At 68.4% G+C, this 56690-nt stretch carries 52 protein-coding genes and 1 tRNA gene (1 of these 53 running past the window's edge); 18 read left to right on the top strand and 35 right to left on the bottom strand.

Annotated features, from left to right (window positions below; genetic code table 11):
- Positions 1-845: the 3' portion of a PEP/pyruvate-binding domain-containing protein gene (locus tag ACFYTQ_RS36225; protein WP_387370695.1), read on the top strand. It extends 565 nt beyond the left edge of the window; 845 of the gene's 1410 nt are visible here — the last part of the coding sequence; the start codon falls outside the window, past its left edge; its stop codon occupies positions 843-845.
- On the top strand, positions 842-1417 hold the full coding sequence (locus ACFYTQ_RS36220) for a hypothetical protein (protein WP_387370693.1): 576 nt from the start codon (positions 842-844) through the stop codon (positions 1415-1417). The genes ACFYTQ_RS36225 and ACFYTQ_RS36220 overlap by 4 nt, the downstream gene beginning before the upstream one ends.
- Before the next feature lie 24 nt (positions 1418-1441).
- Here the strand turns inward: ACFYTQ_RS36220 and ACFYTQ_RS36215 are convergent, their stop codons facing one another.
- The 6 genes from ACFYTQ_RS36215 to ACFYTQ_RS36190 form a co-directional block, all read right to left on the bottom strand.
- Entirely contained in the window at positions 1442-1855 is a 414-nt protein-coding gene (locus tag ACFYTQ_RS36215; protein ID WP_387370691.1) for a DUF6917 domain-containing protein, read from the bottom strand.
- Positions 1856-1867: 12 nt separating this feature from the next.
- Positions 1868-2773 (bottom strand): Gfo/Idh/MocA family protein, encoded by a 906-nt coding sequence (locus ACFYTQ_RS36210; RefSeq protein ID WP_387370689.1) that lies wholly within the window; start codon positions 2771-2773, stop codon positions 1868-1870.
- On the bottom strand, positions 2770-3891 hold the full coding sequence (locus ACFYTQ_RS36205) for an Ldh family oxidoreductase (protein ID WP_387370687.1): 1122 nt from the start codon (positions 3889-3891) through the stop codon (positions 2770-2772). The genes ACFYTQ_RS36210 and ACFYTQ_RS36205 overlap by 4 nt, the downstream gene beginning before the upstream one ends.
- Complete coding sequence (locus tag ACFYTQ_RS36200; protein ID WP_387370685.1) at positions 3888-5207, bottom strand: M20/M25/M40 family metallo-hydrolase; 1320 nt, start codon at positions 5205-5207, stop codon at positions 3888-3890. Before ACFYTQ_RS36200 ends, ACFYTQ_RS36205 begins: the two co-directional genes overlap by 4 nt.
- The gene (locus ACFYTQ_RS36195) at positions 5204-6073 is read right to left on the bottom strand and encodes a sugar phosphate isomerase/epimerase family protein (protein WP_387370683.1); all 870 of its coding nucleotides are present in this window, start codon (positions 6071-6073) and stop codon (positions 5204-5206) included. The genes ACFYTQ_RS36200 and ACFYTQ_RS36195 overlap by 4 nt, the downstream gene beginning before the upstream one ends.
- Before the next feature lie 70 nt (positions 6074-6143).
- Entirely contained in the window at positions 6144-7118 is a 975-nt protein-coding gene (locus ACFYTQ_RS36190) for a Gfo/Idh/MocA family protein (protein ID WP_387370681.1), read from the bottom strand.
- 139 nt (positions 7119-7257) lie between these two features.
- Here ACFYTQ_RS36190 and ACFYTQ_RS36185 point away from each other — a divergent pair, with 139 nt between their 5' ends.
- The 4 genes from ACFYTQ_RS36185 (at position 7258) to ACFYTQ_RS36170 (ending at position 11587) form a co-directional block, all read left to right on the top strand.
- A complete protein-coding gene (locus ACFYTQ_RS36185) occupies positions 7258-8892 on the top strand; it encodes an acyl-CoA synthetase (protein ID WP_387370679.1) in 1635 nt (544 codons plus the stop codon).
- Positions 8893-8955: 63 nt separating this feature from the next.
- The gene (locus ACFYTQ_RS36180; protein ID WP_387370677.1) at positions 8956-9402 is read left to right on the top strand and encodes a MarR family transcriptional regulator; all 447 of its coding nucleotides are present in this window, start codon (positions 8956-8958) and stop codon (positions 9400-9402) included.
- Positions 9403-9598: 196 nt separating this feature from the next.
- Complete coding sequence (locus ACFYTQ_RS36175; protein ID WP_387370675.1) at positions 9599-10975, top strand: MFS transporter; 1377 nt, start codon at positions 9599-9601, stop codon at positions 10973-10975.
- A gap of 27 nt (positions 10976-11002) precedes the next feature.
- A complete protein-coding gene (locus tag ACFYTQ_RS36170; protein ID WP_387370673.1) occupies positions 11003-11587 on the top strand; it encodes a cysteine hydrolase family protein in 585 nt (194 codons plus the stop codon).
- Here the strand turns inward: ACFYTQ_RS36170 and ACFYTQ_RS36165 are convergent.
- The 8 genes from ACFYTQ_RS36165 to ACFYTQ_RS36130 all read right to left on the bottom strand — a co-directional run bounded on the left by ACFYTQ_RS36165 (position 11584) and on the right by ACFYTQ_RS36130 (position 20143).
- Positions 11584-11940 carry a hypothetical protein gene (locus ACFYTQ_RS36165; RefSeq protein WP_387370671.1) on the bottom strand — a complete coding sequence of 119 codons (357 nt, stop codon included), beginning with the start codon at positions 11938-11940 and terminating at the stop codon, positions 11584-11586. The two genes, ACFYTQ_RS36170 and ACFYTQ_RS36165, sit on opposite strands and share 4 nt — an antisense overlap.
- A gap of 66 nt (positions 11941-12006) precedes the next feature.
- Entirely contained in the window at positions 12007-12264 is a 258-nt protein-coding gene (locus ACFYTQ_RS36160) for a hypothetical protein (RefSeq protein ID WP_387370669.1), read from the bottom strand.
- Between the two features lie 156 nt (positions 12265-12420).
- Positions 12421-12861: a DUF421 domain-containing protein gene (locus tag ACFYTQ_RS36155; protein ID WP_387370667.1), complete on the bottom strand. Its 441-nt coding sequence runs from the start codon at positions 12859-12861 to the stop codon at positions 12421-12423.
- 9 nt (positions 12862-12870) lie between these two features.
- The gene (locus ACFYTQ_RS36150; protein WP_387370665.1) at positions 12871-13671 is read right to left on the bottom strand and encodes an SDR family NAD(P)-dependent oxidoreductase; all 801 of its coding nucleotides are present in this window, start codon (positions 13669-13671) and stop codon (positions 12871-12873) included.
- A gap of 45 nt (positions 13672-13716) precedes the next feature.
- Positions 13717-14628 carry a manganese catalase family protein gene (locus ACFYTQ_RS36145; RefSeq protein ID WP_387370663.1) on the bottom strand — a complete coding sequence of 304 codons (912 nt, stop codon included), beginning with the start codon at positions 14626-14628 and terminating at the stop codon, positions 13717-13719.
- Positions 14629-14720: 92 nt separating this feature from the next.
- Positions 14721-15845, bottom strand: a complete 1125-nt coding sequence (locus tag ACFYTQ_RS36140; protein WP_387370736.1) for an NERD domain-containing protein — start codon at positions 15843-15845, stop codon at positions 14721-14723.
- 216 nt (positions 15846-16061) lie between these two features.
- Positions 16062-18419, bottom strand: a complete 2358-nt coding sequence (locus tag ACFYTQ_RS36135; RefSeq protein WP_387370661.1) for an acetyl-CoA acetyltransferase — start codon at positions 18417-18419, stop codon at positions 16062-16064.
- Positions 18416-20143, bottom strand: coding sequence for a DUF3556 domain-containing protein (locus ACFYTQ_RS36130; RefSeq protein ID WP_387370659.1), 1728 nt, complete (start codon positions 20141-20143; stop codon positions 18416-18418). Before ACFYTQ_RS36130 ends, ACFYTQ_RS36135 begins: the two co-directional genes overlap by 4 nt.
- A gap of 146 nt (positions 20144-20289) precedes the next feature.
- On the opposite strand from ACFYTQ_RS36130, the gene ACFYTQ_RS36125 reads away from it, so the two are divergent.
- A complete protein-coding gene (locus ACFYTQ_RS36125) occupies positions 20290-20709 on the top strand; it encodes a hypothetical protein (RefSeq protein ID WP_387370657.1) in 420 nt (139 codons plus the stop codon).
- A gap of 80 nt (positions 20710-20789) precedes the next feature.
- Here ACFYTQ_RS36125 and ACFYTQ_RS36120 read toward each other — a convergent pair whose 3' ends face one another.
- The 3 genes from ACFYTQ_RS36120 to ACFYTQ_RS36110 all read right to left on the bottom strand — a co-directional run bounded on the left by ACFYTQ_RS36120 (position 20790) and on the right by ACFYTQ_RS36110 (position 22762).
- On the bottom strand, positions 20790-21485 hold the full coding sequence (locus ACFYTQ_RS36120; protein WP_387370655.1) for an HAD family hydrolase: 696 nt from the start codon (positions 21483-21485) through the stop codon (positions 20790-20792).
- 201 nt (positions 21486-21686) lie between these two features.
- Positions 21687-21878: a DUF397 domain-containing protein gene (locus ACFYTQ_RS36115; RefSeq protein ID WP_387370734.1), complete on the bottom strand. Its 192-nt coding sequence runs from the start codon at positions 21876-21878 to the stop codon at positions 21687-21689.
- A gap of 5 nt (positions 21879-21883) precedes the next feature.
- Complete coding sequence (locus ACFYTQ_RS36110; protein WP_387370653.1) at positions 21884-22762, bottom strand: helix-turn-helix domain-containing protein; 879 nt, start codon at positions 22760-22762, stop codon at positions 21884-21886.
- 818 nt (positions 22763-23580) lie between these two features.
- On the opposite strand from ACFYTQ_RS36110, the gene ACFYTQ_RS36105 reads away from it, so the two are divergent.
- Positions 23581-24486, top strand: a complete 906-nt coding sequence (locus tag ACFYTQ_RS36105) for a helix-turn-helix domain-containing protein (protein ID WP_387370651.1) — start codon at positions 23581-23583, stop codon at positions 24484-24486.
- A 29-nt stretch (positions 24487-24515) separates the two neighbouring features.
- Here ACFYTQ_RS36105 and ACFYTQ_RS36100 read toward each other — a convergent pair whose 3' ends face one another.
- Positions 24516-24731, bottom strand: a complete 216-nt coding sequence (locus ACFYTQ_RS36100; protein ID WP_387370649.1) for a hypothetical protein — start codon at positions 24729-24731, stop codon at positions 24516-24518.
- A gap of 148 nt (positions 24732-24879) precedes the next feature.
- Between ACFYTQ_RS36100 and ACFYTQ_RS36095 the strand changes: the two genes are divergently transcribed.
- The 3 genes from ACFYTQ_RS36095 (at position 24880) to ACFYTQ_RS36085 (ending at position 26601) form a co-directional block, all read left to right on the top strand.
- Complete coding sequence (locus tag ACFYTQ_RS36095) at positions 24880-25284, top strand: hypothetical protein (protein WP_387370647.1); 405 nt, start codon at positions 24880-24882, stop codon at positions 25282-25284.
- A gap of 132 nt (positions 25285-25416) precedes the next feature.
- Entirely contained in the window at positions 25417-25764 is a 348-nt protein-coding gene (locus ACFYTQ_RS36090; RefSeq protein WP_387370645.1) for a hypothetical protein, read from the top strand.
- Between the two features lie 42 nt (positions 25765-25806).
- Entirely contained in the window at positions 25807-26601 is a 795-nt protein-coding gene (locus tag ACFYTQ_RS36085) for an ArsR/SmtB family transcription factor (RefSeq protein ID WP_387370643.1), read from the top strand.
- Positions 26602-26605: 4 nt separating this feature from the next.
- Here ACFYTQ_RS36085 and ACFYTQ_RS36080 read toward each other — a convergent pair whose 3' ends face one another.
- Entirely contained in the window at positions 26606-27280 is a 675-nt protein-coding gene (locus tag ACFYTQ_RS36080) for a hemerythrin domain-containing protein (RefSeq protein WP_387370641.1), read from the bottom strand.
- 78 nt (positions 27281-27358) lie between these two features.
- Between ACFYTQ_RS36080 and ACFYTQ_RS36075 the strand changes: the two genes are divergently transcribed.
- Together ACFYTQ_RS36075 and ACFYTQ_RS36070 are read left to right on the top strand one after the other, a co-directional pair.
- The gene (locus ACFYTQ_RS36075) at positions 27359-30784 is read left to right on the top strand and encodes a BTAD domain-containing putative transcriptional regulator (protein ID WP_387370639.1); all 3426 of its coding nucleotides are present in this window, start codon (positions 27359-27361) and stop codon (positions 30782-30784) included.
- 44 nt (positions 30785-30828) lie between these two features.
- Complete coding sequence (locus tag ACFYTQ_RS36070; RefSeq protein WP_387370637.1) at positions 30829-31287, top strand: nitroreductase family deazaflavin-dependent oxidoreductase; 459 nt, start codon at positions 30829-30831, stop codon at positions 31285-31287.
- A 240-nt stretch (positions 31288-31527) separates the two neighbouring features.
- On the opposite strand, the gene ACFYTQ_RS36065 is transcribed toward ACFYTQ_RS36070, so the two are convergent.
- Genes ACFYTQ_RS36065 through ACFYTQ_RS36045 form a run of 5 tightly spaced genes read right to left on the bottom strand, consistent with a single transcriptional unit; the run spans position 31528 to position 35298 of the window.
- Complete coding sequence (locus ACFYTQ_RS36065) at positions 31528-32532, bottom strand: HEAT repeat domain-containing protein (RefSeq protein ID WP_387370635.1); 1005 nt, start codon at positions 32530-32532, stop codon at positions 31528-31530.
- Complete coding sequence (locus ACFYTQ_RS36060) at positions 32519-33175, bottom strand: HEAT repeat domain-containing protein (protein WP_387370633.1); 657 nt, start codon at positions 33173-33175, stop codon at positions 32519-32521. The genes ACFYTQ_RS36065 and ACFYTQ_RS36060 overlap by 14 nt, the downstream gene beginning before the upstream one ends.
- Positions 33176-33222: 47 nt before the next feature.
- Positions 33223-34440, bottom strand: coding sequence for a cytochrome P450 (locus ACFYTQ_RS36055; protein WP_387370631.1), 1218 nt, complete (start codon positions 34438-34440; stop codon positions 33223-33225).
- 17 nt (positions 34441-34457) lie between these two features.
- On the bottom strand, positions 34458-34652 hold the full coding sequence (locus ACFYTQ_RS36050; protein ID WP_387370629.1) for a ferredoxin: 195 nt from the start codon (positions 34650-34652) through the stop codon (positions 34458-34460).
- Positions 34653-34662: 10 nt separating this feature from the next.
- Entirely contained in the window at positions 34663-35298 is a 636-nt protein-coding gene (locus ACFYTQ_RS36045) for a DUF4097 family beta strand repeat-containing protein (RefSeq protein ID WP_387370627.1), read from the bottom strand.
- Between the two features lie 257 nt (positions 35299-35555).
- On the opposite strand from ACFYTQ_RS36045, the gene ACFYTQ_RS36040 reads away from it, so the two are divergent.
- Entirely contained in the window at positions 35556-38690 is a 3135-nt protein-coding gene (locus ACFYTQ_RS36040) for a BTAD domain-containing putative transcriptional regulator (protein WP_387370625.1), read from the top strand.
- Here the strand turns inward: ACFYTQ_RS36040 and ACFYTQ_RS36035 are convergent.
- From ACFYTQ_RS36035 to ACFYTQ_RS36015, 5 genes are all read right to left on the bottom strand, one after another.
- Positions 38674-39435 (bottom strand): ABC transporter permease, encoded by a 762-nt coding sequence (locus ACFYTQ_RS36035; RefSeq protein WP_387370623.1) that lies wholly within the window; start codon positions 39433-39435, stop codon positions 38674-38676. The two genes, ACFYTQ_RS36040 and ACFYTQ_RS36035, sit on opposite strands and share 17 nt — an antisense overlap.
- Positions 39432-40376, bottom strand: coding sequence for an ATP-binding cassette domain-containing protein (locus tag ACFYTQ_RS36030; RefSeq protein ID WP_387370621.1), 945 nt, complete (start codon positions 40374-40376; stop codon positions 39432-39434). Before ACFYTQ_RS36030 ends, ACFYTQ_RS36035 begins: the two co-directional genes overlap by 4 nt.
- A gap of 55 nt (positions 40377-40431) precedes the next feature.
- Positions 40432-41013 carry a vancomycin high temperature exclusion protein gene (locus tag ACFYTQ_RS36025; RefSeq protein WP_387370619.1) on the bottom strand — a complete coding sequence of 194 codons (582 nt, stop codon included), beginning with the start codon at positions 41011-41013 and terminating at the stop codon, positions 40432-40434.
- Between the two features lie 66 nt (positions 41014-41079).
- Positions 41080-41436 (bottom strand): hypothetical protein, encoded by a 357-nt coding sequence (locus ACFYTQ_RS36020; protein ID WP_387370617.1) that lies wholly within the window; start codon positions 41434-41436, stop codon positions 41080-41082.
- A gap of 2 nt (positions 41437-41438) precedes the next feature.
- Positions 41439-42095: a hypothetical protein gene (locus ACFYTQ_RS36015; protein ID WP_387370615.1), complete on the bottom strand. Its 657-nt coding sequence runs from the start codon at positions 42093-42095 to the stop codon at positions 41439-41441.
- 298 nt (positions 42096-42393) lie between these two features.
- Here ACFYTQ_RS36015 and ACFYTQ_RS36010 point away from each other — a divergent pair, with 298 nt between their 5' ends.
- Positions 42394-44061 carry a cutinase family protein gene (locus ACFYTQ_RS36010; protein ID WP_387370613.1) on the top strand — a complete coding sequence of 556 codons (1668 nt, stop codon included), beginning with the start codon at positions 42394-42396 and terminating at the stop codon, positions 44059-44061.
- Positions 44062-44118: 57 nt separating this feature from the next.
- On the opposite strand, the gene ACFYTQ_RS36005 is transcribed toward ACFYTQ_RS36010, so the two are convergent.
- The 3 genes from ACFYTQ_RS36005 to ACFYTQ_RS35995 all read right to left on the bottom strand — a co-directional run bounded on the left by ACFYTQ_RS36005 (position 44119) and on the right by ACFYTQ_RS35995 (position 46655).
- The gene (locus ACFYTQ_RS36005; RefSeq protein WP_387370611.1) at positions 44119-45768 is read right to left on the bottom strand and encodes a glycosyltransferase; all 1650 of its coding nucleotides are present in this window, start codon (positions 45766-45768) and stop codon (positions 44119-44121) included.
- 142 nt (positions 45769-45910) lie between these two features.
- A complete protein-coding gene (locus ACFYTQ_RS36000) occupies positions 45911-46105 on the bottom strand; it encodes a hypothetical protein (RefSeq protein ID WP_387370609.1) in 195 nt (64 codons plus the stop codon).
- Positions 46106-46121: 16 nt separating this feature from the next.
- Positions 46122-46655: a MauE/DoxX family redox-associated membrane protein gene (locus tag ACFYTQ_RS35995; RefSeq protein WP_387370607.1), complete on the bottom strand. Its 534-nt coding sequence runs from the start codon at positions 46653-46655 to the stop codon at positions 46122-46124.
- Between the two features lie 1571 nt (positions 46656-48226).
- On the opposite strand from ACFYTQ_RS35995, the gene ACFYTQ_RS35990 reads away from it, so the two are divergent.
- A complete protein-coding gene (locus ACFYTQ_RS35990; protein WP_387370605.1) occupies positions 48227-49924 on the top strand; it encodes a zinc ribbon domain-containing protein in 1698 nt (565 codons plus the stop codon).
- 167 nt (positions 49925-50091) lie between these two features.
- Positions 50092-50808, top strand: coding sequence for a hypothetical protein (locus ACFYTQ_RS35985; RefSeq protein WP_387370603.1), 717 nt, complete (start codon positions 50092-50094; stop codon positions 50806-50808).
- 978 nt (positions 50809-51786) lie between these two features.
- On the opposite strand, the gene ACFYTQ_RS35980 is transcribed toward ACFYTQ_RS35985, so the two are convergent.
- The 3 genes from ACFYTQ_RS35980 to ACFYTQ_RS35970 all read right to left on the bottom strand — a co-directional run bounded on the left by ACFYTQ_RS35980 (position 51787) and on the right by ACFYTQ_RS35970 (position 54608).
- Positions 51787-51859, bottom strand: a tRNA-Arg gene (locus ACFYTQ_RS35980).
- Between the two features lie 67 nt (positions 51860-51926).
- Positions 51927-53393 (bottom strand): flavin-containing monooxygenase, encoded by a 1467-nt coding sequence (locus tag ACFYTQ_RS35975; protein ID WP_387370601.1) that lies wholly within the window; start codon positions 53391-53393, stop codon positions 51927-51929.
- A 75-nt stretch (positions 53394-53468) separates the two neighbouring features.
- On the bottom strand, positions 53469-54608 hold the full coding sequence (locus tag ACFYTQ_RS35970) for an acyl-CoA dehydrogenase family protein (protein WP_387370599.1): 1140 nt from the start codon (positions 54606-54608) through the stop codon (positions 53469-53471).
- Positions 54609-54961: 353 nt separating this feature from the next.
- Here ACFYTQ_RS35970 and ACFYTQ_RS35965 point away from each other — a divergent pair, with 353 nt between their 5' ends.
- Positions 54962-56599, top strand: coding sequence for a long-chain fatty acid--CoA ligase (locus ACFYTQ_RS35965; RefSeq protein WP_387370597.1), 1638 nt, complete (start codon positions 54962-54964; stop codon positions 56597-56599).
- Positions 56600-56690 lie beyond the last annotated feature (91 nt).

The following is a 56690-nucleotide window of genomic DNA, read 5'->3' as shown; positions in this document are numbered from 1 at the left end:
TGGTGTTCAGCCACGACCCGCTCACCGGCGAACGCGGCCTGCACGGTGAGTATCTGGCCGCCAGCACCGGCGCGGCGCTGGTCGGCGGGCAGGCCACACCCGACGGTCTGGCGGGGCTGGCCCGCGAATGTCCGGACGCCTACGCCGAATTGGCGCGCGTGGTCGATGAGCTGTTCGCCTGGCAGCGGGTGTTGATCGAGGTGGAGTTCGTCGTCGAGCGGGGGCGGTTGTGGCTGGTGCAACTGCGCGCGGCCACCGCCTCGGCCGCGGTGCACACCACCATCACGATCGAGGCGTGGCGGGCCGGGCTGCTCGATCGCGCGACGGCGCTGGCGCGGCTCTCACCCGAGGCGCTGGGCACGCAGACCCGTCGCGAGGCCGCGCCCGGCCACGGGACGTTGCTGGCCACCGGCATCGGGGCCGCGAGCGGTGTGGCGACGGGAACGGTCGTGCGGACCGTGGCCGAGGTGCTCGACCGGATCGGTGAGCCGACGGTGCTGCTGCGGCCGACCACCGAACCGGAGGACTTCCTCGGCATGGCGCAATCGGCCGGGATCATCACTCTCGAGGGCGGTTTCGGCTCGCACGCCGCCGTGGTCGCCCGCGAACTCGGCCGCCCCGCGGTCGTCGGCGCGCGCTTCGCCGACCCGGACTGGCAGAGCGAATCGGCGACGGTGACGGTGTGCGGCACCACCGGAAAGGTCTGGGCGGGAACGGTTCCCGCCGTCTCCCGTCCGGCCGTGGACTGGCCGGAGGATCTGCTCGGCCCCGCCCCGGCCGACGGCGACCGGTTGACGCGGCTGCGGGCGGTGCTCGCCGCGGCGGGTATCGAGGAGGAACGATGACGACGGAGATCGAGATCGCCGCGCTGGATGTGCGGGTGCTGCACGCGGTTCGGGTCGGCGGCTGGTTGAGCGCCGAGCGGATCGCGGCGTGGGTGCCGGAGGCGGCGGGCGCGATCGAGGAACTCGTGGACCGGGGACTGCTCAAGGCGGTAGATACGCCGCAGGGGCGATTGTTCGGGCTCGCGGAAGGTGTTGTGCTCCAAGTTGATTCAGCGCTCACGGCGGGCGCGGTGGATGTGCCCGCCGCGTCGGTCGTCGCCGACCTGCTCGCCGACTTCGAACGCTCCGATCCGGTGCTGAAGGAGCGGGTCACCGCCTTCCAGCGCACCCGTGACGCGGCGGGCGCGGCGGCGATCGTCGAATTCCACCGTGCCAGAACCGATCTCATCGATCGGATCGGCGCGGCCAGCGTGCTGTGGTCCGGATATCCGGAGCGTTTCCGGAGGGCGGTGGCGGCCGTCGAGGCGGGGGACCTCGATCACGTGGCCTCCCCGCTGCTCGACAGCTACCACACCGTCTGGCATCTGCTGCACCGCGACCTGCGGGCGATCAAGGCGCTTCCCGTCGGGTGAAGGTGATCGACGAACCCGGCGCGATCAGGGCGCTTCCGGCTGGGTGAAGGTGACCGACGAACCCGGCGCGAGGCCCAGGCCCACGCCGGTCAGCGGCTGGTCGGTGTGGATGAGTACGTTGTAGTGGTTGGGGTAGTGGCAGCAGTCGAATCCGAGCACCGAGCCGATCACGATGCCGTCCACCCGCACCTCGTCGCCGCGATCGATCACCCCCGCCGAGGTGATCTCCGCGAAACCGAGGAAACCGACCCGATCCACCCGCGCGCCCGTGCTCGCGTCGCTGTGGTCGGTGGTGACCAGTTCGTGCACCTCGCCGCGGGTGACGCAGCGGCTGGCCCACTCCGACACCGACATGCCCCGATCGTCGCGGCGGTGCCGCAACACCTTCACCAGCGCGCCGGACACCGCGTATTTGGCGCCGTCTTCGAATACGTTCATCGTGTCATTCCTTCATCGGGCGCGGGTATAACTGTCGGTCACCAATTCGAGGGCGATCAGGCCGTCGTCGCCGTATTCGCCGCCCGCGCCGATCGCGCGCGTGAAATCGGTGAGAATGCCGACGTATTCGTGCCACAGCGAACTCTTGAATCCCGTGAATCCGGCCAACATATCCGCGGACAGCATTGTGCCGTCGGCGTATTCGACGTCCACCGTCTTGCGTTCGCCGTGGGGATAGGACCAATCCAGCAGCAACCGCGCGGTGGCGCCGTCGTTGCCCGCGAGGGTGATGTCGGCGGTGCGGTCCACCCCCGCCGCGTCGCGCTCGATCCGCGCGTCCTTCACCGCGAGGTCGGGCAGGAACATGCGGACGACGTCGAGCGCGTTGGGCCCGTTGTCGGCGACGCAGCCGCCGCCGCAGCGTTCCATGTCCAGATACCAGCGGTCGTCGCCGACGTGGTCCTCGATGAGCTCGTCGTAGTGCACGCGCACCGCGCGCACCGGACCGTGCGCGCGGCCCGTCCGGCGCAGGGCCAGCACATTGTCGTTGTAGCGGCGATGGAAGGCGGTGAACAGCGTGGTGTCGGCGGCGCGGGCCGCCGCGCACAGCTCGCGGGCGGCCGCGACCTCGGTGGCGAGGGGCTTCTCCACGCACACCGCCACCCGCGCCGCGAGGGCGTCCGCGCAGATCGTCGCGTGAACGTCGTTGGGCACGTTGACGATCAGCGCGTCCAGCCTGGCCTCGGCCAGCAGGGTCCGATGATCGGTGTAGCGGTCGGCCCGGACGCCGTCGAGGCGATCGGGTCGCAGATCGCACACCGCGACCAGGTCGGCGGCGGGGACATGATCGAAGGCGGCTATGTAGTACGGGGCGATCACGCCCAGACCCACCAGGCCGACGCGCAGCGGGCCGCTCATCGCAGCGTCCCGGCGGGTGCGTCCACGCCCTCGGCGCGGGCGACGTCCATGATCTCGGTCCACAGCGCGGCGTCGAGGACGATCCCGTCGCGCTCGGCCGCCCGCACCCGCTCGCCCTCCCGCGTCCCCGGATAGCCGACGGGGTGAGCCGGATCGATCGGGGCGCAGTCGCGCAGTGCCGCGAACATGGCGCCCGCGGCGGGGGCCATGGACGAATTCCCGTGCAGCGCACGTGGATCGATGACCATGGCGAAATAGCCGATATCGTCGTCGCGGCCGGTGGGTCCGCCGGAGCCGGTGAACGCGGCCGCGTCGGGGCCCAGCGCCGCCCCGGACACCAGCGCCGACAGCACCTCGACCAGCAGGGCGAGCCCGTAACCCTTGTACGCGCCCGTCTCCGGCCGCCCGCCCAGCCAGGTAGGGAATCCGTCGCCGCGATCCAGCGCCGCCGGATCGGTGGTCGGCTCGCCCGCCGCGTCGACCAGCCAGCCCTCCGGAATCGGCTCGCCGCGCCGGGCGGCGGCCCGGATCTTGCCGGTCGGCACCGCGGTCGTGCTCATATCCAGGACGAACGGGTCGGCGCCGCCCGCAGGTGCGGCGATGCTGAGCGGATTGGTGCCCAGCATGGCGTACCGGCCCCCCGGCGGCCGGGCGATGCGCTGCGCCCCGCAATTCGACGACAGCAGCGCCACGCGGCCGCGCAAAGCCTGTGCGCGCGTGTGGAATCCGGCGCAGCCGAAGTGGGTGGCGTTGCGCACGAAGCACACTCCCACCCCGTGCCGCGCCGCCCGTTCGGCCGCGTCGTCCAGCATCGCCGACGCCGTCCAGAGTCCCAGTGTGCGTTGGGCGTCCACCACCGCGGCCGCGCCCCGATCGGCCACCACCGTCGGATCGGCGGCGGGCGCGACCCGCCGATCGTCGAACAACGGCAGATACAGCCGGGTCAGATTCGCCAGCCCGTGCGAGCCGAGCCCGGCGGCGTCGCCGTAGACCAGGGCGCGCGCGGCGAGCGCGGCCCGATCCGCGGGCACCCCGCGTCCGGCGAAGATCTTCGCCACGAAGCCGACCAACTCGTCGTGGTCGACCGACAGCCGGTCGGCGGTCTCGACTTCGATCATCGGTTCCCATCCATTCGTTCGGCAGCGGGTACAGGGTGTGGCGCGTGGGCCTCGACGAAACGGCCCACCAGCGCGGCGATTTCGGCCGAATAGGCCGCGAGGTCGGTGAGGTCGGCGAATTCACCGTCGGCGTGGGCGCGGTTGCGGTCGAGGTCGCCGGGGCCGAACACCACGGTGTACGTGCCGGGGACCTCGCCCAGCCAGATGGCGTCGCAGGTGAAGGGGTCCGCGTCGGGCGGCCACCACGGGAGGTCCGATCCGGCGACCAGTTCGGCGGCCCACGGATCGGCCGAATCCAGCGTCGGCAGACCGCTTTTGAGCCAGTCGACGCCGACCAGCTCGGCGGCGTCGGCGGCGGTGCGGGCCAGGGCGGGACGGGAGGCGTGCAGGGCGGTGAACTCGGAAACCGCCGCGGCGCACTGGTTTTCGAGACCCGAGCGGGCGCGCCGCGCGGTGTCCTGGTCGCGGTAGGCGATATTGAGCAGCAGATCGCCGCGCCCGTAGACGCGATTGTGCAGGTGCCCGGTGTGCAACCCCGCGACGCACACCCGCGCCCCGGCCGCCCAGTCGGGCTCGGTGAGGGCGAGGCGGTGGGCCAGGTAGCCGAGCAGGACCGTCGCATTGTGCCCGGCCTCGGGATGATCGTCGATGGCGTCCTCGCCGCGGACCCGGATGCGCGCGGTCATGGCGGCGGTGCTGCGCGGCAGCAGCCGACCGCCCGTCGGCTCGCAGAACACATTGATCCGGCCCACGTAACCATCCGCGACCAGCGGGCGGGTGCCGAAAACGCCCATCGCCCCGCCCTCCTCGCCGGCCACCAGTTGCACCAGCACGCGGATACCGGTTCGTTCGGGATCCAGATCGGCGAGCGCGGCCCGCAGTCCGGCCAGCAGGGCGACGGCCGGGCCCTTGGCGTCGATCGCGCCGCGTCCGTGCACGCGCGTGCCCTCCACGCGCGGGACGGGCACATCGGCGACGGTGTCCAGGTGCACGTTGAACATGAGCGTGCGGTCGAGTGGGGCGTCGATTCCCCAGCGCAGCACCAGATTCGGCTGGCAGGCGAGGAAATCGGGGCGTTCGGCGGCGGCCCGGCGCACGATCTCGGGGACTTCCGGCCGTCGCAGCCAGGCCGGGTCGGCGGGGGCGTGCCGTTCGACGTGGAAGCCGAAACCCGCTGCGTGCGTGGCGATCCGCTGCCCCGCCTCCCACAGGCGCGGCGGGGGGCCGTCGGGATGTTCGAGCGGTCCGGCGGTCGGCAGGGCCAGCAGATCCAGCAGCAGATCCCGATCCGCGGGGCCGAAGGCAGGGGTGTTCACGACGGTCTCCCGGCCACGACGGCTGCGAGCAGTTCCTCGAAACACGTTCCGTAGTCGACGAATTCGGTGATGTCGGTCAGCTCGGTCATGGTCTCGTGCGGGCGCAGGGTCAGATGCGGTTCGATCGAGAACACCCCGCGATAGCCGTGGTCGAGCAGCATGCGCACGCTGTCGGCGACCCGGCAGCGGCCGTGGCCGGGCAGGACGTACCGCACCCCCTCGTCGGTCTCGATCGCGTCCTTGACGTGCACGTGCTCGACGCGATCGACCACGGGCGCGAGATAGTCGACGTCGGTGTAGCCGTGCGCGGGGCCGTTGCCCGCGTCGAACAGCAGGCGCAGGGCGGGGGAGTCGACGCTGTGCAGCAGGTCGAGCGCGCGGCGGGGATCGGTGCCCGCCCAGCCCGCGCAGTTCTCGTGCACCAGCACCACGCCGTGGTCGGCGGCCAGCGCGGCCAGCTCCGTCAGGCGGCGGATCACCTCCGCGCGCCAATCCCGTTCGGAGAGGTCGTCATTGGGGTAGGACATGATTCGGATGCGGGGACAGCCGAGGGTGCGCGCGTGCCCGAGCAGGACGCGCAGTTCATCGAGGTCGGTGGCGAGCGGATCGGTGATCGGGCGGCCCCAGTTGCCGATTCGAGAGTCGAGACAGACCACCTCGATTTCCGCGGCCGCGATCTGCTCGGCATACCGCTCGAATCGCTCGCCCGGCAGATCGGCCAGCGGCACCCCGCCGATACTGCGCAGCTCGAGCCGGTTCCAGCCCAGTTTCCGCACGGCGGCGATCTGCTGTCCCAGCTCGGCGTGCGCCTCGTCGCCGATTCCGGCGATGCGCATGTCCGGTGGGTTCTGCTCGGCGCGTGGCACGTTGCCTCCCTTGTCGGCTGGGTTCTGCTCAGCGGATGGGGCGTTGCCTCCGTTGTCGGCTGGGTCCTGCTCAGCGGGCGGCACGATGCCCTCCCTCGTCGACGGCGGAACGGGCCAGCGCACGCGCGGCCTCGAGGAGTTCGACCACGCGACACTGCGATTCGAGATCCGCGGGATCGTCGTGGTCCGGGCGCGTGTAGACCCGGGTGAACAGGGTGCGCAGGGCGTCGTCGGGGAAGGTCTCGACGGTGCCGCCGATCTCCACTCGTCCGGTGAGGTCGTCGGCGCTGGGCGAGTAGTGGCCGGTCACGCGGCCGCGCTCGAAGTCCACCTCGATCCGGCGGGTGCGGAGCGGATCGGTCAGATCGGACACGATCTCGGTAACCGCGCCTCCGTGATGGGCGAGGGTCAGTCCGGCTCCGCCCATTCCGGGGAAGACACGGCCGTCGACCGGCGGGGTGTCGCGCAGCCACGCGGCGACGGGTTCCGCGTCCCCGGCGAGGGCGAGCGCGACGCCGACGCTGTGCGGCGGTTCGACCTCGAAGGCGTCGGCGTGGGCGGTCGAGGTGGCGGTGTGCGCGAGGCGCGGTTTGGTCTGCCGGAAGGCGATGCGGCGGACGGCGCCCAGCTCACCCGACGCGGCGATGTCCCGAATCCGTTGTGTCACAGCGCTGGACAGCCACGGGGCCACCACCGTCACGCGCAGTCCGTGCCGCCGCGCCAGTGCCAGGAGTTCGCGGGCCTGCTCCCCGGTTGGGGCCAGGGGCTTCTCCACGAGGAAGGTCCGGAACCCGAGCGCCGCCAATTCGCTCACCGGCTCGACACGGACGGCGGGCGGGGTGCACAGATGGACCACGGTCTCGCGAGGATCGGTGTGGCGCAGCGCCTCGCGCGGCGAGCCCACCGGGCGCACGCCCGCCACCGGCCGGGGGAGCGGGTCGTAACCCAGCGGTTCGACCCCGCCGCACAGCTCGGGAATACCGCGCAGCGCGCGCAGATGCAGATTCCGCCCGGCATGGCCGAGACCGATAATGAAGGCGCGCAATATCTGGTCCTCGAATTCGGATGGCTGCGGGCCGAGAGCCCGCCTACAACGCTCTATCGAAAGCGATTCCGGGGCAATGTCTCCGGCGTGGCAAGTATTTGCTAATGCCTTCGCGCGGGAATTCGCCGACTGTCGAGACATGGCAGGCACGCTCCGCGCATTGGCCGATCTGGCACGGGGTGTCGACGTGATGCGGCGCCGCGGACTGTTCGATCCGCTGCGGCCCGGCCACGCCCTCGGCACCGCGCGCAATGTCACCCGCTACGGTCCGTTCGCCGGGGTCGTCATGCAGGGCGCCCGGGTCACCCCGGACGCGGCGGCCATCGTCGACGAACGAGGTGAGTTGACCTTCGGCGAACTCGATCGGCGCTCCAACGCCCTCGCTCGCGGGCTCGCCGGAAACGGTTGGGGGCCGGGCGATGTGGTGGCGGTACTGGCCCGCGATCATCGCGGCATGGTGCTGACCCTGCTGGCCGCGGGGAAACTCGGGGTGCGCGCGGTGCTGATGAACACCGGTTTCGCCGCGCCGCAACTGGCCGCCGTCGCCGCCCGTGAGCGGGTGCGCGCGGTACTGCACGACAGCGAGTTCACCCCCTTGACCGACGCGCTCCCCGCCACGATGCCGCGCGTGCTGACCTGGGTCGACGACGGGGACGAGATCGACCCGGCCACCCCGACCATCGACGCCTTGGCGGCCGGGCACGCCACCGATCCCGTGCCCAGACCACCCCGGCCGGGCGGGATGGTTATGCTCACCAGCGGTACGACCGGCACCCCCAAGGGCACGCCCCGCGAGAAGACCAGCCCGTTCGCCTCGGCGCAGTTCGTGGATCGAATTCCATTGCCGCGCAACGGCACGATCGTGATGGCCGCGCCGATATTCCACGGTACCGGCCTGTCGCAGTTCTCCCTCGGGCTCGCCCTCGGTAATCGAATCGTGTTCCAGCAGCGCCGATTCGACGCCGAGCGTACCCTGGCGAATGTCGCGCGCTACCGGGCCGACGCGCTCGTCCTGGTCCCCACCATGTTGCAGCGCATTCTGAACCTCGATCCGGAAAGGCTTGCCGCGCACGACTGTTCGTCGCTGAGGGTGATCGTCGCCTCCGGCTCGGCCATGGCGCCCGATCTGGTGATCCGCGCGCTCGACCACTTCGGCGACATCCTCCACAATATGTACGGCTCCACCGAATGCACCGTCATCTCGGTCGCCACCCCCGCCGAGCTGCGGTCCGCGCCGACGACCGCCGGTCGCCCGCCGGTGGGGATCCGGCTGGCCCTCTACGACGAGAACCGTCGGCGCATCACCGCGCCGCACGTGACCGGCACGATCTTCATCGCGAATCCGCATGCCCACCGCACCTACACCGACGGGCGCGGCAAGGAGACCGTCGACGGCATGATCTCCTCCGGCGACGTCGGGCACTTCGACGAGAACGGGCTGCTGTTCCTCGACGGCCGCGACGACGACATGATCGTCTCCGGCGGCGAGAACGTCTTCCCCCAAGAAGTCGAGCACCTCATCGCCGACCGGCCCGACGTCCTCGAGGCCGCCGTCGTCGGCGTGGACGACCGCGAATTCGGAAAACGGCTGCGCGCCTTCGTCGTTCCCGCGCCCGACAGCTCGCGTGACGCCCAGGAGATCAAGGACTACGTCAAGGCGAACCTGGCCCGCTACAAGGTTCCGCGCGAGGTGATCTTCCTCGACGAACTCCCGCGCAACGCCACCGGCAAACTGCTGCGCGCACCGCTCGCCGAACTCGACGTGCCGGGCTGAACCGCCAACCCCGGTTGTTCAATCTGAATTGAACAATCTGGATTGAAGGAATATCCTGGCCGCATGACCGAAGACGCGCGGCCCCTCTCCCCGTCGGCCACCTCGGCCGCGCGGGAACTGCGAATGCTCATCGGCCGGTTGCGCCGCCGCTTCCTGGAGGCGTCCGACAGCCGCGAGCTGACCGCATCGCAGATGGCGGTGCTGAGCCGCTTGAAGAAGGGCGACGCCTCCGCCAGCGATATCGCCGCCGCCGAGCGAGTGCGCCCGCAGGCCATCGCCGCGAGCCTGACCGTGCTGGACGAGCGCGGCCTGGTCGAGCGCCGTCCCGACCCGCACGACCGCCGCCGCCAACTGCTGTCGCTGAGCCCGACGGGCCGCGACTTCATCGAGGGCCGCGCCCAGGCCGGACAGGAATGGCTCGCCGCTGAACTCGACCAGCGCTTCACCGAGGCCGAACGCCAGCACGTTCTTACGGCAGTGGAGCTGCTGGAAAGGCTGGTGCGACAGTGACTTTCGCGTTACACGGGGTGCGCGGGGCCGGTGCCGAAGTGACTTCCGCGCTACGCGGGGTGCGCCGGGCCGGTGCGGCAGTGACTTACGCGCTACGCGGGGCTGGTGCGGCAGTGACGTCCCACCACCCGGGGCACGCGCGGCCGGTGCGGAAGTGACCTCCACACCACGCGGCACACGCGGGGCCGGTGCGGCCGTGAAGTCCACACCGCGCGTGGCCGAGCGGCCCGACGGGTTCGACCGCAAACTGCTGCTGCCGATGGTGCTCGGGTCGATCCTGAACCCGATCAACACCTCCATCCTCGCCGTCTCGCTGGTGCCGATCGGCATTGCGTTGGGCGCGCCGCCCGCGCAGACCGCGTGGCTGGTGTCGGGGCTGTACGTGGCGACGGCGGTCGGGCAGCCCGCGATGGGGCGGCTGATCGATCTGTTCGGGCCGCGCCCGCTGTTCCTCGCGGGGACCGCGCTCACCGGGCTCGGCGGCGTCCTCGGGGTCACCGCGCCCTCGCTGTGGGTGCTGGTGCTGGCCCGGGTGATCCTCGGGCTGGGCACCTGCGCGGGTTATCCCGCCGCTATGCATCTGCTGCGCAGTGAGGCCGACCGCACCGGGCGCCCGGCGCAGACCTCGGTGATGACGGTGCTGGCCGTCGCCAATCAGACCATCGCCGTCATCGGACCGACGCTGGGCGGGCTGCTCATCCACCTCGGCGGCTGGCGCACGACCTTCGCCATCAATATCCCGCTGGCGGTCGCCTGTCTGGTCGTGGGCGCGCTGTGGCTGCCGAAATCGAGGGTCGCGCCGCGGACGGCGCGGGCCGGGCTGGATGTGCCGGGCATGGTCCTGTTCGCGGGGATGCTGGTCGCGTTGCTGCTGTTCCTGATGAAACCGCAAGCGGCGCAGTGGTATTCGGCCGCACTCGCGGTCGTGCTCCTGGTCGCGCTGGCCGGGTGGGAGGTGCGGGCCGCCTCGCCGTTCCTGGACGTCCGGGCGTTGGCGAGCAGCGTGCCGTTGCTGGTGACCTATCTGCGGTCGCTGCTGACGGCCACCGTGGCGTACTGCTTCCTGTACGGCTTCACGCAATGGCTCGAGGAGGGGCGCGGGCTGAACCCGACCGTGGCCGGGCTGATGCTGCTGCCGATGTCGCTCACCGCGATCGGGGTCTCGGCGATCACGGGGCGGCGCAACCGAATTCGTAGCAAACTGCTCGTCGGCAGCGCGGGGCAGCTGGTGGCGTGCTCGCTGTTGCTGTTCATGACACCGGCCACGCCGCTGTGGCTGCCGTTGGTCGCGGCGCTGGTCATGGGTGTTCCGCAGGGGTTGAACACGCTCGCCATCCAGAACGCCGTCTACCACCAGGCCGATCCTGCGCGTACGGCGTCCTCGGCCGGGTTGCAGCGCACGTTCTTCTACCTCGGCGCGATCGGGTCGGCGGCGGCCAGCGGCAGTTTCCTGACGCCGGGTTCGGGCGCGGCCGGACTGCATCACCTGGCCTGGTTCATGGTCGCCGCGGCGGCCCTGTTCTTCCTCGTCACCGTCGTCGACCGCAGCCTCCGGCATCTCGCCGTCGACTGAGAACCGTTGTCCCCGAAAGGATTTCCCATGCCCGACGCGTTCGACCCGCGCCGCACCGCCCTGCTGGTGCTGGACTACCAGCCGGGCATCCTCGGCTCCCTCGACCAGGCCCCGGCGCTGCTGGACGCGGCCGCCGCCGCGATCGCGGACGTGCGCGGGCGCGGCGGCCGGATCGGCTATGTGCGCATGGCCTTCACCGACGCCGACTACGACACCATGCCCGCCACCAGCGCAATGGCGGCCGCCGCCACCCCCGAACGCCGCGCCGCCCTGCACGCCGACGCGCCGACCACCGCGATCCACGACCGGATCGCGCCCGAACCGGAGGACATCGTCGTGCGCAAGACGCGGGTCGGCGCGTTCACCACCACCGACCTCGACGAGCGACTGCGCGCCGCCGAGATCGACTCGCTGATCCTGGCCGGGGTCGCCACCAGCGGCGCGGTGCTGTCCACCCTCCGCGACGCCGCCGACCGCGACTACCGGCTGGCCGTCCTCGCCGACGCCTGCGCGGATCGCGACGCGGAGGTGCACGAGTTCCTGGTGGAGCGGATCTTCCCCCGGCAGGCCCGGGTGACCGGCACGGCCGAACTGGCGGCGCTGTTCGGCTAATTGCCGTACGAATAGCGAAGATTCGCGAACAGCAGGGTGTTGACCCGGTATCGCAGGTGCCCGATCGCGCTCTCGTCGGGCGGCGGGCCGGGCGTCAGCAGGGTGAAGCGCAGTGCGGTGCCGCCGCCCGCGGGCGCGAGATCGAAGCGCAGCCGGACGTCGGGTCGGGCGGGCCACAGCGAGGACCACATGACCAGGTGCGGGGCGACGGCCGTCAGCACCGCGGGGTCGGTCTCGTCGGCCAGCAAGTCGAGCCAGGGGCGCGCGCCCGGACGTCGCGGTTCGGTCAGCGACTCCCACACCACATGTGGAGGTGGCGGCAAAGTTCGTGTCCGCGAACCGAATTCGAGCATGTCGTCCAGTGTAGGGGCGATACGGGAAAGGCCCCGCGGGTGCGGGGCCTTTCGCTGCGTCGTGTCTCAGTGGCCGGGCGCGGGGCACGGCGGCGGGCCTTGGGGGTCGCCCGGGGGCGGGCCCTGGTGGTCACCGGGCGGAGGACCCTGGTGGTCACCGGGCGGCGGCCCCTGTGGATCACCCGGGGGTGGGCCCTGCGGATCGCCCGGCGGCGGGCACTGCCCGGTCCCCGGGCCGTCGGGCTGGCCCGGCGCGGGATCCGCGCTCGCCACCCCGGCGCCCAGCGCGGCCAGCAACACTCCGCCGCCCACGGCGACGCTCATCAGTCTCGCCCTCATCCTCATGCGCATTCCTCCATCACCCGGATTCCCGGTCCGGCTCGGGTGGCCCGTTCTCGGCCCACGCCCCGATCTTCGAGGCCGCGGATGGAGCTCGGCTGCAAGCCGACTGGACGCGAGCTGTGAAAGCCGTGCGCCCGCTCAGAGTTCGGGGCGCCGGCGGCGCGCATGCTGGTCGCGGGAGTGGGTGATCAGGCTGATCTGGCCGTCGGACTCCATCCACGCCTGGTGGACGTCGGTCAGATCGTCGATGCCCTGTTCGCGCAGCTTGCCCAGGAGTTCGGCCTCGGTGATCAATTCCTGGCGCATGTTGCGACGGAGCAGGCGGCCGTCGCGGACCAGACGCAGCGGTTCGGGCCGGATCAGCCGGGCGGCCCAATGCCACCGGTACGCCGCGTAATTCAGCAGATAGGACCAGCCGACGATGACCGCCACCAGCAGATCGGTCATACCGGTCGCGCCCGTCTCCCGCTTCAGGACCACGCGCAGCAGCGCGAACAGCGTGAGGTACATGACCGTGCCCCGCAGCACCATCTCGAGCGGCGGGGTCTGCGGAGCGAACAGGGCCTCCCAGTCGATCACAGCGACCGGTTACCCCTCTGTGCGGTCGCTATCGGTCGGGGCCGAGACGATCCGGTTCATCCGGGCCTTGATCGGGTCGGGGAGGACGTGGTTCATCAGGGCGGCGGCCTTGACCGCGACCGAGGCGGCCACCACCTTGCGGTCGTCGCGCAACAGCGCCTCGACGCCCTGGCGGGCGACGGCGGCGGGATCGTCCTTGGGGCCCTGGCCGATTCGGGTGGTGAGCATCTTGGCGCGGCGGAAGAAGTCGGTGTCGGTCGGGCCCGGCAGCAGGGCGGTGACCGTTATCCCGTTGTCGCGCAACTCGTCTCGCAGCGCCTCGGCGAAGGACAACACGAACGAGTTGGACGCGTTGTACACCGCCTGCCGCGGCCCGGGCATCGTGGCCGCGATCGACGCGGTGAACAACAACTTGCCCCCGCCCCGCGCGACCATGTCCCGCACGACGAGCTTGCTCAGGTGCACGGTCGAACGCACATTGAGATCGATGATGTCGAGTTCGTCGGCGAGCGCGGTCTCGGCGAACAGCCCACCGCGCCCCACGCCCGCGTTCAACGCCGCCGCGTCCAGCCTGCGCCCGCCCTCGACGGCCGTCGCGTAGAGCTGCTCCACCCCCGAGGGCGTACGCAGATCCACCCGAACCGGACGAACCGCGGTCCCCCCGTCGAGCGCCGCCGCCGCGGTCTCGATCGCCACATCCTCGGCCGCCACCACAAGGTCGTAGCCGCGGACCTGGAACTGCTTGGCGATCTCGAACCCGATACCGCTGGACGCGCCGGTGACGAGGGCGAGCGGAGGTGTGTCGGTCATGGGTCTCTCATCTCCTGTGAGCCGTGCATCGTATCGCCTTGTCGCTCAAGGCTTCTCGGGGTCGAGGGCGTCCTTGATCTTGCCCATCAGACCGCCCTCGGTGCCGAACGCGGTGGAGCGCGGCTTGCCCATCGAACCGTCGTAGGTCGCGTACAGCTTCGGGTCCGGCGCGGGTGCGGATGCCTTCTCGCCCAACGGTTCCGGATTCGGGATGAAGCCGTTCTCGTGCACCCCGTCGGGGGCGGTACCGTGCGCCCACGCGCCCTGATCGGCGGCCGCGCCGTCCGACAGGTGCCACAGACTGGTGGCGTGTTCGGCGTACTCCTCGTCGAACAGCGCGTTCGGCGCGACCGTGTCCTCCACGCCGTCCGCCTTCAGCTGCGCGATCGCGGACAACCACATGTTCTGGTGGTAGGTGTCGCGGGCCAGGTTGAACTTCAGCATGTCCTTGACGCCCGGGTCGTCGGTCATGTGATATAGACGCGCGGTCTGGATCCGGCCCTGTGCCTCGGCGGCCACGTTGGCCCGGAAGTCGGCGAGCAGATTGCCGCTCGCCACGATGTAGCGGCCGTTCCACGGCACCCCGTTGGAATCGGCCAGCACCGGGCCGCCGCCGGAGACGATGGCCTGCTGAGGATCCATTCCGCCGAGCACCGCGGCCATCACCGGATCGTTCAGCGCGGACTGCGTCGCGTGGGTGGCCGGGGCGCCCTCGAGCAGGCGCGCGACCATGGTGGCGATCATCTCGACATGGCCGATCTCCTCGGTGGCCACATCCATGATCAGGTCCTTGTACTTGCCCGGCATCCGGCAGTTCCAGCCCTGGAACAGGTACTGCATCGTCACCGTCATCTCGCCGTAGGCGCCACCGATCAGCTCCTGCAACTTGCGCGCGTACACGGGGTCCGGCTTCTCCGGCTTGACGTCGAACTGAAGATGATCGGTATGACGGAACACGCCTGACCTCCTGGCCGCTCTGGAACCTTCGGGGCCCGGCTACCTCGGATCGCGAATTCGAAACGGTCGCGGTTCGATCGTCGAGGGTCGGCTCAACAGTTCGGCTGCAAGGGGTAACACGCGGTCGGCCGTGGGGGTGGGGGTGCCTGCGGTGGTTGGGGGGATTGCTCCACGACCGACGGGGTGACCGGTGTGGTCGTACCCGCACCGCCGGGGCCGACTCCGACGCGGCCGTGCACCACGAGCCAGAAGACGACGGCCACCACGGCGAGAAGTACGACGGCCACCACGGCCCGCAATCCCGGGACGCGGCGGCGGGCTGGGCTGCGGGCGGGTGGGGTCGTGGGCGGCGGGGGTTCGGGTGGTGGGGAGGATCTCAAGCCGGGCGGGGTTGTCAGGCGGCGGGCGGGGTTGTCGGTGGGGGTGGTCACCCTCGGTGAGGGGCCGGGGGTCGGGGTGGATTTCAGGCCGGGTGGGTTCGTCAGGCGGTGGGCGGATGGTTCCGGATCGGGGTTTGCGGTGGCGGAAGGTGGGATCTGGGGGGAGGGTTCGCCGGTCGGGAGGCGGGTGATGGGTGGGGACTGGTCGGTGGGGTGCGGCGGCTGGAGAGGCCAGTCTTGTTGCGGCGCAGGGGATTCCGAGCCGAAACCCTCGGCGACGAGGTCGGCGATGCTGAGTGAACGGCCGAAGTTCAGGGCCTCGAGGAGGGCGTGGGTCTGCTCCGCGCCGCGGACGGATTTGCGGCGGGCGGCGCGGCGGAACCAGGCGCGGAGTTCGGCGGGGTCGGCGACGAGAACGTCCATGCCGGTGCGTGATTGCTCCTTGCGCAGGGTGATCTCCTGGCCCGGCTGGGTCATGATCAGGACGAGGCCGGATACGAAGGTCTCCAGGCCCAGCCGTTTGGTGAGGTTCTTCAGGCCGTACATCGCGCCGCTCACCTGGTCCAGCGGATTCTGGTCGCCCGCGCGGACGTGCAGCGGGCTCCCGTCGAAACCCTCGAGCGTCCACGGCCCACCGGGAGGACAGTCGAGGATCCCGCCCACGGGTGCGGTAATCCCCTTGACCTCCACGACGACACACGCCTCGGGAGTGATGACCACCAGATCCGTCTCGTCGGCCCGCGTCCCACCACGCCGATCGGGCACATAACACCCCGAAACAGCCACGCCGACAATCTTGTACGTACCGTTCCACCCACGCAGCCAATCCAGCACCATACGCTCGGTCGGCGGAATCCCACGGCGCTCACCATTCACGACCAGCACGCCGTCACACCCCCTACTCGTGCGAACACGCCGAAACCGGCGCTGCTCCAAGCGTATCCGGGTGAGTGGTGCGAGCAGGGGCGTTCAGCTGTTGTGCCAGCGCGGTTCCCGGGCTGCGGTCGGGCGGCCAGCGGCTGGACCAAGCTCCGTCCGGGCGGGCAGGGGCGTTCAGCTGTTCCGCCAGCGCGGTTCGCGGCCTTGGCGGCGGGCGGCGAGCCCCTCGACCGGGTCGTGGTGGGGGATGAGGGTGTCGAGGAGGGGCTCGGGGTGGGCTGCCGCTTCGGCTGGATCGGTGGTCTCGGTCTCGGAGAGGAAGGTCAGTGATGCGCGAAGGGCGATGGGGGAGCGGGCTACGATGTCGGCGGCCATGTCGCGGGCGACGGCCAGGGCCTTGCCGGTGGGGGCGGTGCGGGCGACCAATCCCGCGGCGGCGGCCTCGGTGGCGTCGAGGCGGCGGCCGGTGAGGATCATGTCGTGGGCGAGGGCCCGGCCGACCGCGCGGGGGAGCCGGGCGAGCACGCCGGGACCGGGAGCCTGGCCGAAGGCGGTGTCCGGCAAGGCGAACGACGCGGACTCGTCGGCCACGATCAGATGACAGGCGAGGGCGAGTTCGAGGCCGCCGCTGTCGGCGCGGCCGTTCACCGCGGCGATGATCGGTTTGGACATCCGCCGCGCCGCGAGTCCGCCGAAACCGTTGGGGGAGCGGGACAACAGCTGCAACGGCGACGCGATCTCGTCGAAATCCGTTCCGGTGCAGAAGGTTTCCTCACCCGCGCCGGTGAGGATCGCGACCCACAGGTCCTTCTCGCGCTCGAAGGCGGTGAAGATCTCGTCGAGCTCGCGCTGCGCCGCCGCGGTGAGCGCGTTGCCGCTGTCGGGCCGATCGATCACCACTTCGAGCACATGCTCGGCGCGCGAGACGGCGATATGGGCGTAGTCGTCCCGGATCACCGGGTTCGGACGGCCGAGGCGCTGATCCAGTACGGCCCGGGTACGGGCGACCCGATTGCCCGCGTCGGTGGCGCGAACCACCACGCGCGTGCCGATCGGCTCACCGTCCCCGGCCAGGGCGTCGGCGAGGTCGTCATCGGCCGGATTGGCGAGGAACCGGCGGCCGTCGTCGAGCCGGCCCACCACGACAGCGACCCGCGTGCCGTCCCGTTCGTAGCGGACCGCGTAACTCTCGATCGTCGCCGCGCCGTCCGCGTGAAACACCACCGGAACCATTGGCGCGCAGTTTATTTCGTCCTGCGCGAGTGCCGAACGAGACGGTTCGCAAGGCCCGGCCGCGGTCGAGTAGACGCCCACCGAATGCTTGCTGAGGATCCCGCCGTTGGCCACCACCAGCCCGTGACTTCCCGGCCGATCCCGCACGCGCGCAACGATTTCCGCGATCGCATGGGTCGAATAGTTGTTGCCGGGCCCGCCGAAGTACGGCAGCCCGCCGGTGACGGTGAGCCCGCGCGGATCGTCGGGAGCCAGGCCGAGCCCGTCGCAGATGTTGAACACCGCGATCGGGAAACAGCTGTACAGATCCAGCGCCGAGACGTCGTCCAGCGTGATCCCGGCCATGTCGAGCGCGGTCCGCACCGCGGCGACCGCGGCCGGACTACGGCTCAGGTCCGGGCGCCGCAACAGTTCGCGCTCGGTCAGGTCGGCGCGGCCGCGCAGGAACACCATCCGGTCCTCGGGAACGCCCAGCCGCCGCGCGGTTTCCAACGACACCAGCACGATCGCCGCGCTCTGATTGACCTGCTCCCGCGCGACCAGCAGCCGGGTGTAGGCGTCGGTGATGCGCCGATTGCGATCGTCCACGGTGATCAAAGCGGTCGCGTCGCGCGAAATGGGCGACGCCGCATGGGGATTGGCGGCGGCGACCGCGCTGAAGCGGCTGAACAATTCGCCCATCGCCCGCGCGTAGTCGGCCCGCGACACACCGAGCCGGGCCCGGCGGGCATTGTCCAGCACGGTATAAGACACCGCCGGCTCCACCAGTTGGTGCAGGACGGCCTGGGCGGGGGTCATGCCCTCGATGCCGTAACCGCGGTCGTCGAGCGACCCGGCGACGCGCTCGGTGAAATCCGGACGTTCGTCGGCCGGACGGGTCGCGAGGGAGCGGACCGTGGAGATCGCCTCAGCGCCGAAAAGCACCGCGCCGTCGGATGTTCCGGCCGCGATCGCCTCGCACAACTCGGTCACCAACTGTTGCGGCCCCTGCCCGCCGGTGGGGCCGAGGATCGCCCGCCGCGGCCGGGCCCCGATCCGGGCGGCGACCGCGCGCGGCACATTGTCGGGCGCGCCGAGGACCGCCCGCGCGTACGGGCTCGACGCGTCGAAGGCGCGCACGGCGACGAACGTGTCGAGCGCGGCGATCATCTCCGCGTCCGCCGCGCCGGTGTCGGCGACCGCCGCGCGCACGGCCCGCGCCGCCAGTTCGGCCGCCGACAGCGCGCGGTAATCCGGATCGTCCAAACGTTCCGACACCTGACCCACACCGACGATGACCGGAATTCGATTGTCGCTCAACGCGTCTCCTTCACATCGTGGACCGGCACGTCGTCGGCCCACGGCTGCCGGGTCACCATGTCGGCCACCCGCACCACACCGCGTTCGAACTCCCCGGTCGCCGCGTCCACCAACCGATACCGCTGCTCCTGGCGGTGGATGGGCTGCGCGTCGAGCAGGATCACGCGCACCTCACCGGGCTCGAAATTGCATCGCTTCTGCATCGCGGCGATGAGTTGTTCGTTGTGCATGTGGCCGTCGCCGAAGTTCCAGCCGATCGCGGTGCTACAGATGCGCTCGCCGTCGGTGATCGTGTACTCGTCCTGGCGACCGGCGGGCAGCGCGCGGTGCACGAGGCTGAACAGCGCGCGGCCGTGGGTGTTCATGGCGCGGAACGCATAGCCGAGATACAGCGGGATCTGGGCGCGGTCCTTGCCGTAGTACCGCTCGAGCTGGGCCTGCGGCATACTCGCGATGGCCACGATGCCGGTGCCGATCTTCGCGGCGGCCGAGGGTTTCACGCACCACAGGGTGGTGTCCCAGTTCCCGGCGTAGTAGCGCATGCCGGGCAGGAAGGAGACCTTGCGCGGGAACAGGTTTCCCACGGCGACGGTTCCGGCCAGGACGACGAACAACAGCGCCACGAGCAGCGGACGATGCAGATCCTCGAGTCGAATGTCGGCATGCGCCACGAACAACGCGAACACGCCGAAGATCATGAAGACGTTCCACTCCAGCGGCACGCCCATGGGGATGGCGGTCAGGATCGCCAGATGGAAGCACACCATGAGGATCGCGGCCACCGCGGTCGGCCAGCCGCCGCCGGAAAAGAACAGCACCAGTGGCACGAGCATCTCGACGGCGGTACTGGCGTGCGCGACGACGCGGGACAATCGGCCCGGCCGCAGATCCTCCGGAAAGCGTTCGAAGAACCGGCGTTTGAGCCACCGCGGCCGCACCACCGGGCTGTTGGACATCATCGTCGACACCACGAACGGGAAGTGCTTGTTCAGTTTGGAGGTCGCCGCGCCCATCCAGATGACGAGGAAGACGACCTTCGCGCCCACGATCGCGTCCGTCCCGCCGAACAGGAACGCCACCGCCAGCGACGCGTAGACCTCGCCGCGCGCGGCCAGGAAGATCACCTTGTCGCGCAGCCCCAGCACCGCGAGCACGCCGAGCACGATCGCCACGTGCCACCACGGCAGCAGCCCGACCGCGCTGTCCAGCTCCGCCGACGGCCCGGTCCCGTCCGCCACCAACGCCCACCCGAGTGTCACCAGCAGCGCCGCGTACAGCGCGACATCCACCGGCGTGCGGCCATCTCCCGAGGTGAACGGCACGTACCGCGGCCACGGTGGCAGCCGTATCGTTCCCGCCCGCAACCAGTACAGAACCGATCCCATGGGCGGGAAGAACCGATTGTTCAACGGCCCGAACCCACATCCGAGCCCGACCACCTCGAACAGCATCGTGTAGAGCACGACCTTCTCGAACACGATCGGCTCCGACCACCACACCCCGACCCGCGTGAACCCGTCGATCCCGTCCGTGGTCAACACGACCAGCCACGCCCCGAGAACGTAGAGACAGATCTTCACCACATAGAACAGATGCAGCACCACGGGCGTCCCGAACCCCACCTGGGCCCAGTGCTCGGCCATCGGCCGAATCCGCTCACTCCGCGTGCCCTTGCTCCACTGCGCCACATCCACCACGGGCAGTTCGGGCTCGACAAATCCCATCACACTCTCCGTCGGACGATCATGGGGGTACCAGGGAATTAGAACACGTTACAGAAGTGTGGTGATGTCGGATTCACCGATTCGGTCCGCGCGGGTACTCTCGCGCCCGACCCCGCTTCCCCGCCTCCTCCGAGGGACCCCGCGCGATGCTCCGCCGATTCCCCACCCGCACAACGCTTTTGGCGTGTGCGCTCATCTCCGCCTGTGCCAGCCCCGCCGAACGCCCGCCCGCCCTCACGGTCGCCGAGACCTACCAGCGCTTCTTCGACGGCCACAGCCCCACCGACGAGAAGATCGACCTGGTCGAGAACGGCAGGGCCTTCGCCGACACCCTCCGGGCGCGGGCCGACGCTCCGATGGTCAAGGGCAGCACGGCGATCGTCGAGCAGGTCACCGAAACTCAATCCGACCGCGCGGAGGTCACTTTTACCCTCGTTATCGACGGCAGACCGGCTCTGTCGGGGCAACGAGGCTCGGCCGTGCGAGTCGATGGAAGCTGGAAGGTCTCGGCCAGCACCTTCTGCGTGGTGCTGACATTCGAGGGAAACTCTGCGCCGATCTGCTGATCTATTTTCGGTGCGGGCACGCGCACCACGTAGTACGCCCTATGGCCTCGCGGAGCGCGAGTGCAGGGGCTAGGAGCCCATCACACCCGCAATGCCTTCACGAGCACATCGAGATCAGTAAGGTCGCCCAGCACGGCATCAGCATCCATGAGTTCCGAGGCTGGAGTACCCCCAGCCGCAACGGCGATCACGCGCGCACCCCCGCGACGAGCTGTGTCGATATCGCCGGGGCTGTCACCGATCAGGACAGTATTGCGCTGATCGAAGCTGGTCCCACTCTGCTTCGCTGCTCGCGATCGGGCGATAGCGACCAAAGGCGGGCGAAACCCATCATCATCGCCATACGCGCCAGACTCCAGATCGAGATGCGTTGTGAGACCGAAAGTTTCGAGCTTCAATCGTGCGACCGCGCGCGTATTGCCGGTGAGCACGGACTGGTGGACATTCGGAATCTCGGCCAGACGCATCAGCGCATCCTTTGCTCCCGGAAGTACCCGACCGCGTTCCGCGAGTTCACTCTGTCGAAGCGTGTAGGCATCCAGAAGCGCCCGGGCGAACACGTCGAATGGGGGCGGGGTAGCGATCCCGTGCAACTGTGCGGTGGCGTGGTAGATGTCCGGTTCCGTTCGCCCGGTGATGTGCGGCATCTGCTGGACAGGACACCCGGTGACTCGCTCGAAAGCGGCCCGGAACGAGGCGCCGCCGACGCCCCGCGTCTCGAGCAACGTGTGGTCGACGTCCCAAAGCACCAGGACGCGAATTTGCCTCAGTCCCATGCGAATCCGTCCCCTCTGGTCCTACCCTGGCGCGGTTCGATACCGGACACCGCGAGTAACGGCCGGTACGGGATGAGCGCCAGGCAGCATTGCGGGGAAGCGCTGGACCCGCTACATCCGCTACACGTAATTTCGGCCCCTAGCAGGGATGTAGCGGATGTAGCGGATGTAGCGGGTTTGGCGCGGCTCTGGTCTGACCTCTTACTCGGGAGCGCCGCTTACTGTCGAGATAAAAGCGCGCCACTCCGCAGGGCCGAACACGAGCGCAGGGCCATTAGGATTCTTCGAATCACGGACGCCGACCATGCCCTCAGCGAGGTGAGCGATTTCTACGCACTCGTTTGCGCTGCCGCTATACGACGATTTAAACCACTTCGCGCCGGATAGGTCCATGCTCACTACTGGTATCTCCTTGCTATCAACTTGATACGATCTCTGGACACGGATTCATCCAGAGATGCCTCTCGTAGGATATCGTTCAGCGCTCGGAAGCGTTCCACTCGGTCTTGATCTTCGAAGGTGGTCGAGCCTATAGCGGCTTCCGTGTACACCACTGACGGCTCATCGTCGGGAAAATCCAGGATGATGTGTGGAGGTATGACGCTGCCTGTTGGAGCGCTATTCGAAAACGGGAGAACTCGAATAGAAATGTTCCGGCGACGGCCCATCCGGATTATATGACCGAGCTGTTCCCGCATAGCATGATTAGAGCCCACGCCTGAGTACAGAACATTCTCGTGGATTATGAACTCGGCGGCGGCCGGGTTCTTATCGCGTGTCAGAATTTCTGAGCGCCGCATTCGAAGCTGAACGCGAGTCTCTACTGTGCTGGCAGCGTAAGCTGGATTCCGAGTCTCCAAGGTACGAGCATAGTCCGCTGTCTGTAGCAGTCCCGGAACCAGTATCGGCTGATAGAACCAAAACTCGGAAGCGAACGCTTCCAATTCCAAGTAAGTTCCGAAACCTGGAGCAATCAAATGCTTCGAATCCTCGAACCAAACTTTGACATCTGTCATTGCTACCAGCGTCTTCAAGTACTCTGTTTTGCCCTCGTTCAGGAGATACTGTTTACACAGGTATTCGACCTCCATCTCACTCACGTTTTCGGATTGACCATTTTCGATGCGGCTCAGTGTGGCGCGAGAAAACGCCTTGCCGCCGACAGCTGCCACTACCTGATCCAATGTCAGGCCGAGTGCCTGTCGTGCGTCGCGAAGCGCGCGGCCGAGTCGTCGTCGCGGAAGTGTCGTACCTGCGAGGCCTGCTTTCCTCGGCATCCGTACCCCCTGTATCTCAGATCGCACATCCGCTGATTCTCGCCGTGAGAATCAGCCTAGGTGAATTTTGGGAAACGTGCTGGAACTTTGCGGGCGCCCGCGGAACTCTCATTCCGAGTCTTCCACCGTCGGCGCGTGGGGGCCACGATAGCTGGACGAAACAGGGTCGCGGACGGCTTTCGGCGAATGAAGGTCTTCGGCGAGCTGATGGCGCAACCGAGGGGTTGAGATGCTGATTCAAACGGTGTCCGATCGGAAGACGTTGCATCGCACCGAAGTTGGCACGGGTGATGTCGCGCTCTGGGAGCTGGAAGGGCTGAGGGTCCGGGTGTTGTGGGTGCTCCGGCGATCCCACCACGCAACCGCCCCGGCGTATCGGTGGCCTGACGAGCCGCTTCCTAGGGCGAACTGTGGCCTTGTCCGATTCCCGAAAGAAGACCTTCCGGACCTGGCCGAAGCCCGTGAGCGGTTCCCCCGCCTCTGGGTGTTGTGGGACGAGGTCAAGAAGGAGTTTCAGACCACCGTGTGGTCATACGGCCCTCGGATGAGTGCGGTATGACGAATCAAATTATGCAGCAACGGATTCCGGGTATGTTCGCACCGCCGGAAGGGTTTGCCGAGATCACGGAAGCCCTTTTGAGACGTGTCCTCGCCGGACTCGAAGGCCCACGGCCCGAGCGACTTTCATCGGATGCCTCATGTGAATGCGCTTCACCCGTACCGGAGACGAACGACCCTGAGCCCCAACGGGTTACGTGCGAATCGGAGCGCCCACAGGTGGGGTGCGGAACATCGCAGTGACGAAAAGGGGCTGGGGAATGAACAGAAGGGTTGAACAGTTGAAATTGCCTATTTCGACCATCGCGCGCCGCGCGCTCGGGCGCGAGTTGATGATCCATCGAGAAAAGACCACCTTCACCCGGAATGCCGCCGCACGTCTCCTCGGTGTCTCGCCGCAAACCATGGCCCGTGTAGAGGAGGGCGTGAACGCGAAACCCATGAGCGATCTCTACGTCAACACCCTGTGTGACGCCTATGGGATTTCCGATAAATCGCGTAGACAGTTGCTCGCGCTGGCGAAAGAGCACCGAACCTATGTGAGAAACGGGGGCGGGTGGTGGCGCTCGCGCGTGGATTCCGCGCCCGGGGACATCGATATTCGCTCGACAATCGGTGATCTGTCGCAGAGGCTGTGCGCGTGGCATGTGATCCTTCTGCCCGAGGTTGTGCAGACCGCGGATTACCGCCAGGCGGTGGCGTGGACGGCGTGCCCCAACGCGCCCGCGACTCAGGTGGCCGCGCGCATGGAACGCTCGACGCATCGGCAGCGCCGCATCGAAGACGAGACCTTCTCGGCCGAGATCTTGCTGTCCGAGGCGGCGATTCGCGAGCAGTGGGGCGGGCCCGGAGTGATGAACGAGCAACGCCGATTTCTTCTCGAAATCGGCAAGCGTCCGAATGTTTCGATCAGAGTCGTACCGTTCGATGCGCGAAGCCATATCGGTGCGCTGGTCAACTCGTTTTCACTCCTGGAATTTCCGGTGCAGCCGAAAACGCGGCTGACGCAACCGCCCGTGATCTACATCGAAGAGTACGCGGGAGAGTTGTTCCTGGAACGCACCGAGGAGGTTCAGGCGTATATGGCTGTCCTTGCCGAGTTGCGCCGCGTCGCTCTGAGTGACGCGGATACCGCTGAGCTGATCGCGGCGACGGTCTCCGGCTGAGTGCTGGCCGAAAATGCTTGCACCGCAAGCTAATCCGGCAACCGCGACATCTCCAACAACGTCAACCCCAATGAGTCGATACGAGCGAGCACCCCACGCGCCGCACTGCTGTCAGGCACCGCCCCGAACAAAGTGGTGGTACCCGACAGCGATCGCTCGCTGCGGTTCAGCTCGGGAAAGGCGGCCAAGGCGCGGTCGGACAGTTCGCCCTCGACGACGAACTGGTATCGGACGGAATCGGCCACCGGCGTTCACCTCCTCGGGCGTGAGCCTGGTGCCGAGGCCGGGGGTGCGCCTCATCCGCACGGGATGAGTTCGGTCGGCTCACCCTGTTCGGGTGACGCGCGGTCGGGCGAGCTGCGCGACAGTCGCGAGATCAGGAAGGAGCACATTATGGCAACCACGTCGGAAGACCATTCGGTTCGACAGGGCATCGCCGCGGGGACCTCGATCGGTGCCGCGGTGCTGCTGCTCACCGTGGGTGTGCTGTCGTTTCTCCAGGGTGTCTCGGCGGTCGCGAACGACGATCTGTTCGTGACCGGGCCCGACTATGTGTACAAATTCGATCTCACGGGGTGGGGCTGGGTTCATATCGTTCTCGGGGTGATTCTCGCGGTCTGCGCTCTCGGTCTGATGACGGGTGCGGCGTGGGCGCGGGGTGCGGCGATCGGGATCGCGGCGCTGTCGATCCTCGCGAACTTCCTGTGGCTGCCCTTCTACCCGTGGTGGTCGGTCGCGGTGATCGCCCTCGACGTCGTGGTCATCTGGGCCGTCGCCACCTGGCGGCCGCAGGAGTGATCTGACCGGTTCGTTTTGTGACCTTTCACCAGGGGTGACGCGGTTCGTCCGGATGGAAGGATCGGCGGCTATCGTCGTCTGGCCAGTCGATCGTGTCCGGACCGAACAGTTGGGGTTGGAAGGCAGTTGTCCATGCTCCCGAAGCGCAAGCCCTTGGATGAGCCCGCGTTGGTTGTGCTCGGCTACATCAACGCGCGCCATCTTCCGCCCGGGGACGGTCCCTGGGCGCTGGGGTCGTCGATGCGCGTGAGCGCCGTCGAGTGGGGATTCGATTGGGGCGGAACCTTTCTCGATCGCAATACGCACGGCGAGACGGTGGCGGCGCTGACCCGGGCCGCCGCCCGGGATCCGCGGGTGGCCCTGGTGGTGGTGCCCGCCGAGGAGCATCGGCCCGACGGGCTGTACGAACTGCGCGCCGGGGGGCGGCTCGTGCGGGTGGTCACGGCGGCGGCGCTGGGCGGGCGGCGGCACGCGGGCTGAGCGCCGTTGACTTATGCAGGTAAATACCTGCATAATTTCGTGGTGTCAGCGGAGCCGGATATCGATGGGGTTTTCAAGGCGCTCGCGGACCCGACCCGGCGGCTGTTGCTGGACCGGTTGCGCGAGCACAGTGGGCAGACGCTGCGTGAGCTGTGCGAGCGGGTGGCGATGGCCCGGCAGTCGGTGACCCAGCACCTGGACATCCTCGAGCGCGCCGGGCTGGTGACCGTGCTGCGGCGCGGGCGCGAGCGGGTGCACTACATCAATCCGGCCCCGATTCACGACATCCAGGCGCGCTGGATCGCCGAGTTCGACCGGCCCCGGCTGGACGCGATCCGCGCCATCAAGAACCAGGCAGAGGAGTACGCCATGAGCACACCGGTGGTGCCCGACTACGTCTACGTCACCTACATCCGCGCCGGCGCCGAGCAGGTCTGGCGGGCCCTCACCGACGCCGACCTCACCGCGCGGTACTGGGGACACGCGAATGTGTCGGACTGGCAACCGGGTTCGGACTGGGAGCATCGGCGCGTCGACGGCTCCGGCGCGGTCGACGTGGTCGGGAAGGTGCTCGAGTCGACCCCGCCGACCCGGCTCGTGGTCACCTTCGAGGACCCGCAGCGCGAGGATCGGGAACCCTCGGTGGTCACCTTCCTCGTCGAACCCCATCAGGACATCGTGCGGCTCACCGTCACCCACGAGAAGCTGCCGAATACCGAGATGCTGCACGGCATTTCGAGCGGCTGGCCCGCGGTGCTGGCCAATCTCAAATCGCTGCTCGAGACCGGCGAGGTGCTGCCGCAGGCGCCGTGGGAGATGTCGGCCGCGCACGCCTGAGCGCTCACTCCGGATCGCTGAGGTAGATCTCGCGGTACTCCTTGGCGAAGGCGCGGCGGCCGAGCAACCGCCAGGCCAGACGAGCGGGCAGCGGCATCTCGGCGAGGAATTTGCGGCGGTCCGCGGCGGGCACGCCCTGGAGGATGAAGCCGAGGAAGACCAGCTGCCGGTCCTTGGGCAGGTGCTCGCGGCCGCGTTCGCCGAGCGCCTGCCACTCCGGAACGGTCATGACGTCCTCGACCAGGGGCAGGATGTGCCGCTCCTCCTCGGCCATGTGCTCGTCGAGCGCCTCGGCGAGCGCGCGCAGGGTGGCCGCGAGGCGCTCGCGCACGGAAACGTTTGCGGCGGTGGCGAATTCGGCCGCCTCGCGCCGGGCGCGGTCGGTGAGTTCGGCGATGCGCTCGTGCTGTTCCTCCATGCGCAGCACCAGCCCGGCGTCGGTGGGCGCGCGGTCGAGCAGGATCGGCCACATGAGTTCGTCCTCGCCGGTGTGGTGGCTGTGCAGGCCGGTGCCGAGTTCGTCGAAGAAGGTGACCAGGCGGCGGGCGCGGGCCACGTCGCCGGGGGCGACCGCGGCGACGAGGCCGGGCAGGGCGGTGCAGTGGCGGCGGAAGGCGTTGTGGACGACGACCATGTCGTAGGTGTCGGGGCGGACGGTCGCGGTGGTGGTGGTGTGCATGGCTCCGACTGTGCGGCGCGCCGCTTGCGGGTCACTTGTAAGGCGCTGCGCGGGCCGTGTCCTTAGACTTGGCGGGTCATGGTTCGGATCCGGGTACTCGGCGCGCTGACCGCGGCGGACCAGCGTGGTGAACTCGATCTCGGCGGCCCGCGGCAGTGCGGCGTGCTGGCGCGGCTGCTGGTCGCGCGAGGTGAGGTGGTGCCCGTCGACCGCCTGATCGACGATCTGTGGCGGGGTGAGCCGCCGCCGCGGGCCCTGGGCGCGTTGCAGGCCTACGTCTCGAATCTGCGGCGGCTGCTGGAACCCGAGCGCGCCCCCCGCGCCCCGGCCACGGTGCTGATCAGCCGGGCCCCGGGGTACGCGGTGCGGTTGGCCACCGCGGATGTGGACGCGTGGGAGTTCGGGGCCGAACTGGAATCCGCTGGGCGGCAATCGGATCCGCGCGAGCGGCGACGCGTGCTCGAACGGGCGCTGGCCCGCTGGCGCGGCCCCGCCTACGCGGCCTTCGCCGCGGAGCCGTGGGCCGTCGCGGAGGCGGCCCGGCTCGAGGAGTTGCGCCTGGTCGCCCGGGAGCGGCTCGCCGCCACCCTGCTCGACCTGGGGGAGTTCGCGCTGGCCGCCGCCGAGGCCGAGGTGCTGTGCACGGAGCATCCGCTGCGGGAGGAGGCGTGGCGGCTGACGGCGCTGGCCCGCTACCGGGCGGGCCGTCAGGCCGACGCGCTGGCGGCGCTGCGGCGGGCGCGTGCTGTCCTCGCGGACGAGCTCGGCATCGATCCTGGTCCGGCGCTGATCGAGCTCGAGGGCGACATCCTGGCCCAGCGAATCCCGGTGGGGGACAGGGGCGTCCACGTTATCGATTCGAGACCGGCGCTGGTCGAGCCCGAGGCCGACATCCTCGCCCAGCGGATACCATTGAGGGATAGCGGCGCCCACGTTATCGATCCGGAATCGGCGCTGGTCGAGCTCGAGGGCGACAGCCGCGCCCAGCGGATACCGTTGGGGGATAGCGGGATTCACGTTCCAACGCAGTCCGAGACAGACGACGAATTGCTCGGGCGCGCAGCGGAATTGGCGGCCCTGCGTGAGGCCGCCACCGGAACCGGCTCCCGTGCGGCGACCGTCGTCGGTGAGGCGGGCAGCGGAAAGTCCACCCTGCTACGGCATTTCGGCGCGGCCGTGCGCGCGTCCGGGCACCGGGTGGTGGTCGGGCGTTGTCCCGAGGACGACGCCGCCCCGTCGGCTTGGCCGTGGGTGGAGATCCTGCGCGATCTGACCCGCGAATACGACCCGGGCGAATTCGCCCCGGCCCTCGCGCCGCTGCTCACCGACGGCGCGGGGACACCGGACGGCGACGGCGCCCACGGCCGGTTCCTGCTGCACCGCGCGGTGTGCGGATATCTCACCGAGGTGGCCGCCGGGGGCCCGCTGGCGATCCTGCTCGACGACGCGCATCGTGGCGACACCGAGACCGCGGCCCTGCTCGCCGCCGTGGCGACCCGGGTGCCGGGGCTGATCGTCGTCGGGTATCGACCCGACGAGGTACCGCCCGCGCTGGCCGAGGCGCTCGCATCCCTCGCCACCACCGTGCGCGCGCGAATCCGATTGCGCGGCTTGGGAATCGACGACAGCGCTCGGCTGATCGCCGCTCGCACCGGCAGCGCACCGGCGGCGGATGTGGTGGAAACTCTGCACGAGCGCACCGGCGGGAATCCGTTCTACCTCACCGAGATCGCACGGTTGCTGCGGAGCGAGGGCGCGGTGATCGCGGCCTCCGAGGTGCCCGACGGCGTGCGGGATGTCCTGCGCCGCAGGCTTTCCCGGCTGCCGGAGACCGGCGTGGCATTGCTGCGACTGGCCGCGGTGATCGGGCGCGAATTCGATATCGCGGTGCTGGTGCGCGCGGCCGAGGTCCCCGAGGACGACGTGCTGGACGCGGTGGAGGCCGGGGTGCTGGCCGGATTGTTGGACGAACCCGCCAGCGGCCGAGCGCGTTTCACCCATGTGCTGGTCCGGGACACGCTGCTCGGCGATCTGTCCCGGCTCCGCCGCGACCGCTGGCATCGGCGGATCGCGGCCGCCATCGAGGAGATCGATCCCGGTGACCTCGCGGCCCTGGCCCATCATTACGTCGAGTCAGTGACTCCCGAAACGGCAAGGTGCGCAGCCGATTACGCGGTGGCCGCCGCCGAACGCGCCGAGCGGCGCTACGCTCACGACATCGCGGCGGCCGGATACGAACGCGCGGTCGCGGCGCTCGAGCGGATGACCGGAGTCGATACCGTCGAGGAGCGGGTGACCGTGCTGTGCCGGGCCGCGCGCGCCCACCTCTCCGGCGGCGCCGGGCTGGCGGCCCGCACCGCCCGCGATCGCGCCGCGGCGCTGGCCGAGGAGGCCGGGCGCACCGATCTGGTGGTGCGGGCGTGCACCGCCTGGGACACCCCGACCCCGTGGATGAATCGCCTGTACGGCGTGATCGAACACCGCGTGATCGGGTGGATCGAGGACGCGCTGCGCCACCCCGGGCTCACCCCCGCCGACCGCTGCCGATTGCTGATCACCCTGGTCGACGAGATCGGTGGCGAGGCGGGCGAACAGGCGGCGCGGGCCGCCACCGAGGCCGAGGCCCTGGCCCGCGAACTCGGCGACGACGACCTGCTCGCCCGCGCCTTGCAGGCCCGCGCCTCGCTCTACCGCGACGCCGATCGGGGCCCGCTCGCCGCGGAACTCATCGAGATCGGGCGGCGCGCCGGGCGCGGGGACTACCTGCTGCTCGGACACACCGTCGCCATCCAGGCCGCGGGATTCGCCGCCGACATCCCCGCGCTCGTCGAACACCTCGAGGCGGCCACCGTGCTCGCCGATCGCTACCAGTGGCGGCAGGCGCAGGTGGCCAACACGATGGCGCGTGGACTGGTCGCGCTCGCCACCGGCGATCCGGACGCGGCCGAACAGCATTACCTGCGTGCCGACGAAATGCTCACGCGCGCGGGCATTCTCAACGCGGGCGGCATTCTGGCCATGGCCATGTTCGTGGTGCGGCTCCAGCAGGGCCGGGTCGGCGAACTGGCCGGGCTGGTCGCCGAATTCGTGGGCACGGGCAGCGCGGCGACCCTCGACGCCCTCGTCGACTTCCTGGTGCTGACCCTGCTCGGGGCGGGTGACCGCGCCGAGGCCGCGCGGGTGCGCCGCCGGTCGCGCCCGGTGCGGGACGATCTGTTCCGGTCGTTCTTCCTCACCCTGCGCGGCATGGTCACCGCCGAGTTGGGCACGGCCGAGGAAGCCGCGGCGGTCTACGCGGAGCTGCTCCCGTATCGCGATCGGCTCGGCGGCGCGGACACCGGGGCCTACGCGGTCGGACCGGTCGACACCGTGCTGGGCGATCTGGCCGCCCGGCGGGGGGACATCGGACTCGCCGCCGAGCACTACCGGGCCGGGCTGGCCGTCGCCCGGCGTTGCGGGAATCCGATATGGATCGCGGCCGCCACCGACCGACTCGAACGCTGACGGTCTCCTAGTCGCTCACAAGCCGCACCCGGACCGTTGTCTCCATGACCACGGATACGCGCCGCCGCCGGACGGCCACCGACCTGTTCCTGAAGACCTCGACCGCCGCCCACCGCACACTGCTCACCCTCAGCGGCGGCCGCCTCGGCACCCGCTTCAAGAAGATGCCCACCCTGGCCCTCACCACCACGGGACGCCGAACGGGCTTGCCCCGCACCGTGATTCTGACCGTCCCCGTCGTGGACGGCGACACCTACCTGATCGTCGCCTCGCGCGGCGGCGGCGACGTCTCCCCGGACTGGTACCACAACCTGCGCGCCGACCCGGCCGTCGAGGTCTCGTTCCAGCACGGGCCGACGCGGCCGATGACCGCGCGCGTCCTCGACCCGGACGAGCGGAACGCGCTGTGGCCGCGAGTCCTCGAGGCGTATCCCGGTTACGGGACCTACCAGGCGCGGACCACCCGGCGAATTCCTTTGGTACTGCTCACTCCACGCGACTGAGCGCCGTCGCCTTCGGCCGGTACTGCTTACTCCGTGCGCCTGAACGCGGTCGCCTTCGGCCGGTGCTGCTTACTCCGCCTGGCTGAGGGCGGTCGGCTTCGGCCGGTGTTGCTCACTCCGCGCACTTGTGCGCCCTCGCCTTCCGCTAGGGCTGCTCACTCCGCCCGGCTGAGCGCGGTCGGCTTCGGCTGGTGCTGCTTACTCGGCCCGGTGAGCGCGGTCGCCTTCGGCCGGTACAGCTCACTCTGCCTGACTGAGCGCTGACACCAGGGACGTGGCGAGCAGGGCGACGGCTCGGTTGGGGTCGGTGGTGAGGCGGCGGAGGGTGTTCAGGGCCAGGGTGCCCGGGAGTTCGGCGAGGGCTTGGGTGAGGCGGATGCGGATCGGGGGTTCGGGGTGGGCGTCCAGTTCGGCGGTGAGGGCGGTGAGGATTCGGTTGGCCCACAATGGGTCTCGGGACAGTGTGCCGAGTAGTTCGGCCGCCTCGACGTCGTTCGGGCCCTCGACGACGGTGGCCACCAGCGTCGGGATCGCGGCGGTGTCGCCGCGTGCGCCGAGGGCGAGTGCGGCGGTGCGGCGGACGGCCGGGTCGGTGTCGGCGAGTGCCTCGGTGAGCAGGGCGGTGGACTCGTCGCCGGGCAGTTCGGCCAGGGCCAGCGCGGCGCGTTGCCGCACCTCGGCGTCGGTCGCGGTGAGGCCGGGGGACAGGCTCGCGACCGCGTCGTCGCCGCTCCGGGCCAGTGCCCAGCGCAGGGCCCCGGCGACATTGGGGTCGGATTCGGTGAGGATCGCCTCGGCCAGCACGTCGGCGGGCATCGGCGCCTCCTCGGCCGAGGTGAGCAGAACCTGTTGGCGCCGTGCGGCATTCGTGGATCCGAGCCCGCGCAGCAGCTCCACCACGCGCAGCACGTCCGGCCACCCGGCCGGGTCGGCGGCGTCGACCCGGCGCAGGCGTTCGAGCAGTTCCCGCTCCCGCCGCAACCGCTCCTCGGTGTCGCGGATGAGCTCACCGACCAGGGCGGCCGGGGCGAATTCGGGATCGTCGAGGGCGCGCGCGATCTGGCGCAGCGACAACCCGAGCGAGCGCAGCCCCTCGACGTGGAAGATGCGCCGGATGTCCTCCGGCGCGTACTCCCGGTAGCCGCCCACGGTGCGGCCGGTCGGCCGCACCAGCCCGAGGGTGTCGTAGTGCCGCAGCATGCGGGCGCTCACCCCCGAGCGGTGCGCCACCTCACCGATCAGCATCGGTCCTCTCCTCTCGGTCCGGGCCGAGCGCCGCGACCCGTTTCGCCGCGTCGACGGCGAGGTCGAAGCCGCCATCCGGATCGTGCCACAGCCGTTCGGTGGCCCGGGCGTGCTCTGCCACCGCGGAGTCGTTGTCCGCCATGGCTTTTCGCAGCACCGGCTCGATCACCTCACCGAGCGCGACGAGCGCGCGGCTCAGGCTCAGCCGCGTCTCCCGGTCCCCGCGCCCGAACTCGGCCGCCAGTTCCCGCGCCAGCGCCGCCCGCTCGTCCTCGGGGACGAGCACGACCGCCGCCCGCCACGCGCTGCGCGCCACCTGGTCGTCGGCGTCGTGCAGCAGCGACCGCGTGATCGCGGGCCACGTACCCGGATCCCCGATCTTGGACAGCGTATGCAACGCCTGGCTGCGGGCCTGAGCGCGGTCGGACCGCAGCTCCGCGCGCAGCCGCGGCACCGTGCGCTCGGCCGGGAGCCGGGTCAGCGCCCAGGTGAGCATGTCCCGCACGAAGAAGTCCGGTTCGACCGCGCACCGGTCCACGAGCGCGTCGAGGAAACCGGGCTCGGGCCGCGTCCCGATCGCCAGGGCGGCCCGCAACCGCGTCGAGGAATTCGTCGCGGCCAGCGCCTCGAGTACCGAATTCATGATGATCACCTCCGGCCGCCAGTGAACGCCTTGTCACGGTGTGAAGGTCAAGAACCCCAGGTGACCGGGAGGGCGTGGACCCCGTAGATGTTCATATCGGTCCGCAGCGGCACCTGGTCGGCGGGCACCGCGAGCGCGAGATCCGGGAACCGGCGCAGCAGGGCGCCGAATCCGGCGCGCATCTCGATGCGGGCCAGTTGTTGACCCAGGCACTGATGTACGCCGTGGCCGAAGGACAGGTGGCCGCGGGCCTTGCGGCGGATGTCGAGGGTGTCCGGATTATCGAACCGTTCGGGGTCGCGATTGGCGGCCAGTAGCGAGACGACCACGGTCGAGCCCGCGGGGATGGTCTCGCCGCCGAGTTCGATGTCCTCGGTGGCGTAGCGATAGAAGATGTCGGCCACCGACAGGTACCGCATGAGTTCCTCGACGGCGTCGGGCAGCAGCTCGGGGTCGGCGCGCAGCAGATCCGCCTGCTCCGGATGCTCGAGCAGCGCGAAGGTGCCCAGCGCCAACATGTTCGCGGTGGTCTCGTGGCCCGCGAGCAGCAGCAGGAACGCCATGCCCACCAGTTCGTCGATGCCGAGGTCGGAGTCGCGGGCCAGGTCGGACAGGAGGTCGTCGCCGGGTTCGGCGCGCTTGCTCAGGACCAGGTCGGTCAGATACGAGGTCATCGCGCCGTAGGCGCCCATCTTCTCCTCGAGCGACTGGTCCCGGACCAGGAACTTGGCCGAATTGACCTGGAAATTCGCCCGATCCGCGTAGGGCACGCCGAGCAATTCGCAGATCACCAGCGAGGGCACCGGCAGCGCGAACTCGGTGACCAGATCGACCGGCGGGGTGAGCCGGGCCATCTCGTCGAGCCGCCCCTCGGTGATCTCGACGATGTGGTCCTCGAGCTGTCGCATGCGCTTGACGGTGAACGCGCCGATCAGCTTGCGCCGCAGGCGGGTGTGCTCGGGCGGATCCATGGCGATGAACAGGCCCGGGATCGTCGGCGACGGCTCGGTCGGCACCGGCATCCCGGGCGTCTCGAACGGCACGTGCACGATGCCGAGATCCTGGCGCGAGCTGAACCTGGTGTCCGCCAACAGCTTTCGGGCCGCGTCGTATCCGGTGACGAGCCAGCCCTCGTGGCCGTCGGGGAACAGCATCGGGCTGACCGGGTGGGCGGCGCGCAGCCGGGTGAGGTCGCGGGGCGGATCGAACGGCCCCGCGTCGCGGTGCATGGGGAGGCCGTGGGGTACGGGGACCGTGCGGGTCATGGGAAAGTCCTTTCGGATCAGGGGGTGAGGGTGAGCGCGCCGGAGGGGCACATGCGGACGGCCTCGCGGGCGGCGGCCTCGCCGTCCGGGGCGGGTGCCGCGTTCAGCAGCAGCACCCGGCCGTCGTTGTCGTCCTGGTCGAAGAGTTCGGGAGCGCTGAGCACGCACATGCCGGCGCCGATGCAGCGCTCCCGGTCCGCTCGGATCTTCATCGGTCGCGGATCAGACGGTGGCCGCGTGCCGAATCACGATGTTGCCCAACGCGTTTCGCGCGTACACCCGCACGGTCTCCGCGTTCGAGGCGACCGGGTCGAGCATGTTCTGTACGGTGCCGCTCAGCGCGTTGACCTCGAGTCGCGCGGCGCTGCCGGGGCGGATGCCCACCTCGAGCTCACCCACCGACGTCTCCAGGCGCAGCACGCCGCGCACCGCGTCGCCGATGCGGATATCGCCCTTGGCGGTCTTCGCGGTCACCGAGTCCCCGGGCTGTTCGACGATGATGTCGCCTGCGGCGATCTCCAGGTCGCACTGCCCGATCTCGCCCGTGACCAGCAGGCGGCCGACCCCGGCGGTGGCGGCGAGCCGGGAGCCGGTGGGCACCGCGACGGTCACCGCGATGGTGGGGTTGCCGCCGAACGGGCTGTAGGTCCGCCAGTCCCGCGGCGTCGTGACGGTCAGGGTGTCGCCGTCGAATTCGACCGTGGTCTGCTCGGCGGCGCGCACATCGCCCTTCTTGGTGGCGTCGGCGGGGCGGATCTCCACGACGGTGTCGGCGCGGTCCGAGGCGATCACGGTGACGTCGGCGGAGAGCACGTCCACGGTGACGGCGATCGGGGCAGGGGTCTGGAAGCTGGTCATGATATTCGCCTTTCGAGCTGGGGTTTCGTTCGATCTGTGACCACTGTCGAGCCCTCGGCTGATACCGGCCTGACAGCGCCCTGACAGCGGAGCTGACGTCCTGCTGGTCCCGTTCGGTGAAGGGGTCCGGCCGCCCGTTTCCCTGTTGGTCCCGTTTGGTGGAGCGAGGGCGGCCGCCCGTTCTCCCTGGTGGTCCCGTTCGGTGCTGGGTCCGGCCACCCGCTCTCCCCGTTCATCCCATTCGGCAGAATGGTCCGGTGCAGATCGGGATGCTGGGACCGCTCGAGGTCCGGTCGGACGACGGGCCGGTGGAGGTTCCGGGGGCTCGGCTGCGGGCGTTGTTGGTCGCCCTCGCGCTCGAACCCGGGCGGGTGGTGTCGAAAACGGCTCTGGTGGACTGGATCTGGGGTGAGCGGCCGCCCGCGGACGCGGCGAACGCGTTGCAGGCGCTGGTGTCGCGGCTGCGCCGGGTGCTGCCGGACGGGACGCTGGACGGGCAGGCGGGCGGATACCGGCTGGCGGTGTCGCCGCGGGATGTGGACGCGGTGCGGTTCGAGCGGCTGCTCGAGCAGGCGCGCGAGGGTGGCGACCAGCACCGCGCCCAGGTGCTGGGCGAGGCGCTCGAGCTGTGGCGCGGCACGCCGATGCAGGACGTCGACGTGCCCGACAGCGAGGCGTTCGAGGCCGTCGTCACCCGGCTCGAGGGTCTGCGCCTGGCGGCGCTGGAGGATCGGGTCGAGGCGGAGATCCGGCTCGGGCGCGGGGCGGGACTGGTGGCCGAGCTGACCGAACTGGTGGCCCGAAACCCGGTGCGGGAGCGGCTGATCGGCGCGCTCATGCGCGCGCTGGGCGCCGCGGGACGGGGGTCGGAGGCCCTGCTGGTGTATCAGCGCGCCCGCGAGGCGCTCGCCGACACCCTCGGCGTGGACCCCTCGCCGGAGCTGTCGGATCTGCACGTCGCGCTGCTGCGCGGGGAGGTCGGCGCGCAGGAGAACGACCGGCGCACCAACATCCGGGCCGAATTGACCCGCTACGTCGGCAAACACGCCGATATCGCGGCCGTGCGCGAACTCCTCGCCCGGCATCGGCTCACCACCCTCACCGGGCCCGGCGGCTCGGGCAAGACCCGGCTGGCCCTGGAGACCGCGCGCACCCTCCTCGACGATCTCCCCGACGGGGCCTGGCTGGTGGAGTTGGCGTCGGTCGGCGCGGACGGCGATGTGGCGCAGGCTGCCTTGGCCGCCTTCGGACTCCGTGACGCGCTGCTCGGCGGGGCGCCCGACGCGGAGCCGATGGATCGCCTCGTCGCCGCGATCCGGGACCGGGAAACCCTACTGGTGCTGGACAATTGCGAGCACGTCATCGAGGCCGCGGCCACCTTCGCGCACCGCGTGCTCGGCGAATGCCCGCGGCTGCGGATTCTCGCCACGAGCCGCGAACCGCTCGGCGTCACCGGCGAGGCGCTGTGGCAGGTCGAGCCGCTGACGCTGCCCGCACCCGACGCCACCCCCGACGAGATCGAATCCGCCGCGGCCGTCACTCTGTTGCGCGACCGCGCGGGCGCGGTGCGCCAGGACCTCGGCGCCGACGCCGCCACCCTGACCACCATGGCCCGGATCTGCCGGGCGCTGGACGGCATTCCGCTCGCCATCGAACTGGCCGCGGCCCGGCTGCGCACCATGTCGCTCGACCAGCTCGCCCATCGCCTCGACGACCGCTTCCGCCTGCTCACCGGCGGCAGCCGCACCGCCATACCGCAACATCGAACGCTGCGCGCGGTGGTCGACTGGAGCTGGGAACTGCTCAGCGACGCCGAGCGCACCGTGCTGCGACGGCTCGCGGTATTCGCGGGAGGCGCGAATCTCGAAGCGGCCGAAGAGGTTTGCGCGACCGAAGCGGTCGAGTCGTGGGAGGTGCTCGAGCTGCTGACCGCGCTGACGGAGAAGTCGCTGCTGGTCACCACCGGCGATAGCGAGCCGCGCTACCGGATGCTCGGCACCATCGCGCAGTACGCCCGGGACCGGCTGACCGAATCGGGGGAAGCGGAAAGCGCACGGCGAGCGCATCTTTCGTACTTCGCCGAACTCGCCGAGACCGCCGAACCGCATCTGCGCCGCGCCGACCAGCTGGAGTGGCTGGCCGTCCTCGAGGCCGAGCACGACAATATCGCCGCCGCCATGCGGGGCGCGCTCGCGGCGGCGGACGCGGCCGGGGCGATGGCGCTCGCGGCCGCCGCGGGCTGGTACTGGTGGCTCAGCGGGCACAAGGCCGAGGGCATGGAATTCCTCACCGCCGCAGCGGATCTCGCGGGCGAGGTGGACGACGATATCCGGGCGCGGGTGGCCGGGCTGATCGTGCACTTCCTGAGTTCCGGGCCGAACGACGAACACCAGATCGCCGATCGCATCCACCAGGCGCACGAATACGGTCGCCGCGCCCGCGGCGGCTACCCGCTGCTGGGTTTCGTGGACGCGATGGAACGCATGTTGCGGGGCGGAGACGCGTTCCTCACCGCGTTCGAGCCGCTGCTCGCCCACGACGATCCGTGGGTGCGCGCGCTGGCCCGGCTGCAATTGGGAAAGGCGCGCATCGCGCTCGGGCACGAGGGGCGCGCGGCCGACGAGTATCTGGAGACCGCGCTCGCGGAGTTCCGGGCCGTCGGTGAACGCTGGGGGATCTCGTTCGCGTTGACCGAACTGGCGAACCGGATGGCCACCCGCGGCGAATTCGCCAGGGCGGCAACATCTCTGGAGCAGGCGGTCGCGGTCGTCACCGAGATCGGCGCGATCGAGGACGTCTTCCTGATGCGGGCGCGGCAGGCCCAGCTGTACTGGCTGCTGGGGGACGAGCGGGCCAGCGCCGCGGCCATGGCCGAGGCGGATCGGTTCGCGAGCCGCTCCGCGTGGGCGAACGCCCTGGCCGAACTCGCGCTGACGAAGGCCGAATGGGCCCGGTGGCGCGGGGACACCGCGGAGGCGCGTCGCCAACTCGATGCCGCGACCGCCGCGCTGGGCGACGACGCGCGGCAACTGTACGTCGTTGCCGTGCGACATACCCTGCTCGGCTATCTCGCCGAGACCGTGGCCGAGGCGCGCGAGCATCGGGCCGCGGCGTTCCGGGCCGCCGACGAAACGGGGTACGGGCCGCTGGTCGCGCAGGTGCTGGTCGGGGTCGCGGATCTGGCGCTGCGCCTCGACCGGCCCGAGCTGGCCGCGCGGCTGCTCGGCGCGAGCGAGACGGCCCGCGGCCTGCCGGAACGGTTCATCCCCGACGCGGGCCGCATCGAGCGGACGGCACGAAGCCGCCTCGGTGAAGCGGCGTTCACCGAGGCGGCCAGGGCGGGTGCGAAGGAGAGTCCGGCGGAGCTGGTCGCCGCTACGCTCGCTTGCTGAAAGTGGCTCGCGACCAGAGGAATCCGATGATGCCGATGCCCGCGCACCAGGCCAGCGCCGCGGCGGTGTAGCCGCCGGAGGGATGGCCGGTGAGGAAGCCGCGCAGGGACTCGATGATCGGCGTGAAGGGCTGGTACTGCGCGAACTGCCGCACGCCCTGCCCCATCTTCTCGGCGGGCACGATCGCGCTGCTCACGAAGGGCAGCATGATCAGCGGCACCACGGACATGCCCGCGGATTCCGGCGTCTTGGCGGCCATGCCCAGCGCGACGGTGAGCCAGGAGGCGGCGACCGAGGTGGCGGCCATGACGCCGATCGCGCCGAGCCATTCCAGAGCGGTTGCGGGCGAACGGAATCCGAGCGCGAACGCCACCGCCAGCACGGCCGCGATGGCGACCGCGTTGGTGAGGATGGTGGCGACCACGTGCCCGGTCAGCACGGCCCCGCGGGAGACGTCCATGACCTTGAAGCGGTTGATGATGCCCTTGGCCATATCGCCGCTCACCGAGACCGCGGTGCCCGACAGCCCGTAACTGATGGCCAGCAGGATCAAACCCGGTGTGGCGTAGTCGATGTAGTCGCCGCCGACGTCGAAGGCGCTGCCGAACACGTACACGAAGATCAGCATCATCACCACCGGCATGAGCGCGGCGTTGAAGATGGTGACGGGGCTGCGTGCGATGTGTTTGAAGTTGCGGCGCAACATGATCGAGGAATCGGCGAGGGGTGCGGTGAGGGTGATCATTGTGCGTTGGCCTCCGTGGTGGCATGACCGGTCAGAGAGAGGAAGACGTCGTCGAGATCGGGGGTGTGGATGGCGACCTCGTCGGCCTCGAGGGAGTGCTCGGCGAGTCGATCCAGCAGGGCCCGAAGGGTTTTCGTGCCGCCGTTGCCGGGCACGCGCAGGGTCAGGGATTCGTCGTCGCGGGTGGCGTCCGGCAGGACGCGGGCGGCGACCTCCAGATCGCTCGCCTGGGCGAACCGCAGCTGGATGTGGCTGCCCGGCACCCTGCGCTTGAGATCGTCCGCGGTGCCCTCGGCCACGATGCGGCCCTGGTCGAGCACGGCGATCCGGTCGGCGAGCTGATCGGCCTCCTCCAGATATTGGGTGGTGAGGAAGATCGTCACGCCCTCGGAGGTCAACTCCCGCACGATCTCCCACATGGTGCGGCGGCTGCGCGGATCCAGTCCGGTGGTCGGCTCGTCCAGGAAGATGATCCGCGGCTTGGTCACCAGGGTCATGGCCAGGTCGAGTTTGCGGCGCATGCCACCGGAGTAGGTGGCGGCGCGTTTACCCGCGGCCTCGGTGAGCTCGAACCGGTCCAGGAGTTCGGCGACGGTCTGCTTGGCGGCCTTCCCCTTCAGGCGGTGCAGATCGGCCATGAGCTGGAGGTTCTCGGCGCCGGTGAGCAGGTCGTCGACGGCGGCGAACTGGCCGGTGACGCCGATGGCGGCGCGCACGGCTCCCGGTTCGGCGGCGATGTCGTGGCCGGCCACGCGGGCGGTGCCGCTGTCGGCCTTCAGCAGGGTGGTGAGGACATTGACGGTGGTGGTCTTACCCGCGCCGTTGGGGCCGAGGAGGGAGAAGATCCGGCCTTCCTCGATGGTCAGGTCGATACCGTCGAGGACCTTCTTGTCGCCGTAGGACTTTCGCAGGGCGGCGGCTGCGATTGCTGGGGTGGTCATGGGAAGAACTGTCGGCTGGGTGGCTGACAGGGGGCTGATACGGGGCTGATAGGGGTCAGCGGCTGGTGTATGCCATGGTCAGGATGGCTTTGGGGGCGGCCAGCCATTCGCGGAGGGTGTTGCGGATGAGGGTTTTTCGGCGGCAGTCACAGGGGGCGGCTACGCCGTGGGCGTCTATGCCTGCATGGCGGGCCAGGGCTATGGCTCGGGGAAGGTGTTGGGGTTGGGTGACGATGATCGCTTCGGTTATGTCGAAGAGTTGTCTGGCTCGCTGGCAGGTGGCTCGGGTGGTGAGGCCCTCGCCGTCGGATTGGATTGTGGTGGGGGGTATGCCGTGGGTGAGGAGGTAGGTGTGCATGGCGGCGATCTCGTTTCCGGATTCGCCTGTGGCGTCGCCGGAGATGAGGATTGTGTCGGCCTTCGCGGTTCGCACCAGGTCGATCGCGGCGTCCAGGCGGCCGCGGAGGTATGGCAGGGGTGATCCGTCGGGCGCGACCTTGGCCCCTGGCACGATGACGGTAGGGGCCGGGGGCGCGGTCGCTACCGTGAAACGCCTTCCGCGCGAGAGCATTCGGAGTCCGGCGTGCGCGCCGAGCACACTGAGCGCACCCGCCGCGATGATCCATCGAACCCACACGGCCCTCACTCTGCCAGGTCGGTGATCGGATCCCGAATGCGCGCATCGGCTTTCGAGCCGCGTCGGCTATAGCTCGGTGCCGATATGGCCGGTGTCTCGCGGGACCTCGTCGGTGCGGCGGCGCAGGGCGGTGACGAGGAGAACGATCAGGGCAGCGACGGTGGTGTGGGCGGCGACGAGGGTGAGCCAGGGGAGGAGGAAACCCTCGTCGGTGAATTCGCCTCGGGGGCCGACGCAGTAGAGGGTGAAATTGGTGGAGGTGCCTTCGGAGTCGTGGAAGGTGTCGGAGACGACCATGGGGTCGTGGTAGGGGGGTGAGCAGAAGAGGGGGGCGGTGAATTCGGCTTCGGCGGGCCAGATCACGGACAGCAGGAGGGTGAACATCGCTATTCCGAAAACCAGTCCGGCGAGTTTCGGCAGCACGGTTAGATCCGTTGCGATCGGAGAAAGGTTCCGGCGGCGTCGAATTGGGCGATCGCCGCGCCGCGGGGCGCGGTGACGTTCACGGTGACGAGGACGTTCGCGCCGGATCGGTGGACGAGTACCGCCGATGCGGACGCTCGCTCGAGACCGCTGCGGGTGACGGAGGTGTCGACGAGTTCCTCGAGTCGCGTCAGCGCCGACACCTCCCCGATCGCGAAGGCCGTGTCGGTCAGATCGCCCGCGTACACGCGCACGGGGGTGGGCTCGCCGAGGGCGCCGAGCGTGTAGGTGTAGTCGTCGAGCTGGTCGGGCCGTCGCGGATCGCGAATCCGCAAGCGCGCCGTCGCATTCCGGCTCGCGAGTCCGGCACCGTCGCCGAGGAATCGGGTGACGTGCGCGGGCTGGTCGATCATGGCGATCTCGAACCGCTCCGACTCCGGCGCGGTCAGCAGGATGACGGTGGCCTCCGGATCGGCGACCCCGAGCCGGTCGGCGAGCGCGGTGACCGCCCCGGCCGGGAGCGCGGCGACCAGGCCCCCGCCGCGCGCCCGCACCACCTGTTCGAAGTCGGCCCGGTCGACCGCGCCGATACAGCCGGTGGCGGTCAGCGCGACGACGCACGGGCCGAGAACCCAACGGCCCCAACGTCGACGCGACATGGGTGCAACATACCGAGCGGTGGCCGGGTCCGCCAGACACGCGAGCACCCATCCGGAACCCGGCCGGGCTTCGAATGTAGTATCGGCCGGAAATTTCCGTCCCTGACCAATTCGCGCAGGAGGAGATTCGAATGCTGTTCAGCGTTGTCGGGCGACTTGTCGGATTGTTACTGGATTCGGTCGTTTCGATACTGGTTCCGTAACCCGAGCAAACGCGACCGGACGGAATTCGTTCCATCCGGGACAGAGGAATGCTCCGAATATCTCGCGACCGAATCCATCCCAGGGGCGGAGCAGAATGCGTAAAGGATTTGCCGTCGCGCTGGCGGCGGTCTCTCTCGGTGCCGTGCCCACCCTGGCACGCGCCGAGCCCACCCCGATCTCCCTTCCGCTCCAGAACTGTCCGGGGCTGTACGTGCTCGCGGTGCAGGGCACCGGCCAGTCGACTCCCGACGCACCCGTCGCCGCGGATTCCGGAATGCTGGGCACCGTGCTCGAACCGGTCGTGAGCGCGGCGCGCGATCTGGTCGGCCGCGCCTATGTGCCCTACGCGGCGGCCTTCGGCGGCGCGGTGCCGGGCGGGCCGGTGCCCTATTCGATGTCGGTGACCGGTGGTCTGGACGCCTTGCGACAGATGGCGACGGCGGTGACGAGCGAGTGCCCGCACAGCGAGTTGGCGTTGGTCGGGTATTCGCAAGGCGCGCATGTGGTTTCGATCTTCGCCCGGGAGATCGGCCGGGGACGCGGGCGGATTCCGGCCGACCGGGTCGCGGCCGTGGCCCTGATCGCCGATCCGACCCGCCAACCCGGTGCGCCGCTGTTCCCGGGCGCTCCCGCGCGGCACGCCCCGGCCCCGGCGCCGGGCACATCGGGGACGGAAGTGCAACGGGTGCAGGCGTTTCCGCAACCCGCGCTGCCGGGCGGCGGCATCGGGCCCGATCAGGACATCGTCGCGGATTTCGGCGCGCTCGACGGCCGGGTGGCCTCGATGTGCCTGCCGGGGGATCTCGCCTGCGACGCGCCGCCCGATCTGCCCATGTTGCGGATGGCGGTCAATATCGCGGGGCAGGCCGATCTCGACCCGGCCGATCCGCTGGCGGCGCTCGCATCGATCGCGGACGCGTTGGCGAGTACCGCCGCCAAAACGGCCGTGCAGGTCGCCGATCACGATCTGACCGGGTATTCGCTGGGGACGCTGGCGCTTTCGCCGCAGAAGCCGCTCAGTCGGCGGCTCGCCGAGATGTCGGATCCGCGCGCCGAGCCCAAGGAGGCGGAGGCGCGCGGCGCGCTGTTGAAACTGGCGACCCGGGCGCTCAACACGGTCGTCGCGCTCACCGGGGCGGTGTTGAAGCCGGACGAGGTCGCGTATGTGCTGGCGGCCGCCGATCCGCTCGACGGGTTGCGGCGGCTGGCGGAGAAGATCGTCACGGCCGTGCACCGGCCGGCGCCGGACCGGCCGCCGTTTCGCCTGTTCACGCAGCTGTTCGATACGGTGGGGCAGCTGCTGGACGAGACGGCCGGTACCGCGGATCCGGCGATCTGGGCGCATTATCTGGATACCGGGCGGCTGCACGGGTCCTATGTGCTCGGGATCGCGGGTGGGCGGTCCGCGACGCAGTTCGTGACGGACTGGTTGACGGCGGCCGCGCACGACCTGTCGGGTCCGCGGCTGGCCGCCCCCGCACCGCCGAAAACGGCGGTGCCGCAGCATGATTCGGCTACCGATCCCCTTCCGGTGGCCGTGGACGAGCGGAAGTACGTGTCCGCCACGGATATCGGAACGGTGACCGGCGATCCGGTACGGACCGGTGCCCGGCGTCCGCTCGAAACCGACTCCATGACAGGGTATCTGGGGGTTCTGCTGTGCTGTCTCGCCGTCGCGGTGCTCAGCCGGATGTGGGCGTGGTGCTTCGCGCCGCGCGAGCGCTTCCTGGTCGGGACGAAAGGCCGCTGGTTCCGGCGGTAGGGCCGGTGCACGAAAACAACCCGCCTCGCTGGCCGAGGCGGGTTGTTTCGTTTCGGGTCAGCGACCCAGCGCGTGATCGCGGAAGGCGTTGAGCAGCGCGATCTTCACGTCGGTGGGCTGGCCCGCGGCGTGCATGATGAAGTCGCCCGGGCGGTGTTCGTTCCAGAAGCTGTTCATCGTGCGCTTCTCCAGCACCTTCACCCGCAGGCGGGGGAGCAGCGCGATGGCCCGGGTCATGGCCGTCCGCTCGTAGAACAGCGCGGTCACATCCTGTTTCCAGGCCAGGCGCAGGAGTTCGCCCGTGACGTCGTTGTTGCGGATGAGGAAGCTGCCGGAGTTCAAGCCGAGTTCGTCGTGGGTGACGATCAGGTCGTAGTCGTCGTCGCACAACGCGCGCAAATCGAAGTCGAAATTCGTGATGACCGCGTCGGCGTCGATCCAGTAGAGCCAGTCGTGCTCGCCCAGGTGCCGTTCGACCGCCGGGATCTTGGACCAGTGCGGGGCGCGGTCGGTGGTGAAGACGTCGGTGTAGCCGTAGAACGCGAAACCGTGTCGCTCGCAATAGTTTTGCTTGTCCTCGGCGTAGGGACGGGCCCAATGGTCGATATCCGGCGACCAGAGGGTGACGAGGCCGAGCGGGGTCGGTTCGGATGGGCGGTAGGTCCACAGCGGCGGAGCGCCGACTTGTGAAACCTTCTGGCGCGGAGAGGTTTTGGTGAGGAGTGGCGGCGCGGAGGGCGGTAGGGTGCGGTCGCGGAACGGGAAGCGCTTGTGATGGGTGTGTTCGGCGATCACCGTGAGAACCTCGGGTGCGCAGTTCCAGATGTCGCGATGCCGCCGCGTCCACGCCGCGGCCCTGCGACCGAGTTCGGTTGCCGCGCGGCGATTGTCGGCGACCCAGCGGAGCCGCGCGGCGATGTCGTCGACCTCCGGAACCCCAACGACGCCGTGCTCGGGCTCACCGTAGGGGTGTTCGTAGGGCCGCCAGGTGACGGGCGGGACCGGCAGGATCGCGTCGGCGGCCGCGCGGCAGATGTCGGCCTGCCCCTCGGCGGCCAGGGCGATCACCGGGAGTCCGGCCGCCATCCCCTCCAGCACGGAGGTGCCGCAGCCCTCGTTTCCCAGCGCGAGCAGGACGTCGGCCTCGTCGTACCAGTTGGGGGAGGTGCGAGCGGGACCGGACAGCGTCTCGATGTGGATGCGGGGGTCGGCGGCGGTGTGGCAGTCCGGCCAGCCCTGCCAGGACTTGACGACCAGGCGGGCGTCCGGATCGTCGTCGAACGCCTCCTGCCACGCCTCGATGCCCTGGCGGTAGTTGTCGGTGCGGGACTCCATCATGCCGATCATCAACGTGGTCAACGTCTTTCGGCCCGAGCGATCACAGGGCGAGCAGAACCGCGGGTCGACGCCGCTGGGCACGATGTGGATCGGCGGGGTGACGCCGCAGGAACGGAAGACCTCGGCCACGTACGGGCTGGGGACGATGATCGCGCGGGCCCGGTTCAGCGGGGCGATCCAGTGCGACGGGATGCGGGAACTGTCGCAGGTGGCCCGGATGAACAGGTCGGTGCCGAGGAGGGTGTCGACCTCGGGACGGCCGGGACAGCCGCTGTAGAGGACCGGTCCGTCGACGCGGGCGGAGGAGGCCGCGACCATCCGGCGGAACTCGGCCGAATGGTCGCGGTCGTCCGCGCGCAACGGCGCCACGTCGACACGAAAACCGGCCCGGTGCATTCCCCGGGCCAGATATTCGTGTGTGCGCGCGTAGCCGTCGGTATGGGTGAAATCGCCGATCAGGGTGATGCCCGCGCCTCGGCGACGCGGGCGGACGGCGGGTTCACACGGTGGGTCAGAGCTTCTTCTTCGGTTTGTGATCAGTGCCGGTTCTGTAGGCATACGTACCCTTTCCGTACGGTTTCGCCGTCTCGCGGTACACCAGCTCTTGCGCCGGTTCGGCATTGGCGAATTCCGGGAATACGGCGACCGCCACCGCCGCGACCGCGGCCGCACCGGAGAATCGGAACATATTGCGTCGGGAGAGCATTGCCATTCCTTCTCGCTCAGGCGCTCACGAGTTCGGCCGGAAGCCGTTCCCGCCGAGCGCGACGGGACATCACGATCAGGACGCTCACGGCTCCCAGCACGGCCAGCACCGTGACCGCCTGTGTCAGCGAATCGAACCGGGCCAGGGTCGCGAAATCGCCACCCCGCCCGACCGTCGCCACCAGCGCGACGACGAACAGCGCATTGCGCAGCACGGCGTAACGAGAGGTCAGCGGCCGCAGCCGCGACAGCCGACCCGCGGCGAGCACGAGCCCGCGCGCGTGCGCGACGCCGAACGCCGCGGTGGAGAGGGCGAGCAGCGCGGCGGCCGCGGGCACCGCGACCACACGAAACGCGCCCAGCACCACCGTGATTCCGGTGATCAACTCGGCGATCGGCACGAACGTCGCCACCGGCCCGACCAGCCGAGCGGGCACGAGCTGCGCCACCGCCAGCCAGACCTGCCGCCACACCGACACCGAGCGCAACACACCCACCGACCGGGCGATCAGATACCCGCCCACGACCAGCCGCGCCACCAATTCGACCATTGTCCTACTCCCTGGAATTCGGTATTCGTCGCGCCGCACACGGCAGCGGCTGCCCGCCCCCGTGCGCGACATCGTCGTCCGAAAAATAGATGCTCAGAGAAGCAGCTCGAGCAGCCCGGAAACGAGGTTCTTCACCGGACCGAGCAGATCGCTGACCAGACCGACAAACTGCACGTTGTGCATGGGTTCTCCTCGTGTAGGTGGAATACTGCCTGGTCTGTGGACCGGCAGTTTGTGGACTCGGGCACCGAGGGGTGGCCGTGTCATTGAGTCTTCGGAGCTGGGGTGGTTCCGGATGGGGGGGAATTTGGGAATGGTCGTTGTGGGGCAAAACCGGCGGGTGGGAATGTTTGGTGGAGAATTTGGCGGCGGGGCGCGATTCGAAACTTGCGGAGAGCCGTTTTGGTGTAGTGGATCAGTTCGGGGTGATCTTGTTCGATTTGGTCCGATTACCCCGTCCCTGGGAAGCTGAGGAATTGTGGTCTGCTGATTTCTGTAGCGCGGCACGAGCGAACCATCCTCGTGATTCGGTAGGTGACCGAGGCCGGACCCTCGGGCCCGCCGCTGGGGTCAGGCCCGGTACCCACTCTTGCACAGGTCGCGGAGTTTGTTGTAGGACAACCGAACCGGCCCTGATCGCTGTCGGTCCGAAAGTGAGTCCGGCTGTTACGGTTGGACCGGCCGGACTTCGCTTGCCTTGCGGTACTGTCCGTGTTCGCCGTCGCTGACGGCCCAGGTTACCGGCATGCCGGGGGTGATGAGTTGTTCGTCGCCCTTGTGCTCCCAGAGGCTGAACCATATGTCGCCGAAGTGGTTGGCGATGAGGGCTGTCGTAGGTGTCGGGCAGCCACCATATGACGACAGCGTCGAGGTTCGGATCGGAGTTCTTTGCGTCGTCGATCTGCTGGGAACGTCGAAAGCGTTCTTGATCTGATGACCGTTCAGCTTCCTGACCAGGATAGTGTCATACCTCGATACCCCCGGCAGGACACGCAGAACCTGGACGAGTGGAAACGGCCGTTCATAGGCGGTCTACCGGTCGAAGGCTAGGCCCCAGCCCTGGCTTGGGTACCGCCTGCTGTTTCTATCGAACGATACACATCGAGCGCAGCGGTCGGGTCTGGGGTCGCCTTGCCTTCCAGGCCACGACCGGATCCTGCACGTGCACTGCGTCGCTCGGGCCCCGATGGCAGCAGGCACTTGTACCTTCCCTAGCTGGAGAACCGGGTCATCAGGACAGGGAAGTCCACGCGCTCTGGCGTTCGGGCACGCCAGCACTCGCTGCCGAACCGAGTTTCTCGATATGGCGATCTTGAACACGTGGGAGGAGACGAGGGTCGCCGACGTAGCGAGCTAGGAAAACGCCTACGGACGGGTGTTGGTGACGTGGGAGGGCCTACCGTTTAGGGAGCTAAGTACTTCGAGGGACTCCGTTCACGTTCGCGCGTTTCTCGGCAGCCGATCTGATCCAGTCGATGGTTGCATGCTGCCGCCGCTCGTGCATGGAGCTTGGCACCGTCCCCATGCGAGGGTTGGCAGGCGCCGGTCAGTCTCGGGGGTAATCTTGGCTCGTGCCTGGAAACCTTCAAAACGCGGAACTTGAAGCCTTGTACACTCTTCGGGCTGAGGATCTTACAGAAGAGGAGCTGGAACGGCTCACCGCTGCCTTCCCCGGTGATGAGTCGATCCTTCGGAGGCTCATGGGTCCAGGGCCAAAGTTGCTGAACGGTCCTCGCGGGTCCGGTAAGTCTAATTACCTCAAGCGGGCTTACTATAAATTGAAGGCCAAAGATGGAATTATTGTTGCTTACATCAATTATTCACAGCATCTCGCGCTAGAGCCATTGATGCTCCGTTCAGAGCGAGCTCTTGAGCATTTCAGGCAGTGGTTGATTTACAAAATTATTGTTGGGCTGGCTGAGTCGCTGACCGAGGATTGCCCAAAGGATCTTTTGCGGTTGTCATCAATTGGTAGCAAGTTCATTAACGAGCTGCAAACGTCAGTCGGCAATAACCCGGTAAACGTACCGCCATCTATCGCGCCCACAGAGCTTTTGCATATGATCGAAGACTGGTGCTCGCAGCTGAACTGTACCCGCGCGATTCTCCTGATGGACGACGCTGCGCATGCATTCATGCAGCAGCAGCAGCGTGAATTTTTCGAGGTTTTTAGAGCTCTGCGGTCGCGTACAGTTGCATGCAAGGCGGCCATCTATCCGGGAGTGACCTCATACAGTCCGTTTTTCAACGTAGGCCATGAGGCAGAAGAAATTGAGGTCTGGATTAGGCCTGACTCAGCAGATTATCTAAGATCCATGCGCCAAATTTTCGAAGCGCGTTTCCCCCAGGCTCTCCAAGGCGCTGTGCGTCGAGAGCTCGTTGATATGGCTGCACATGCATCGTTCGGACTGCCGAGAAATTTTTTGAACATCCTTTCTGATTCTTTGGGGGATGCCGACGACGAAACGTTGAGCAGTAAAATTACGGCCCCAACGTTGCGACAGGTGCGAGATGCTATAAATGTAAACGCTGAACGAGTGCGATCACTCTTCGAGGAGGTCTCTCGAAAGCTACCTCGATATGAGAACTTCGTTTCCGTGGGATTGGAAGTTCAGTCCGCGATGATCTCGGAGATCCGGGTAACGAATCGTAATAGGTCTGAGAATAAGGCAAAGTACATTGGCGTGGCAGTAGCTCAGCCATGGGATACTGATCTAAATCAGGTATTCTCCCTGATGGAGTACGCTGGTGTGGTCCGCAGGATTGGCCCTTCTTCGCGAGGGAGCGATCGTTACGAGAAGGTTCAACTGCACACATCGCTGTTGATATCAGAAAACGCGCTCGGTCTTCCTAGAACACCATCTGCGGATGACTACAACACTGCACTTGCCCGACAGAGTGCTGATGACTTCGTCAGGCGGCAGTCCAAAGGGATTTTTTCTCAGTCCCAAAGAGAACGTTGTCGCCTAAACCTTTCGCCTTGTCCCAAGTGTCAAAGCCCAAGAATAAGCGAAGATGCAGTTTTCTGCTTCCGATGCGGTACTGCCCTTACGGAGCAATCAGTATATCTCGAATTGCTCGCATCCAGCATCGAGAGGCTCCGACTACCTCCCCTGAAATTGGAGCGTATCCTAACCCTGACAAATCTCCGGACAGTTCAAGACGTTATCTTGGACGACGGGGGTACGCAACTCAGGTCAGTTCCTAGCATTGGCAAGGCGTGGTCAGCGCGCATCAAAGCAAGCGCCGACGAGTTTGTGACACTCTGATGCCGCATTCTCTGCCTCAAATTTGCATGGCTTCTGCTTCTAACGTGGGTCCCGGGACCCTTACTAGGCTAGCCAGCAGTGCCATCAGTGCCAATAGGCCCGACACGGCCGGCTTTTCGGCGTTGGATAACGCCTTTTCATCGTTGCTTGTAGTCACGCAACTTACCGTGCAAGCGGCCAGCGTCTGGCAACCGCAGCACGGCCTGATTCTCTGTTCGTCTGCTGTGGCAGTTGCAGAGGACTATTTTCGGTCGATTCTTACCGATGTTGTTGGCGTATGCCAGATTTGTGCCAATCGAGTTAAAATACTCGAAACGCGTATGGAATACGTTTTTTCTGGCTCTGTGGAAGATGCGGTGCGAGGACTACTGGACCGGGAGAGCTTTTCTAGCAGAGATACGATCAAAGAGTGGGCCAAGAAAATTGCCGGCATGGAGCTTTCCGGGAATAGATCACTGAGCGTGGCGCTGGATGAATTCGAACGGGTCTGTCATGTTCGTCATTGCGCTATGCACGCCGGCGGGTATGTTTCCACCCGAAATGCCGGGTCACTCGGTGTTCCGACGGGCAGTTGGATCTCCTTCGGCTCTCCGGCGGCTATCCATGAAATAATTTCGGTTGTCGCAGCCACATTGAGATCTTTTAACCAATCTCTATTCGAGGTACTGCTGGGGCGTTGGATTGATGAGGGAAGGCTTTCTGGCACATGGGCCGACGACCGTGGCGAATTTTCAGGGCTATGGAAAGCATTTCGCTCTAAGACGGACATTGACAGCAGTAAGTTCTCGGGTGGACCGGCCCTGAAATCTACCGCCTACATGGCATACCGCTCAGTGCTTCCAGCTATTACTGGCCGTGGTGGAAAAAGAACTACTTCTTCGTAACAAGATATAATTAAACGGGCGGGAAAGCTCGGGCGGGTTAGGGGTTGATTCACCGTTACCTTATTCTCGCCGGAGTCGGGGGCGTGTATTTCTCTTTGTCCCACTTCATCACGGAGCCGCAGGTCATCGATTTGCGGCTATGTGACATTTCTAACGATCTATGACTTGACGAGCGCTGGAGGGGGCGCCCTCCGTTCGTAAAACCAACGGGCGTGTACCAGAATCCGGGCCAGACTGACCAAATCGGAGGGGCGGTCGAGGTAGCTGGGTTGTGGAAGCTGATTTGATCCGCGCGGACCTTGAATCGTCGAGGATTGAAGCCCGTCTTCAGAAGCGGACCAGCGCTGGTCGGCGTGGCGAATTCTGGGGGTAGAAAGGTGATCTCGTGCTCGGCTGGGTGAGGTAGCCGCCTCAAGAGTGCGATCGGGTATTGCTGTACCAGTCGACCCATCACAGAGTGGATTTCAAACGGCGCGTCAGAGAGGGTGTCCTGCGTGGCGGGGGAGGATCTGGTCGAGAATTTCGCGAATGAAAGCAATCAATGGGGGTGACCCCGTCGGCATAGTGGTGCACACGTCGGACGTGCCGGGGTGCGGGACCCCAATCCATGACGGGGTGCGCTGCGGTGCCGACACGCCAGCCGGTTTAGACGATGGTCAGCTCGTGGTCCCTGTCGAGCCGGGTGTGGTGGTTGGCGAGCTTACCGTGTCCTATGAGGTCCAGTATGTCGGCGGCGCGGAAAGCGGGTGTCTTGCTGCGGTACAGGCGAAAGCGATCGCCGCCCTGTGGAAGTGGCAGGCGGGTTGCTCCGAAGTTGGTGGGTCCTGAATTTTGACGAGTTGCGGGTCTGGTTCCCCTTGTTTGTGTGTCTCTGAGGAGTCGTATTGGGACGACAGTCTGACCTGGACGTTCGGGATTCCCAGAGGGGGGCGAGTATCCGTTGAGCTCACGGAACTGCGCAAGCATGTGTGCAGGAAGTGCCCCCGGCAGGAATCGAACCTGCGACCTACCCTTTAGGAGAGGGTTGCTCTATCCCCTGAGCTACGGAGGCTGGGCCTTCGCCGGAGTTTACCTGTTGGCGAGTCGATCGGTTGCATCGTAGGGGTGGGGTGGGTGGGTCAGGCTGGGGGCGATGCGGGGGACTCGTAGTCGGAGGGGGCGAAACGTCTTGTCTTCCAACGGAAGAGGACCGTTGCGCCCGGCCAGTTGTTGGTGATGCGGCCCGAGGCGTTGCGGTACCAGCTGGAGCAGAAGTTCCAGGGGGTGTTCTTCAGGCGGTGCTGGAGCCAGTCGTCCCAGGACTGTTCCACCTCGGGGCGGGCGGAGAGCGGGCGGCCATCGGAACCGAGGTGGCGGACGGCCTGGCGGATGTAGCGGGCCTGGGATTCGAGCATGTAGATGATGGAACCAGCGCCGACGTTGGTATTCGGGCCGTACATGAGGAACAGGTTGGGGAAGCCGGGGACGGATATGCCCAGGTAGGCGCGGGCGCCCTCGGGGGACCACTCGTCGGAGAGTTTGCGGCCGCCGGAGCCGTAGATGTTCATGGGGGCCAGGAACTCCGTGCCCTTGAAGCCCGTGCCGAAGATGATGACGTCGGCCTCGTGTTCGACGCCGTCGGCGGTGCGGATGCCGCGGGGAGTCACCTCGGTGATGGCCGTCGTCTCCACCGTGACATTCGGCTGGGCCAGGGCGGGGAAGTAGTCGTTGGAGAACAGCCCGCGCTTGCAGCCCGCCGCGTAGTCGGGAGTCAGCTTGCGGCGCAACGTCTCATCGGGGACCTGCTTCGCGCGGTGCCGGTCGGCCAGTGCGATGACCGGGTACTTGATGACCGGCACATCCGTCAGCGCCAATGCCAGGAATTCGAACGTCGACCAGATCAGGAACCGTTCGGCCAACCGTGACGGCGGAAAGTACTTGAACAGCGCGTGATGCAGGGGGCTGTACACCGTGTCCCACTTCGGCAGCACCCATGCCGCCGAGCGCTGGAACAGCGTCAGATGTCCGACGACGGGCTGAATCTCCGGAATGTATTGGATCGCACTGGCTCCCGTGCCGATGCACGCCACCCGCTTCCCGGTCAGATCGACATCATGATTCCACTCCGCCGAGTGGAACGACTCCCCGGCGAAGGTGTCCAATCCCGGAATGTTCGGCAGCGCCGGGCGCGACAGCTGGCCGACCGCGGAGACGAGGACGTCGGCCGTCAGTACCGTGCCGTCGCCCGTGCGCACCTGCCACACCCCGCGTCGCTCGTCGAACTCCGCGTCGGTGACCTCGGTGCCGAAGCGGATCTTCTCCGGCAGTCGGTACCTCTCCGCGACGCCGCGCATATAGGAATGAATATCCCGCTGCTGCGAAAAGCGCCGGGGCCAATCGGATTTCGGCGCGAACGACCACGAGTACAGCGGTGAGGGCACGTCGCACGCCGCGCCGGGGTAGGTGTTCTCCCGCCACACCCCGCCCAGATCGTCGGCCTTCTCCAGAATCGTGAAGCTCTCGATCCCGGCGCGGCGCAACTCCAGCGCCAGGCCGAGGCCCGCGAATCCGGCGCCGATGATCAGAATGGACGGTGACTCACTCATACCGGAAAGAGTAGGTCGCTCACCTCGGCGGACGAAGGGAACAGCGGACATTCGATCGATATTTCCGGCCAATTTTCAGCCCGCGAGCCCGCGCGCGATCACCAGGCGCTGAATCTGGTTGGTGCCCTCGAAGATCTGCATGACCTTGGCCTCGCGCATGTACCGCTCGACGGGGAAGTCCTGGGTATAGCCGTATCCGCCGAAGACCTGCACCGCATCGGTGGTGACCTTCATGGCGGCGTCGGTGGCGACGAGTTTGGCGACGCTGGCCTGCCGCGAATAGGGCAGTCCGGCGTCGCGGCGGCGGGCGGCGTCGAGGTAGGTCGCGCGCGCGGAGTCCACGGCCGCGGCCATATCGGCCAGCACGAAACCCAGGCCCTGATGGTCGATGATGTGCTTGCCGAACGCCTCGCGCTCGCGGGCGTAGGCGACGGCGTCGTCGAGGGCGCGCTGGGCCAGGCCGGTCGCGATGGCCGCGATGCCGAGGCGGCCGGAGTCCAGGGCGCTGAAGGCGATCGAAAGCCCTTGTCCCGCTTCGCCGATGAGGCGGTCGCCGGGGACGAAGGCGTCGTCGTAGGCGGCGGTCGTGGTCGGCACCGCGCGCAGGCCCATCTTCTCCTCCGGCTTGCCGAACGACAGGCCCTCGGTGTCGGCGGGCACGAGCAGGCACGACACCCCGCGCGAGCCCTCGCCGGTGCGGGCGAACAGCGTGTAGTAATCGGCCTTGCCGCCGTTGGTGATCCATGCCTTGGAGCCGGTGACGCGGTACCCGCCGTCGGCGGCCACGGCCCGGCAGCGCAGCGCGGCGGCGTCCGAACCGGCGTGCGGTTCGGACAGGCTGTACGCGCCGATCGTGCCGCCGCCCAGCATGTCCGGCAGCCAGCGCCGCTTCTGCTCGTCGGAACCGAACACGAACAGCGGATGACACGACAGGCTGTGCACGCTGACCGCCACCGCGACCGCCGCCCAGCGCGCGGCCAGCTCCTCGAGCACCTGGAGATACACCTCGTAGGGCTGATCGCCGCCGCCGAACTCCTCCGGGTACGGCAGGCTCAGCAGACCCGCCGCGCCGAGCGCCCGGAACGCCTCGGCCGGGTAGCGCTCGGCGCGCTCGTACTCGGCGGCATACGGTTCGAGCACCTTGTCGGCGATCTCGCGGGTCAGGTCCAGCAGATCGCGGGCTTCGGGGGTGGGCAGCAGGCGTTCGACGGGCATGGCGGTCCTTCCACGAGATTCCCTCTCGCACTCTAGGCGGCGCTCGTGGCTAATCGGCGGCGAACACCGGTGTTCGCCGCCGGGTGGACAACCCTTCCGGTTACCCACTAGTATTGCGCACCAACCATTTTTCGAAAAAGCCTGTCCCGGTGCGCTTTTGGGGCCTTCGGCGGTGCCGCAGGGGGTGTCGTCGCAGGCGGGTGGCGCCCCGGGACGGAGGCGATCGCACGCGGCGAGCAGCGGCTCGTCGCGTGCGATCGGCCATCCCCTTGGTACGTGCCACCAGCGGTAACGGATTCCGCTATCCTCGCGCATGTGTGACTCAGTTCACCGGTTAAGGAGTAGCGGTACACATGTGGAGCACGATGCAGGACGAGCAGCTGTCGTTGGCGACGCTGCTCCGGTATGCGGCGACATTCCAGGGCGACAGCACCGTCTCGACGTGGACGGGCGACGGGCTGCGCACCATGACCTATCGGGAACTGGGCGAGCAATCGGCCCGGCTGGCACACGCGCTGCGGGGTCTGGGAATCGGCGAGGGTGACCGGGTCGGCACCTTCATGTGGAACAACAACGAGCACATGGTCGTCTACGCGGCCGTGCCCGCGATGGGCGCGGTGCTGCACGCGCTCAACATCCGGTTGTTCCCCGAGCAACTGGTCTACGTGGCCAACCACGCCGAGGATCAGGTGGTCCTGGTCGACGGCTCGCTGCTGCCGCTGTTCGGGCAGTACCTGCCCAGTATGAAAACCGTGCGCCACGTGATCGTGGTCAACGGCGACGCCGCCGCTTTGCAGGCGCCCGAGGGGGTGACCGTGCACGCCTACGACGAACTGCTCGCGGCCCAGCCCGCCGAGTACGACTTCCCGGTGATCGACGAGCACGCCCCGGCGGGGATGTGCTACACCTCCGGCACCACCGGCGACCCGAAAGGCGTTGTCTACTCCCATCGTTCGAACTGGCTGCACGCCATGCAGGTGATCTCGCCGAGCGGGATGGGCTTCAGCGAGCGCGACACCGTGCTGGCCATCGTCCCGCTGTTCCACGCCAACGCCTGGGGTCTGCCCTACGCCGCGATGATGTCGGGCGCGCATGTGCTGATGCCCGACCGCTTCCTCCAGCCGGGCCCGCTGTTGCAGATGATGGCGCAGGTGAAGCCGACCTTCGCCGCTGCGGTGCCGACCATCTGGGGCGGCGTGCTGGCCGGGCTCGAGGCCAATCCGCAGGACATCTCGCATCTGCGGACCGTGGTGGTCGGCGGGTCGGCGCTGCCCCCGGCGATGATGCGGGCCTTCGAGCAGAAGCACGGGGTGCGCCTGCTGCACGCCTGGGGCATGACCGAGACCTCCCCGCTGGGCAGCGTCGCGCATCCGCCCCGGGACGCCGAGGGCGACGAGGAGTGGGAGTACCGCGTCAGCCAGGGGCGCTTCCCCGCGTCCGTGCAGGCGCGGCTGGTCGCCGACGACGGCAGCGTGGTCCCCAACGACGGCGAGTCGCTCGGCGAGCTCGAGGTGCGCGGGCCGTGGATCACCGGGTCCTACTACTCGCCCGACGGCCCGGTGGTCGATCCGGCGAAGTTCGACGACGGCTGGCTGCGCACCGGCGACGTCGGCAAGATCAGCCCCAACGGCTTCCTCACCCTGGTCGACCGGTCCAAGGACGTGATCAAGTCGGGCGGCGAATGGATCTCGTCGGTGGATCTGGAGAACGCCGTCATGGGCCACCCGGCCGTGGCCGAGGCGTCGGTCATCGGCGTGCCGGACGAGAAGTGGGACGAGCGCCCGCTGGTCGCCATCGTCCTCAAGGAGGGCGCCACGGCCGAACCACACGAACTGCGCGAGTTCCTGGCCGACAAGTTCGCCAAATGGCAGCTGCCCGAACACTGGACGTTCATCGACGAGATCCCCAAGACCAGCGTCGGCAAGTTCGACAAGAAGCGGCTACGGGCGAGCTACGGGAACGGCGAACTGAAGGTGACCACGCTGACCTAGCTGTACTGACCTGAGAGGTTGGGAACGCGGCTGGCGGGTGGTTGTCCGCCGAGGGCGGTGTGGCCGCGGTGGTGATTGTAGGTGTGGAGCC

Source organism: Nocardia sp. NPDC004068 (genome assembly GCF_042874315.1).
GTDB lineage: Bacteria > Actinomycetota > Actinomycetes > Mycobacteriales > Mycobacteriaceae > Nocardia.
This window is presented reverse-complemented; position numbering and strand designations above follow the sequence as displayed.

Coding starts and splice junctions, on each gene's coding strand:
- ACFYTQ_RS36220 (WP_387370693.1), top strand. CDS start 842: ATGACGACGGAGATCGAGATCGCCGCGCTGGATGTGCGGGTGCTGCAC.
- ACFYTQ_RS36215 (WP_387370691.1), bottom strand. CDS start 1,855: ATGAACGTATTCGAAGACGGCGCCAAATACGCGGTGTCCGGCGCGCTG.
- ACFYTQ_RS36210 (WP_387370689.1), bottom strand. CDS start 2,773: ATGAGCGGCCCGCTGCGCGTCGGCCTGGTGGGTCTGGGCGTGATCGCC.
- ACFYTQ_RS36205 (WP_387370687.1), bottom strand. CDS start 3,891: ATGATCGAAGTCGAGACCGCCGACCGGCTGTCGGTCGACCACGACGAG.
- ACFYTQ_RS36185 (WP_387370679.1), top strand. CDS start 7,258: ATGGCAGGCACGCTCCGCGCATTGGCCGATCTGGCACGGGGTGTCGAC.
- ACFYTQ_RS36180 (WP_387370677.1), top strand. CDS start 8,956: ATGACCGAAGACGCGCGGCCCCTCTCCCCGTCGGCCACCTCGGCCGCG.
- ACFYTQ_RS36170 (WP_387370673.1), top strand. CDS start 11,003: ATGCCCGACGCGTTCGACCCGCGCCGCACCGCCCTGCTGGTGCTGGAC.
- ACFYTQ_RS36165 (WP_387370671.1), bottom strand. CDS start 11,940: ATGCTCGAATTCGGTTCGCGGACACGAACTTTGCCGCCACCTCCACAT.
- ACFYTQ_RS36160 (WP_387370669.1), bottom strand. CDS start 12,264: ATGAGCGTCGCCGTGGGCGGCGGAGTGTTGCTGGCCGCGCTGGGCGCC.
- ACFYTQ_RS36150 (WP_387370665.1), bottom strand. CDS start 13,671: ATGACCGACACACCTCCGCTCGCCCTCGTCACCGGCGCGTCCAGCGGT.
- ACFYTQ_RS36140 (WP_387370736.1), bottom strand. CDS start 15,845: ATGGTGCTGGATTGGCTGCGTGGGTGGAACGGTACGTACAAGATTGTC.
- ACFYTQ_RS36130 (WP_387370659.1), bottom strand. CDS start 20,143: ATGGGATTTGTCGAGCCCGAACTGCCCGTGGTGGATGTGGCGCAGTGG.
- ACFYTQ_RS36125 (WP_387370657.1), top strand. CDS start 20,290: ATGCTCCGCCGATTCCCCACCCGCACAACGCTTTTGGCGTGTGCGCTC.
- ACFYTQ_RS36120 (WP_387370655.1), bottom strand. CDS start 21,485: ATGGGACTGAGGCAAATTCGCGTCCTGGTGCTTTGGGACGTCGACCAC.
- ACFYTQ_RS36115 (WP_387370734.1), bottom strand. CDS start 21,878: ATGGACCTATCCGGCGCGAAGTGGTTTAAATCGTCGTATAGCGGCAGC.
- ACFYTQ_RS36110 (WP_387370653.1), bottom strand. CDS start 22,762: ATGCCGAGGAAAGCAGGCCTCGCAGGTACGACACTTCCGCGACGACGA.
- ACFYTQ_RS36105 (WP_387370651.1), top strand. CDS start 23,581: ATGAACAGAAGGGTTGAACAGTTGAAATTGCCTATTTCGACCATCGCG.
- ACFYTQ_RS36095 (WP_387370647.1), top strand. CDS start 24,880: ATGGCAACCACGTCGGAAGACCATTCGGTTCGACAGGGCATCGCCGCG.
- ACFYTQ_RS36090 (WP_387370645.1), top strand. CDS start 25,417: ATGCTCCCGAAGCGCAAGCCCTTGGATGAGCCCGCGTTGGTTGTGCTC.
- ACFYTQ_RS36080 (WP_387370641.1), bottom strand. CDS start 27,280: ATGCACACCACCACCACCGCGACCGTCCGCCCCGACACCTACGACATG.
- ACFYTQ_RS36075 (WP_387370639.1), top strand. CDS start 27,359: ATGGTTCGGATCCGGGTACTCGGCGCGCTGACCGCGGCGGACCAGCGT.
- ACFYTQ_RS36070 (WP_387370637.1), top strand. CDS start 30,829: ATGACCACGGATACGCGCCGCCGCCGGACGGCCACCGACCTGTTCCTG.
- ACFYTQ_RS36065 (WP_387370635.1), bottom strand. CDS start 32,532: ATGCTGATCGGTGAGGTGGCGCACCGCTCGGGGGTGAGCGCCCGCATG.
- ACFYTQ_RS36060 (WP_387370633.1), bottom strand. CDS start 33,175: ATGAATTCGGTACTCGAGGCGCTGGCCGCGACGAATTCCTCGACGCGG.
- ACFYTQ_RS36055 (WP_387370631.1), bottom strand. CDS start 34,440: ATGACCCGCACGGTCCCCGTACCCCACGGCCTCCCCATGCACCGCGAC.
- ACFYTQ_RS36050 (WP_387370629.1), bottom strand. CDS start 34,652: ATGAAGATCCGAGCGGACCGGGAGCGCTGCATCGGCGCCGGCATGTGC.
- ACFYTQ_RS36045 (WP_387370627.1), bottom strand. CDS start 35,298: ATGACCAGCTTCCAGACCCCTGCCCCGATCGCCGTCACCGTGGACGTG.
- ACFYTQ_RS36035 (WP_387370623.1), bottom strand. CDS start 39,435: ATGATCACCCTCACCGCACCCCTCGCCGATTCCTCGATCATGTTGCGC.
- ACFYTQ_RS36030 (WP_387370621.1), bottom strand. CDS start 40,376: ATGACCACCCCAGCAATCGCAGCCGCCGCCCTGCGAAAGTCCTACGGC.
- ACFYTQ_RS36015 (WP_387370615.1), bottom strand. CDS start 42,095: ATGTCGCGTCGACGTTGGGGCCGTTGGGTTCTCGGCCCGTGCGTCGTC.
- ACFYTQ_RS36010 (WP_387370613.1), top strand. CDS start 42,394: ATGCGTAAAGGATTTGCCGTCGCGCTGGCGGCGGTCTCTCTCGGTGCC.
- ACFYTQ_RS36000 (WP_387370609.1), bottom strand. CDS start 46,105: ATGCTCTCCCGACGCAATATGTTCCGATTCTCCGGTGCGGCCGCGGTC.
- ACFYTQ_RS35995 (WP_387370607.1), bottom strand. CDS start 46,655: ATGGTCGAATTGGTGGCGCGGCTGGTCGTGGGCGGGTATCTGATCGCC.
- ACFYTQ_RS35975 (WP_387370601.1), bottom strand. CDS start 53,393: ATGAGTGAGTCACCGTCCATTCTGATCATCGGCGCCGGATTCGCGGGC.
- ACFYTQ_RS35970 (WP_387370599.1), bottom strand. CDS start 54,608: ATGCCCGTCGAACGCCTGCTGCCCACCCCCGAAGCCCGCGATCTGCTG.
- ACFYTQ_RS35965 (WP_387370597.1), top strand. CDS start 54,962: ATGTGGAGCACGATGCAGGACGAGCAGCTGTCGTTGGCGACGCTGCTC.